Source organism: Pseudorhodoferax aquiterrae (assembly GCF_014652235.1).
Classification (GTDB): domain Bacteria; phylum Pseudomonadota; class Gammaproteobacteria; order Burkholderiales; family Burkholderiaceae_C; genus Pseudorhodoferax; species Pseudorhodoferax aquiterrae.
The window spans coordinates 1-55,360 of the sequence record NZ_BMYK01000024.1 but is presented as its reverse complement, the minus strand read 5'-3'; the positions used below and the strand labels follow the sequence as shown (position 1 = coordinate 55,360).

Genomic DNA, 55,360 nt, shown 5'->3' with positions numbered 1-55,360 from the left:
ATCAGCCCCTCGTGCACCCGGGCCTGCGGCAAGGCCTGGCGGGCCGCCTGCAGCAGCGCCGCGCGCAGCGCGGGATCGGCCTCGAAGCGGCTCATGCCGTAGAGCGGCACCTCGTGCCGCGGGAACAGCGGCGAGGCGTCCATGTCGTGCTGCAGGAAGGCATCGGCAACGACCGCGTCGCCCACGTTCACGCCCGCACCGATGCCGCCGGCCACGCCCGTGAACACCACGCGGTCGACGCGGAAGCGCTCGGCCAGCAGCGTGGCCGTGGTGGCGGCCGCCACCTTGCCGATGCGCGCGAGCACCGCCACCACCTCCTGCCCGTGCAGGTGGCCGACCCAGAACTCGCGCCCCGCCACGCGCTCGCACTGCTCGTCGGGCAGCAGGGCCAGCACGGCGGCCAGCTCCTCGCGCATGGCGCTGACGATGGCGGTTCTCATGCCGGCTGGTCGCGCAGCTGGCGGCGCAGGATCTTGCCCACCGGCGTCTTGGGCAGCTCGTTGCGGAACTCGATCACGCGCGGCTGCTTGTAGCCGGTCAGGTTGGCGCGGCAGTAGGCGCGCACGGCGTCCTCGGTCAGGCCGGGGTCCTTGCGCACCAGCACCAGCTTGACGGCCTCGCCGGTCTTCTCGTCGGGCACGCCCACGCAGGCCACCTCGAGCACACCCTCCAGCTGGGCCACCACGTCCTCGATCTCGTTCGGATAGACGTTGAAGCCGCTGACCAGGACCATGTCCTTCTTGCGGTCGATGATGCGGAAGAAGCCGCGCGCGTCCACGGTGCCGATGTCGCCGGTCTTGAAGTAGCCGTCGGCGGTCATGACCTGGGCGGTCTCGTCCGGGCGCTGCCAGTAGCCGGCCATGACCTGCGGTCCCTTGATCGCGATCTCGCCGGGCTGGCCTGCGGCGACCTCGCGGTCTTCGTCGTCGACCAGCTTGAACCAGGTGCTGGGCAGCGGCACGCCGATGGTGCCGGAGAACTCCTTGCTGGTGGTCGGGTTGCAGCTGGCCGAGGGCGAGGTTTCCGACAGGCCGTAGCCCTCGCAGATCGGGCAGCCGGTCTTGTCGAGCCAGAGCTTGGCCACGGCGCTCTGCACGGCCATGCCGCCGCCCACCGAGACCTTCAGGTGGCTCCAGTCCACGGTGCCGAAGTCGGGGTGGTTGGCCAGGCCGTTGAACAGCGTGTTGACGGCGGGAAAGCTGTGGATGCGGTGCTTGGAGAGTTCCTTGAGCACGGCCGGCAGGTCGCGCGGGTTGGGGATCAGCACCAGCTTGCCGCCCGTGCGCATGGTCAGCATCATGCCCACGGTGAACGCGAAGATGTGGTACAGCGGCAGCGCGCAGACCGAGGTGGACTGCTCGCCTTTCGGCACGCGGTCCATGACGGGCTGGTTCCAGGCCTCGGACTGCAGCACGTTGGCGATGACGTTGCGGTGCAGCAGCATGGCGCCCTTGCTCACGCCCGTGGTGCCGCCCGTGTACTGCAGCGCGGCCACGTCGTCGGGGCCGATCTGCGGCTTGGTGAACTGCGCGCGCGCGCCGCGCGCGATGGCGTCGTTGAAGCGCACCGCGCCCGGCAGCGAGTACGGCGGCACCATCTTCTTGACCTTGCGCACCACGTAGTTCACGAGCGCGCCCTTGAGCAGGCCCAGCTGGTCGCCCATGGCGCACAGCACCACATGGCGCACGGGTGTGGACTGGATGCACTGTGCCAGCGTGGCCGCGAAGTTCTCGATGATGACGATGGCCTTGGCGCCGGAGTCCTTGAGCTGGTGCTCGAGCTCGCGCGGCGTGTACAGCGGGTTGACGTTCACGAGCACATAGCCGGCGCGCAGGATGGCGGCCACGGCCACCGGGTACTGCGGCACGTTGGGCATCATCACGGCGACGCGGTCGCCGCGCGCGAGGCCCAGGCTTTGCAGGTAGGCGGCGAGCCGGCCGCTGAGCCGGTCGGTCTCGGCGTAGCTGACATCGCGGCCCATGAAGCTGTAGGCCGTGCGGTCGGCGAACTTGGAGAAGCTCTCCTCCATCAGGGCGACCAGCGAGCTGTACTCGCCCGGGTCGATGTCGCTGGGCACGCCCGGTGGATAGCTCTGCAGCCAGATGCGCTCGGTCATGGGATCTCCTTCGTTCTGCGGTCAGGCCTTCAATGCGCCCAACACCTCGTCCAGCATCTTCTTCGCATCGCCGAACAGCATGCGGTTGTTGTCCTTGTAGAACAAGGGGTTGTCCACGCCGGCGTAGCCCGAGGCCATGGAGCGCTTCATCACGATGGAATGCCGGGCCTTCCACACCTCCAGCACCGGCATGCCGGCGATGGGGCTGGTGGGGTCGTCCTGCGCGGCCGGGTTCACGATGTCGTTGGCGCCGATGACCATCGCGACGTCGGTGTCCGGGAAGTCCTCGTTGATCTCGTCCATCTCCATCACGATGTCGTAGGGCACCTTGGCCTCGGCCAGCAGCACGTTCATGTGGCCCGGCATGCGGCCGGCCACGGGGTGGATCGCGAAGCGCACGTTCACGCCCTTGTCGCGCAGCGTGCGCGTGATCTCGTTGACCGTGTGCTGGGCCTGGGCCACCGCCATGCCGTAGCCAGGCACGATGACCACGCTCTTGGCATCGCGCAGCAGCTCGGCAGTCTCTGCGGCGCTGATGGGCACGGCCTCGCCCTGCGGCTCGGCCGCGGCGCCCTTGGCGGCGGGGGCGCCGGCGCCGGAACCGAAGCCACCGGCGATCACGCTGATGAAGTTGCGGTTCATGGCCTGGCACATGATGTAGGACAGGATGGCGCCCGAGGAGCCCACCAGCGCGCCCGTCACGATGAGCAGGTCGTTGGACAGCATGAAGCCGGTGGCCGCGGCGGCCCAGCCCGAGTAGCTGTTGAGCATGGACACCACCACCGGCATGTCGGCACCGCCGATGGCCATCACCATGTGCACGCCGAACAGCAGCGCGATCACGGTCATCACGAGCAGCGGCAGCATGCCCGCGCCCACGGTGTCGGCGTGGATGAAAACGCGGCCGAACCAGATGACGACCAGCAGCGCGGCCAGGTTCAGCCAGTGGCGCGCCGGCAGCAGCAGCGGCTTGCCGCCGATCCTGCCGTTGAGCTTGCCGAAGGCGATCAGCGAACCCGAGAAGGTCACGGCGCCGATCAGGATGCCGACGTAGATCTCCACCTCGTGGATGACCTTCTCGGCGCCCTGGTAGGCGATGGACGTGTCGACATAGCTGGCGAAGCCCACCAGGCAGGCGGCCAGGCCCACCAGGCTGTGCATGAGCGCGACCAGCTCGGGCATCTGCGTCATCTTGACGACCTTGGCCGCGTACAGGCCGACGCCGCCGCCGATCACGAGCGCGATGACGATCCAGGCGATGCCGCTGGCACTCACGCGCGGACCGAACACCGTGGCCAGCACGGCCAGCGCCATGCCGACCATGCCGAACAGGTTGCCGCGGCGCGAGGTTTCGGGGTTGGACAGGCCGCCCAGGCTCAGGATGAACAGGATGGCGGCGCCCAGGTAGGCCACCGTTGCGAGGCTTTGGGACATGGTGTGCGTCTCTCGTCGTTCTTGTTATTTCTGGAACATGGCCAGCATGCGGCGCGTCACGGCGAAGCCGCCGAACATGTTCACCGCCGTGAGCACCAGGGCCGCGAAGGCCAGCCAGCGGATCAGCTCGTCGGGCCGACCGCCGGCCGCTCCGTCGGGCGGCGCGATCTGCACCAGCGCGCCGATGGCGATGATGCTGGAGATGGCGTTGGTCACGCTCATGAGCGGCGTGTGCAGCGCAGGTGTCACGTTCCACACCACCATGTAGCCGATGAAGCAGGCCAGCACGAAGACCGTGAAGTGGCCCAGGAAGGCGGCAGGTGCGTAGGCGCCGATGAACCAGAAGGCCAGCGCTGCGACGGCGAACAGGATCGCCATGGTGCGGGCCGGCAGCGGGCCGCTGCTGCCATGGCCGTGGCCGCCCTTCTTGGCAGCAGGCGCGGCGGCCGGCTTGGCGGCGGCGGGTGGCTTGGGCGCCTGGGCCAGCGGCGGTGCGGGCCAGGTGATGGCGCCGTCCTTGACCACGGTGAGGCCGCGGATGGCATCGTCCTCCATGTTCACGACGGCCACGCCGTCCTTGGCTTTGCACAGTTCCTCGCTCAGGCGCAGCAGGTTGGTCGCATACAGCGTGGACGACTGCTTGGCCAGGCGCGAGGCCAGGTCGGTGTAGCCTACGATGGTCACGCCGTGGCGCACCACGGCCTCGCCGGGCACGGTGAGTTCGCAGTTGCCGCCCTGTTCGGCCGCCATGTCCACGATCACGCTGCCGGGCTTCATGCTCTGCACCATCTCGGCCGTGATCAGCTTGGGCGCGGGCTTGCCCGGGATCAGCGCGGTGGTGATGATGATGTCGGCGTCCTTGGCCTGCTGGGCGTACATGGCGCGCTGCGCGGCCTGGAAGCCCTCGCTCATGACCTTGGCGTAGCCGCCGCCGCCCGAGCCTTCCTCCTCGTAGTCCACCTTCACGAACTCGCCGCCCAGCGAGGTGACCTGGTCGGCCACCTCGGCGCGCGTGTCGTTGGCGCGCACGATGGCACCCAGGCTGGCCGCCGTGCCGATGGCCGACAGGCCGGCCACGCCCGCGCCGGCGATGAAGACCTTGGCCGGCGGCACCTTGCCGGCCGCCGTGATCTGGCCGGCGAAGTAGCGGCCGAAGGCGTTGGCCGCCTCGATCACCGCGCGGTAGCCGGACACGCCGGCCATCGAGGTCAGTGCATCCATCTTCTGCGCGCGCGAGAGCGTGCGCGGCAGGCAGTCGATGGCCAGCACGGTCGCGCGCTTGGCGGCCAGCTGCTGCAGCAGCTCGGGGTTCTGCGCGGGCCAGATGAAGTCGATGAGCGTGCCGCCTTCGCGCATCAGTCCCACCTCTTCAGGCGTGGGCGGGCGCACCTTGAACACGATGTCCACCGTGCGCCAGAGCGTGGCCGCGTCGGCCACGATCTCGGCGCCCGCGGCGCGGTAGGCCTCGTCGCTGCAGTTGGCCGCTTCGCCCGCGCCGGCCTGCACCGACACCGTGAAGCCGAGCTTGATGAGCTTTTCGACGACCTCGGGCACGGTGGCGACGCGTTTCTCGCCCGGGAAGATTTCGCGCGGGATGCCGATGCGCTGCGGCGACGGGGTGGAAGGGGTTGGCATGAAAGACCTCCTGAGTGTTCTGGTGGCGCGGGCGCAGCACAGGCGCCGCCCATGGATCCGCGCGCCTGGCGGTGCTGCCGCAAAGGCCAGGCGAGCCGGGTTCAGTCCGGGCGTTGTGCCGTGTCTGGCGTGGGGGCTGGGGCGCGGGGGGGCCGGCTGCTGGCGCGTTGCGCGACAGGCTGCCGCGCGGCAGCCAGGGCTGCGGTGCGTGTTTCGCCGGCCGGTGTTCCGGCGGGCACTCCGATCTGCATGGGTGCTCCTTCCCTCGCGTTGTCGTTGTCTCTGGTGCGGGCGGGAGCTTACCCGAGTTCGCTGGGCGCACGGCCCGGCACGCCACCTACACTGGCGCCATGTCCGAACGCTTCAAACCCAGTGTCACCGTGGCCGCCGTCATCGAACGCGATGGACGCTATCTGCTGGTGGAGGAGCACACGCCGGAGGGGCTGCGTCTGAACAACCCCGCCGGCCACCTGGAGCCGGGCGAGGCCCTGGCCGATGCATGCGCGCGCGAGGCATTGGAAGAGACCGCCCATGCCTTCGTGCCCACCGCGCTGGTAGGCATCTACCTGTCGCGCTTCGTGCGCCCCGCCACGGGCGAGGAGATCAGCTACCTGCGCTTTGCCTTCTGCGGCGAACTGGGCGCGCAGATCCCAGGGCGCGGCCTGGACACCGGCATCGTGCGTACGCTGTGGCTGACGCCCGAGGAGGTGCGGGCCAGCCAGGACCGGCACCGCAGCCCCCTGCTGCTGCGCTGCATCGAGGACCACCTGGCCGGCCAGCGCCATCCACTGGCGCTGCTGCACACCGATCCCTCGGTGTTCGGCTGAACCCGTCCGCGCACGCGGGTCGGGAGGTGCTTCCTAGAATCGGCGCATGGGCAAGCAACGTGTCGTCGTCGGTCTGAGCGGTGGGGTGGATTCCTCGGTCACTGCCTGGCTGCTCAAGCAGCAGGGCTACGAGGTGGTGGGCATCTTCATGAAGAACTGGGAGGACGACGACGACTCCGAGTACTGCTCCTCCAATGTCGACTTCGTCGACGCGGCGGCCGTGGCCGACGTGGTCGGCATCGAGATCGAACATGTGAACTTCGCGGCCGAGTACAAGGACCGCGTGTTCGCCGAATTCCTGCGCGAGTACCAGGCCGGCCGCACGCCCAACCCCGATGTGCTGTGCAACGCCGAGATCAAGTTCAAGGCCTTCCTGGACCATGCGATGCGCCTGGGGGCCGAGAAGATCGCCACGGGCCACTATGCGCGCGTGCGTGAACGCGACGGGCGCTTCGAGCTGCTCAAGGGCCTGGATCCTTCCAAGGACCAGAGCTACTTCCTGCACCGGCTGACGCAGGCGCAACTGGCCAAGACCCTGTTCCCGGTGGGCGAGCTGCACAAGACCGAGGTGCGCCGGCTGGCTGCCGAGATCGGCCTGCCGAACGCGAAGAAGAAGGACTCGACGGGCATCTGCTTCATCGGCGAGCGGCCGTTCCGCGACTTCCTGAACCGCTACATCGCCAAGGAACCCGGCCCGATCAAGGACGAGCGCGGCCGCGTGCTCGGCCAGCACCAAGGCCTGTCGTTCTACACGCTGGGCCAGCGCCAGGGCCTGGGCATCGGCGGCCTGAAGGAAAAGGGCGCGCCGCGCGGCGGCGGCGAGCATGCGCCCTGGTTCGTCGCGCGCAAGGACATGGAGAACAACACGCTGTGGGTGGTGCAGGGGCATGACCATCCCTGGTTGCAGTCACACCTGCTGACGGCCGACGACGCCAGCTGGACCGCTGGCCATGCGCCGGTACCGGGCGCCTATGCCAGCAAGACACGCTACCGCCAGGCGGACGCGCCTTGTGCGCTGGCCGAAGGCGCCAACGGCGCATTCGCTCTGGAATTCGGCGCGCCGCAGTGGGCGGTCACGCCGGGGCAATCTGCCGTGCTGTACGACGGCGAGGTCTGCCTGGGCGGTGGGGTGATCGCCAGCGCCCGGAACTGAGCCCGTTCAGAACGGGATGTCGTCGTCCATGTCGTCGAAGCCGCTCGACGCCTTGGGTGCGGGCGCAGGCGCGGCGCGGGGCGCGGGAGCGCGGGCCGGCGGCGCGGCCGGGCGGCGCGGCGCCTCGTAGCCGCCGTCGTCGTCGCCGGACGAACCGCCACCACCACCCATGCCCTGGCGGCTGCCCAGCATCTGCATCTGGTCGGCGCGGATCTCGGTGGTGTAGCGCTCGTTGCCGTCCTTGTCGGTCCACTTGCGCGTGCGCAGCGAGCCTTCGACATAGACCTGCGAGCCCTTGCGCAGGTACTGGCTGGCGATCTCGGCCAGGCGGTCGTTGAAGACCACGTTGTGCCATTCGGTGATCTCGCGCATCTCGCCGCTCTGCTTGTCCTTCCAGCGGTCGGTGGTGGCGATCCGCACATTGCAGACCTGGCCGCCGCTCGGGAAGGTGCGCGTTTCGGGGTCACGGCCCAGGTTGCCGACGATGATGACTTTGTTGACGGATGCCATGGTGTGCTGCCGATATGTCCGGGGAAAAGGGCGTCGATTGTGCCGCATCACAGCTTGAACCAGCAGGGCTCTGCGGCGTATGGCGCCGCCGCTTATCATGGCGGGTTTTCCCGGACACCCCATCTTGAACCACCCCACGGACGGCTCCTACCTCGGGACCGCGCTGCAATTGCAGCGCATCAGCGTCCGCGGTGCGCGCACGCACAACCTCAAGAACATCGACCTGGACATCCCGCGCAACCAGCTCGTGGTGATCACGGGGCTGTCGGGTTCAGGCAAGTCCTCGCTGGCCTTCGACACGCTGTACGCCGAGGGCCAGCGCCGCTATGTGGAAAGCCTGTCCACCTATGCGCGGCAGTTCCTGCAACTCATGGACAAGCCCGATGTCGACCTGATCGAGGGCCTGTCGCCCGCGATCTCCATCGAGCAGAAGGCCACTAGCCACAACCCGCGCTCCACCGTCGGCACGGTGACCGAGATCCACGACTACCTGCGCTTGCTGTTCGCGCGGGCCGGCACGCCCTACTGCCCGGACCACGACCTGCCGCTGTCGGCCCAGACCGTGGCGCAGATGGTGGACACGGTGCTGGCCCTGCCCGAAGGCACGCGCTTGATGGTGCTGGCGCCGATCGCGCGCGAGCGCAAGGGTGAGTTCACGGAGGTCTTTGCCGAGCTGCAGGCCCAGGGCTATGTGCGCTTTCGCATCGACGGCCAGGCCTACGACTTCGACAAGCTGCCCAAGCTCAAGAAGACCGAGAAGCACGACATCGACGTCGTGATCGACCGCATCAAGGTGCGCGCAGAGCAGGATGGCGCGGGCGCCGGGGGGCTGCGCCAGCGCCTGGCCGAAAGCTTCGAGGCGGCGCTGCGCCTGGCCGACGGCCGCGCCATCGCACTGGAGATGGACGCCGTGCCGAACGCCGACGGCACGCCGGGCCAGCCGCGCGAGCACTTGTTCAACGCCAAGTTCTCCTGCCCGGTCTGCGGCTACTCGATCAGCGAGCTGGAGCCTCGGCTGTTCTCGTTCAACTCGCCCGTGGGCGCCTGCCCCAGCTGCGACGGCCTGGGTGCGCAGGAGTTCTTCGATCCCGCGCGCGTGGTGGGATTTCCGACGCTGAGCCTGGCCAGCGGCGCCATCAAGGGCTGGGACCGGCGCAACGGCTACTACTTCGCGCTGATCGAAAGCCTGGCCAAGCACTACCGCTTCAACGCCGAGACGCCCTGGGACGAGCTGCCGGCCGCAGTGCAGCAGGTGGTGCTGCACGGCTCCGGCGAGGAAGAGATCAAGTTCAGCTATGTCATGGAGTCGGGCAACTTCCAGGGCAAGAAGCTGACCAAGAAGCACCCGTTCGAGGGCGTGCTCCCCAACATGCAGAGGCGCTACCGCGAGACCGACTCCGCCGTGGTGCGCGAGGACCTGGCCCGCTACCGTAGCGTGCAACCCTGCCCGGAATGCCATGGCTCGCGGCTGCGCCGCGAGGCGCGCCATGTCAAGGTGGGCGAAGGCGCGCAGGCGCGCGCGATCTACGAGATCAGCGCCGTCACGCTGCGCGAGAGCCAGGCCTACTTCGACGGCCTGCAGCTGCACGGCTCCAAGGCGGAGATCGCTGCCAAGGTGGTGCGCGAGATCGGGCTGCGCCTGAAGTTCCTCAACGACGTGGGCCTGAACTACCTGAGCCTGGACCGCAGCGCTGAGACGCTGTCGGGCGGGGAGTCGCAGCGGATCCGCCTGGCCTCGCAGATCGGCTCAGGCCTCACCGGTGTGATGTACGTGCTGGACGAACCCAGCATCGGCCTGCACCAGCGCGACAACGACCGCCTGATCGGCACGCTGCAGCACCTGCGCGACCTGGGGAACAGCGTGCTCGTGGTCGAGCACGACGAGGACATGATGGCCGCGGCCGACCACATCATCGACATGGGGCCGGGTGCCGGCGTGCATGGCGGACGCGTCGTGGCCCAGGGCGACATCGACGCCGTGAAGGCCGATGCCGGCTCGTTGACGGGCCGCTACCTGTCGGGCGACCTGCGCATCGCCGTGCCGGCGCGGCGCACGCCCTGGCTGCCGGCCACGGGCGATGCGCCCAAGGGCGCGCTGCAGAGCATCAGCGTGCGTGGCGCGCGCGGCCACAACCTCAAGGGCGTGGACGTGGATTTCCCGGTCGGCCTGTTCACCTGCGTGACCGGCGTGTCGGGCTCGGGCAAGTCCACGCTGGTCAACGACACCTTGTACGCGGCGGCGGCGCGCCAGATCTACCGGGCGCACGAGGAGCCGGCGCCGCATGACGAGATCGCTGGGCTGGAGCAATTCGACAAGGTCATCAACGTCGACCAGTCACCGATCGGCCGCACGCCGCGCAGCAACCCGGCCACCTACACCGGCCTGTTCACACCGATCCGCGAGCTGATGGCCGAGGTGCCGACGGCGCGTGAGCGTGGCTACGGACCCGGACGGTTTTCCTTCAACGTGGCCGGCGGGCGCTGCGAGGCCTGCCAGGGCGACGGCGTCGTGAAGGTCGAGATGCACTTTCTGCCGGACGTCTACGTGCCGTGCGACGTCTGCCACGGCCAGCGCTACAACCGCGAGACGTTGGAAGTCGTCTACAAAGGCAAGAACATCGCCCAGATCCTGGATCTGACCGTCGAGGCGGCGTACGACTTCCTGCAGGCGGTGCCGGCGCTGGCGCGCAAGCTCAAGACGCTACTGGACGTGGGGCTCTCGTACATCAAGCTGGGCCAGGCGGCGACCACGCTGTCGGGCGGGGAGGCGCAGCGCGTCAAGCTGGCGCTGGAGTTGTCCAAGCGCGACACCGGCCGCACGCTGTACATCCTGGACGAGCCGACCACCGGCCTGCACTTCGCGGACATTGATCTCTTGCTGCGCGTGTTGCACCAGCTGCGCGATGCGGGCAACACCATCGTCGTGATCGAACACAACCTGGATGTGATCAAAACAGCGGACTGGTTGATCGACATGGGGCCGGAGGGTGGGGCTGGAGGCGGCCAGGTGCTGGCCGTCGGCACGCCCGAGCAGATCGCGGCGCACGATGCCAGCCACACGGGCCGCTACCTGCGCCGCTACCTGGCGGCTTGATTCAACCGTGGGGGCGGTTCAGCTGGCGCTGAACGACCTGGGCGAAGTTCCGGGCCGTGCGCCAGGTGCGCCAGACCAGGAGGCCGCGCCTCAGCCAGCGCCCCAGGGAACGCGGCCGACGCAGCACCAGCACGGCGCCGATGGCGCCCAGCGCCAACGGATGCCGCTGTACAAAGCTGCGTGCGGCCTGCACGGTGTGTGCGATGCGTTCGCCGAACTGCAGCAACTGGGCCACCGGCGCGAACTGGGCCGGCAACTGGCTGCGCTGCACGCTGATGCGTTCCAGCAAGCGGCCGCGCTCGCGCTCCAGCTCAGCGAGGCTCTTGCGGCGGCGCATGCTGGGCCGTCTCCTTCAGCTGCCGCAGGTCCTCCTGCAACTCCGCCAGGCTGGCGGCGAAAGGGTGGTCCTGCATGGCGCGCCGGTTGCGGATCCGGTGCTGCAACCAGATGGCGGCCGCAGCGAACAGGACGAGAAGGATGCTCAAGACGGCGATGCGCTGCTCCCACCACAGGGCAAGGGCCAGCCCAACCGCCATCAGCAACGCCATGCACCCGCAGAAGACCGCCAGCAGCGCCTGCGCCAGCATCTGCAGCGCACGGTGCTTCTCGATCTGGATCTCGTTGCCGATCAGCTGCAGCCGTGTGTGGCCGAGGTCCAGCAGTGTGGACAGCATGCGGCGCAAGGCGCCGACGGGGCCGGCGCCGGGGGCCGCGCTGCGCGGTCCGCTAGCCATGGCCGGCCCCGAAGCCCGGTTGCGGGCCGGTCAACGCCGGCCGAGGGCCAGGCCCAGCAGCACGCCGACCGCCGCGGCGACGCCGATGGCGGTCCAGGGCGACTCATGCACGTATTCGTCGGTGGCGCGCGCTGCCGCCTTGGTCTTGGCCAGCAGGGCTTCTTCCGCATCGACCAGCCGCAACTTGGCATCGTGCAGGCGAACCTGGATGCGCGCGCGCAGGTTGTTGACCTTCTCACCGGCCTGGTCGGCCGTGGCGCTCAGCATTTCCTCGGCATCGGAGATCACGGATTTGATGTCGCTGACCAGTTGTTCCTGGGATTCGACGCTGGATGCACTCGCTTTGGACATGGGATCTCCCTTCTGTGATGATGGACAACGGAATGTATGCAGAGTAGCAGATCCCGACGGCGCTTCAGCCTCCCGGCCGTGCCGCAAGGGTTTTTGCTGAAGCGAAGACTACACCGAGACAGGCGCTCCTTCGCACGCCGTCACAGAGGGTTTTGATGAAGGACAAGGTGCACATTGGCGATATCGACCTGTCACTCCGCTGTGGCGATGGCGGCAAAGGGATTGCGCCGTTGACGGCGGCGATGCCGTTGCTCGCGGCACCGTCCCGCGCGCTGGACCTTGTTGCCGATCGATTTCGCCAGGGCGTCGCCATGGCGCCGCCGCCCGGCAGAACCTAGATCTCGAATTCCTGACCGGCTTCCAGCCAGCGGATGTCGTGCGCGCCGGGCTGGTTGCCCTGGGTGGCGTTGCGATCGAACCGGTCGATCTCGGCCATGATCAGCACGGTCTCCGACGGCTTGGTGTGCGTGATGTAGACCGGCACGTTGCGCGTGTGGTCCATGTGCGCCAGTTCCTCTGCCAGCGCGACGGGGGACAGATGCAGGCTGCGCCGCGCGAGTTCCTGCTCCCGGTTGCTGAACGCCGTCTCGATCACCAGCATCGCCACATCCAGCTGCTCCAGTCGCAGCCAGAACGCCGGGTTGCGTTCCGTGTCGCCGGTGAACACCCAATGGGGCCCACCCGCCGAAACCGCATAGCCGCAGGCCGGCACCGTGTGCACCGCGGGCAGCGGTTCGATGGTCTTGCCGCAGACCTGGACGGGGATGCCGACCTCGACCTCGTGAAAGCGCACGAACGGAGCAGCTTCCGACGGGATCCGGCTGAAGTCCGGCCAGATCACGTTGTTGAAGACATGGGCCTGGAGCGCGGCAATGGTGCCCGGCAGCGCGTGCACGGTGATGGGCGTGCGCCGTTGCGATGCGATGGCATCGACCATGAGCGGAAGCGCGGCGATGTGGTCCAGGTGCGAATGGGTCAGGAACACATGGTCGATCAGGCGCATCTCATCCAGGCTCAGATCTCCGACGCCAGTGCCGGCGTCGACCAGCACGTCGGCATCGAGCAGAAAGGATGTCGTGCGACAGTCCTTTGCAATGGCGCCGGAACAGCCGAGCACGCGCAGTTTCATCCGGTTCCTTCGGTGAGATGAGGAGGTGGGCGCCCGACACCCCGGGCCGGATCGCGATGCCGAAGGCTACAGGCAGTGACGACCCGCTGTCGAGAAATTTTGCCGATTCCGTCGCGAACAATGTCCTGCACTTGCACGGGTTCCAAGCGGCTGCGCCGCTCGCTCAAGGGCTGTGGAGGAACTCCATCTGCGTGCCGGCCAGCTGGAGCACGTCGCCATGCTTGAGGTCCACGGGTGTCGTGCCGACAGTGATGCCGTTCACGAGCGGCGCGTGCGCCCCTTCCACATGCACGACGACATAGCCGTGGGGGCGCCGCGTGATGGCAGCGACGGCCACGCCTGCCTTGCCGATGGTGGTGACGACCTTGACGAGCGCCACTTCCCGTCCAGCGGCCGAGCCCGAGGTGACACGGATCGATGCCGGGGCGGCGGCTACTTCGAAATCGGCACCCAGCACGGTGTCGAAGGCCCGGCGCTGGGGCGTGGGCGCATCGGCGCGCGCGGCAGCCGGGGCAGGCGCGGCCGCCACGCGCATTTCGCTCGCATCCTGTGCATCGTGCAGGAACTTGATCTTGTACTTGCCGATCTCGACCATGTCGTTGTGGCGCAGCACCTGCCTGCGGATCGGCCGGCTGTTGACGTAGGTGCCGTTGGTGCTGTTGAGGTCTTCCAGCTGCACTTCGTTGCCGGTCATCAGCACGGCGGCATGCTCACCGCTGACTGCCAGGTGGTCGATCACGACATCGTTGTACGGGCGCCGGCCGAGCGTGGTGCGGTCCTTGGTGAGTTGAACTTCCTTGATGACTACACCGTCGATCGAGACGATCAACTTTGGCATGGCCGGCTCCTGGGTCTGATCATTTGGGTGTCGATGGCTATTCAAGTGCGCAACAACCTGGAAACCAGGCTGGGCCGTGTGGCGGGGACGGACATCGCTTGCGCGAGCAGGACGGTGATGTTATCCCGCCCACCATTGGCGTTCGCACGGTCCACGAGGCGGCGCGCCTTGTGCTCCAGCGAGCCGGCAGCGCGCAGGATGTCCCCGATCTCGCTGTCGTCTGCCATGTCCGACAGCCCGTCCGAGCACAACAGGTAGAGGTCGCCGGACTCCACCGTGAATTCGTTGATTTCCAGTTCGACCCCCGACTCGATGCCGAGCGCGCGCGTAACCAGGTTGCGCTGGGTGGACACCGCAGCCTGTGCCGGCGTGATCAGCCCGGCATCGAGCTGCTCCTGCAACAGGGAGTGGTCGCGTGTGATCTGCTGCAACTGTCCATCGCGCAATCGGTAGGCGCGCGAATCGCCGATGTGGCCCAGCACCAGCCGCTGCTCCTGGAATGCGGCGACGACCAGCGTGGTTCCCATGCCGGCGCAGTCCGGATCTGCCCGGGCCGTGCTCAGGATGGCCTGGTTCGCGTGCTGCACGCAGCGCTCCATGGCCTTGCGCACCTCGCGCACGGAAGCGCTCGGCCCGGCGGCGGCGAACCAGTCCGCCAGTTCGGCGAGGATCACATTGACGGCCATGCTGCTGGCCACTTCGCCGGCGTTGTAGCCACCCATGCCATCGGCCAGCACGCTGCAGCTGCAGACCGGGTCGAAAGCCGCTGCGTCTTCGTTGTTGTGGCGCAGCCGGCCAGGATGGGTCAGGGCCTGGAATTGGTAGTTCATGGCGTGCCCGGGCGATCGCCATCCAGGCCACCGGATGGCACCGGGCCGCTTGCATGGAAATGGATGTGCTGTGCCTGCACTCGTGCCCTTTGCCTGGCTTGCGTTTGCATGGGAACACCACGCATGCGGGCGAAGGGCGCTCAGCGGCTAAGGCCAGCAGCAGCGCACCGGACTAGGCCAGGGGCGTGGGCTCCACATTCTGTTACATGGCGAGGCGATTTGCGGCAGCGCAAGAAAAAATATCGCCAGAATGGGGCCAAATGGTGCGCTGTCTGCGCTGTTCCTGCAACAGCGCAGTCGCCAAGGCTGGCTCAAGCGTTGCCGCGGCGCTGCAACCAGTTGCCCACCGCCACGACGAGCACGGCGCCGGCCAGACCGGCGGCCTTGACCGTGGTTTCGCTGACCGCGCCCAGGTACTGGACCACGGCCGGGTCGGTCAGCAGCATTTCGCCGGCCAGGAAGCCCAGCAAGGCCGCGCCGATCGTGATGATGATGGGGAAGCGCTCCATGACCTTGGTCAGCAACGACGCGCCGAACACGATCAGCGGGATGCTGACCAGCAGGCCCACCACCAGCAGCGGCAGATTGCCCTGCGCGGCGGCCGCGACGGCCAGCACGTTGTCCAGGCTCATGACCAGGTCGGCCACGAGGATGGTGCGGATCGCATTGAACATGCCGGAGACTTCGGTGCTACCGTCGTCGCCGTCGCCTTCGCCCATCAGCAGGTCCACGCCGATGTAGGTCAGCAGTCCGGCGCCGACGATCTTGAGGAAGGGCAGGGTCAGCAGGCGGATCGCCACGATGGTCAGCACGATCCGCATCACGATGGCGGCGGCGCTGCCGAAGAAGATGGCCTTGCCCCGCTGCTCGGGCTTGAGCGTGCGTGCGGCCATGGCGATGACGACAGCGTTGTCGCCCGACAGCACCACGTTGGCCAGCAGGATGGAGCCGAAGGCGCTCCAGAACGTGGTGGAAGACAGGTCGAGACCCAGGAACATGATCGATTTCTCCGGCTGTTATGAATGCGAAAGCGCCCGTACAGGGCGCTTTCTTGTATGCCGGGTCAGTTTACCCAGCGATCCGGAGCGACGCAGTTCGTGGAACTGCGTAGCCTGACCAGAACCTGACCGGTTCTTACAGCTTGGACTTGAGCAGGCGGCCCAGTTCCGAGAAGTTGCGCGTGATCGTGAAACCGCACTCTTCCATGATGGCCAGCTTGGCATCGGCCGTGTCGGCGCCGCCGGAGATCAGCGCGCCGGCGTGGCCCATGCGCTTGCCCGGAGGGGCGGTCACGCCCGCGATGAAGCCGACCACGGGCTTCTTCATGTTGTCCTTGCACCAGCGGGCCGCGTCAGCCTCGTCCGGGCCGCCGATCTCGCCGATCATGATCACGGCGTCCGTTTCCGGATCGTCGTTGAAGGCCTTCATCACGTCGATGTGCTTCAGGCCGTTGATCGGGTCGCCACCGATGCCGACGGCACTGGACTGGCCCAGGCCGATCTCGGTCAGCATGGCCACGGCTTCATAGGTCAGCGTGCCGGAGCGCGAGACCACACCGACGCGGCCCTTGCGGTGGATGTGGCCGGGCATGATGCCGATCTTGATCTCGTCGGGCGTGATCAGGCCGGGGCAGTTCGGGCCCAGCAGCAGCGTCTTCTTGCCGCCGGCGGCTTCCTTGGCCTTCATCTTGTTGCGCACTTCCAGCATGTCGCGGACCGGGATGCCCTCGGTGATGCAGATGGCCATGTCCAGGTCGGCTTCGACGGCTTCCCAGATCGCGGCGGCGGCGCCAGGAGGCGGCACGTAGATCACCGACACGGTGGCGCCGGTCTGCTGGGCGGCTTCCTTGACGGAGGCGTAGATCGGGATGTTGAAGATCGACTCGCCGGCCTTCTTCGGGTTCACACCGGCGACGAAGGCGTTCTTGCCATTCGCGTATTCCTGGCACTTTTCCGTGTGGAACTGGCCGGTCTTGCCGGTGATGCCCTGGGTGATGACCTTGGTGTCTTTGTTGATGTAGATCGACATGACGCTTCCTTACTTCTTGACCGAGCCCACGACCTTCTGGGCCGCTTCCGCCATGGTGTCTGCGCTGATGATGGGAAGGCCCGATTCGGCCAGCATCTTCTTGCCCAGCTCTTCGTTCGTGCCCTTCATGCGCACGACCAGCGGCACGGACAGGTTCACGGCCTTGCAGGCTGCGATCACGCCGGTGGCGATGGTGTCGCACTTCATGATGCCGCCGAAGATGTTGACCAGGATGGCCTGGACGTTCTTGTTCTTCAGCATGATCTTGAAGGCTTCGGTCACCTTCTCGGGCGTGGCGCCGCCGCCCACGTCCAGGAAGTTGGCCGGCTCGCCGCCGAACAGCTTGATGGTGTCCATGGTCGCCATGGCCAGGCCCGCGCCGTTGACCAGGCAGCCGATGTTGCCGTCCAGGCTGATGTAGGCCAGGTCGAACTTGGAGGCTTCCACTTCGGCCGGGTCTTCCTCGTCCAGGTCGCGCAGGGCCACGATCTCGGGGTGGCGGAACAGCGCGTTGCTGTCGAAGTTGAACTTGGCGTCCAGCGCGATGATCTGGCCCTTGCTGTCACGGTTCAGCGGATTGATCTCGACCAGCGAGGCGTCCGTTTCCATGTAGCAGGTATAGAGCTTCTTGAACACGTCCACGGCCTGGGCGGTGGAATCGGCCGGGATGCCGATGCCGTCGGCGATCTGCTTGGCCTGCGCATCGGTCAGGCCTTCCTTGGGGTCGGCGTAGACGGTGATGATCTTTTCGGGCGAGGAGTGGGCCACTTCCTCGATGTCCATGCCACCTTCGCTGGAGGCGATGAAGGCGACCTTCTGCGTGGCGCGGTCGGTCACGGCAGAGACGTAGTACTCCTTCTGGATGTCGGCGCCGTCCTCGATGTACAGGCGGCGGACCTTCTGGCCTTCCGGGCCGGTCTGGTGCGTCTTGAGCTGCATGCCCAGGATCTGGCCGGCCAGTTCCTTGACCTGCTCGATGCTCTTGGCCACCTTCACGCCACCGCCCTTGCCGCGGCCGCCCGCATGGATCTGGGCCTTGACCACCCACACCGGGCCGCCGAGTTTCTGGGCGGCCTCGACCGCCTCCTGCACCGTGTAAGCCGGAATGCCGCGGGGCACCGGTACGCCGAACTTGGCAAGGATTTCCTTGCCTTGGTACTCGTGAATCTTCATGAGGAGGTCTCTCGGAAGAGGGTTGGGGACGGGAGGGCGAAAAACATTCGCTGTTGTCCACCAGCGACGGATGCTTGACAACCAGACTGCGGACAGCCAGCGACTGTATCATGGTGCGCTGCACCAATTTTGTGCGGTCAACACGTACTTTCACGAGGCACAGCACCATGGCCAAGGTCTTCATCGATGGCGAAGCCGGCACCACCGGACTGCAGATCCGCGAGCGGCTGCAGGCCATGCCGCAGATCGAACTCGTCAGCATCGCGCCCGAGTTGCGCAAGGATGTCGCGGCCAAGCGCGAACTCATGGCCGGTGTGGACCTGGTCGTGCTGTGCCTGCACGACGACGCGGCCATCGAGTCGGTCGCGCTGATCGACCAGCTGCAGGGCAGTAAACCCAAGATCGTCGACGCCTCGACGGCGCACCGCGTGAACCCGTCCTGGGTCTTCGGCTTTCCCGAGCTCGTGGCCGGCCAGGCCCAGAAGGTGGCCCAGGCCGACCGCGTCGCCAATCCGGGCTGCTACGCCACGGGCGCCATCGCCATCGTGCGGCCGCTCGTCGATGCCGGCCTGCTGCCCGCGGACTTCCCGATCGCGCTGCCCTCGGTCAGCGGCTACTCCGGTGGTGGCCGCACCATGATCGAGGCCTACGAGAAGAACGAAGCGCCGCTGTTCGAGACCTATGCGCTGGGCCTCAAGCACAAGCACATCCCCGAGATCATGAAGTACACAGGGCTCACGCGCCGGCCGGTCTTCATTCCCTCGGTCGGCAACTTCCGCCAGGGCATGCTGGTGCAGTTGCCGCTGCACCTGGACGACCTGCCCGGCAAGCCGCGCGCCGCCGACCTGCAGGCGGCGCTGGCCAGCCACTATGCCAAGAGCAACACGCCGGAGCAGTTCGTGCGGGCGCTGCCGCCCACCGACAGCGGCAAGCTCGATGCGCTGGCGCTCAACGACACCAACCAGCTCGAGATCCGCGTGTTCCCGAACGAGGACGCGCGCCACGCCGTCGTCATCGCGCGGCTGGACAACCTGGGCAAGGGTGCCAGCGGCGCCGCGGTGCAGAACCTCAAGCTGATGCTTGGCCTGTGAGCGCGCGGTTCAGGACTTGTCGCCCGGCCGCGGGCTGAGTGCGTAGGGCAGCGCGCCCAGCAGCACCAGCACGCCGGCGCAGCCGAAGATCGCCGACCAGGTCCACTCCAAGGTCCAGCCCGCGCGCTGGCCCTTGTCGGCGATCTGACCGAAGGCCCAGGCCGTCAGCGCCGAACCCAGGAACACGAAGCTGTTGAGCACGCCCAGGCCGCGCCCGCGCAGGGCCGGCGGCAGCAGTTCGCGGCCATGCGTCATGACCAACGGGTGCAGCATGCCGATGGTCACGAGCAGGGCCATGGCGGCCAGGTGCGCCAGCATGGCGCCGCCGCCTGGCCAGAGCACCAGCACGAGTGCACCGGCCAGCGACAGCAGCGTCCACGCCAGCACGGTGGCGCGCAGGCCGCCGCGGCGCACCAGCCGCGGCAGCAGCAGCGCGGTGCCGAAGCAGGCGATGGTCACGGCCGACAGTGCCAGTCCGCGGCCCTGCGTCTGCAGCCCGAACAAGTCCGCCAGGTAGGGACCGCCCCAGGCGTTGCGAAAGCTGGTGCCGGCCGCCATGGCCACGCACAGCGGGATCAGTGTCCACAACGCGGGCCGCAGCAGCAGTGCGGCGCTGGAGCCGACCATGGCCAGCGGCGACTCGCTGCGCGCATCGGCATCGCCCTCGTCGTCCAGCGTGCGCCACACGGCTGTGCAGGCGATGAGCATGCACACACCAGCCAGTGCCAGCGGCACCCGCCATCCCAGGTGCTGGGCCAGCCAGCCGAGCGGCAAGGTCGAGCACAAGGCGCCCAGCATGCCGGTGGCGTTGGCGCGGCCGACGAAGGCCACGTACTGCGCCGGCGGCAGCTGCGCCCCGGCGTAATGCATGAGGCCCATGAACACCGGCGCGCAGGCCAGGCCCAGACCGGCCTGGGCCAGCATGGCCGTTGGCCCGTTCGGCGCGAAGACGAACAGCAGCGAGGACGCCACGCCGATGGACATCAGCCAGCGCGTGGGCCGGCCCACGCCCCAGCGGTCGAACGCGATGCCGACCGGGACCTGTGCGGCCGCGAACGACAGGAAGAAGCACGAGGACAGCAGGCCGAAGCCGGCGGCGGACAGCGCCAGGTCGCGCTGCAGTTCGGGCGCGATCACGGCCAGGCAGCTGCGGAAGAACTGGCTCAGGCCGAAGGCGAAGGTCAGCGCCGAGAGGGCGCGGGCGGGGGAGGCGGGCATTCAGCCCGCATTGTCGGGCCGGTGGCGCAGCACGCGCGTCACCACGGCGCTGGAGAAGCCGCGGGCCAGCAGGAAGCGGCTTTGCCGTGCGTGTTCGCGTGCATCGGCGGCGGGTTCGAAGCGGCGTTGCCACAGCGCAAGGGCGCGTTCGAACTCGCTGTCGGCCAGGCCCGCCACGGCTTGGGCGATGGCCGCGGGCGCCACGCCCTTGTGCTGCAGCTCCTGACGCAGGCGCAGCGCCCCATATTGGGCGGCCCGCTGGTGCAGCACGGATTCGACCACGCGCGCCTCGCTGATGAAGCCCTTGGCCTGCAGTTCATCGAGCGCGCGCGCGAGTTGCTCGGCGTCGTCGGTGTGGCGCGCGAGCTTGCGCTCGAGTTCCGGGCGCGAATGCTCGCGCTGGGCCAGCAGGCGCAGCGCCCGGCCTTTCAGCGAGGGCGCAGGCCGGCCGTTGTTCACTCGCCCTTGGCCGGAGCGGCCGCGGGTGGCAGCAGCGCGATGCCCAGGTTTTCGCGCACCTTGTTCTCGATCTCGCGCGCCAGGTCGGGGTTCTCGCGCAGGAACTCGCGCGCGTTGTCGCGGCCCTGGCCGATCTTCTCGCCGTTGTAGGCGTACCAGGCGCCGGACTTGTCGACGATGCGCGCTTCCACGCCCATGTCGATGATCTCGCCCTCGCGCGAGATGCCCTCGCCGAACAGGATGTCGAACTCGGCCGTCTTGAACGGTGGCGAGACCTTGTTCTTGACCACCTTGACCTTGGTCTCGTTGCCGATCGCGTCGTCGCCCTTCTTGATCGTGCCGGTGCGGCGGATGTCGATGCGCACCGAGGCGTAGAACTTCAGCGCGTTGCCGCCCGTGGTGGTCTCGGGGCTGCCGAACATCACGCCGATCTTCATGCGGATCTGGTTGATGAAGATGACCATGCAGTTGGTCTTCTTGATCGTGGCCGTGAGCTTGCGCAGCGCCTGGCTCATGAGGCGGGCCTGCAGGCCGGGCAAAGAGTCGCCCATCTCGCCCTCGAGTTCGGCCTTGGGCGTCAGCGCGGCGACCGAGTCGACCACGATCAGGTCCACGGCACCCGAGCGCACCAGGCTGTCCACGATCTCCAGGGCCTGTTCGCCGGTGTCGGGCTGGCTGATCAGGAGGTCGGACAGGGTCACGCCCAGCTTCTGGGCGTACTGCACGTCCAGCGCGTGCTCGGCGTCGACGAAGGCGCAGGTGCCGCCCTGCTTCTGCATCTCGGCGATGACCTGCAAGGTGAGCGTGGTCTTGCCCGAGGATTCCGGGCCGTAGATCTCGACCACGCGGCCGCGCGGCAGGCCGCCCACGCCCAGCGCGATGTCCAGGCCCAGCGAACCGGTGGAGACGACCTGGATGTCCTCGATGGCCTCGCCTTCGCCCAGGCGCATGATGGTGCCCTTGCCGAACTGCTTTTCGATCTGGGCCAGGGCGGCCTGCAAGGCCTTGGCCTTCTCGGCCTGTGCTGCGTTGTTCTTCACCGGTGCGTCCATGAAAAATCTCCTTGAGATCAATGACTTGCCAACTGCACCCGGACTGTGACTCCATACTGTCTGGATGCTTGACCAGTAGTGTAGTGCAGGCGTTGCTTCGAAGAATCACATTTTTTGGTCAGTTTGCCTTACGATCTGCTGATGCAGACCGCCGCCCTCGATGACGCCTGGCGCACCACCCATCTGGGGCGCTTGATGGGCGATGCCTTGCGCCGCTTCGACACGCGTGTGCTGGCCCTGATGGCGCACGACGTGCAAGTACCGCTGGCCCTGTCCAACCTCGCGGCGCGCGCCCAGGTGAGTGCCGCGCATGTGCACATCACGCGGCACCTGGACGCCGGCGGCACGCGGCCCGGTGTGCTGGCCGAACGCGCCGGCATGAGCAAGCAGGCCATGGGCGACCTGATCGCGCAGTGCGAGGCCTGGGGCCTGGTCACGCGGGCGGCCGACCCGCACGACGCGCGCGCCCGCATCGTGCGCTTCACGCCGGACGGCCTGGCCTGGCAGCAGGCCTTCCGTGGGGCGCTGGTGCAGGCCGAGGCCGAGTTCCGCGAGGCGGTCGGGGCCGAAGTGGCCACCGTCGTGCGCCTGGGGCTGGAAGCCTACGTGGGCTCCTAGAATTTCTGTTTCGCCTGCCCAACCGGAGAACCGCATGCGCATTCTGATCGCCGAGGATGACCAGGTGCTGGCCGACGGCCTGCTGCGCGCGCTGCGCAGCTCCGGCGCGGCCGTGGACCATGTGGCCAGCGGCACCGAAGCCGATGCCGCGCTGCGCACGAGCAGCCAGTTCGACCTGCTGATCCTGGATCTGGGGCTGCCGCGCATGCACGGCCTGGAGGTGCTGCGCGCATTGCGCGGCCGCGGCTCGGCGCTGCCGGTGCTGATCCTGACCGCGGCCGACAGCGTGGAGGAACGCGTCAAGGGCCTGGATTACGGCGCCGACGACTACATGGCCAAGCCGTTCTCGCTGCAGGAGCTCGAGGCCCGCGTGCGCGCGCTCACGCGGCGCGGCACCGGCGCCACCAGCAGCTCCATCCGCCATGGGCCGCTCGAATACGACCAGGCCGGCCGCGTGGCCACCATCGATGGCCGCATGGTCGAACTCTCGGCGCGCGAACTGGGCCTGCTGGAAGTGCTGTTGCAGCGCGCCGGCCGCCTGGTCAGCAAGGACCAGCTGGTCGAGCGCCTGTGCGAATGGGGCGAGGAGGTCTCGACCAACGCCATCGAGGTCTACATCCACCGCCTGCGCAAGAAGATCGAGAAGGGCCCGATCCGCATCGCCACCGTGCGTGGCCTGGGCTACTGCCTCGAGAAGATCAGCGCGTGAAGCTGTTCCAGCGCGAGCAGCGGTCGCTGTTCGGCGAGATCCTGGACTGGATGCTGACGCCGCTGCTGCTGCTGTGGCCCGTCAGCCTGGTGCTGACCTGGCTCGTGGCCCAGGGCATCGCCGGCAACCCCTTCGACCGCGCGCTGGAGCACAACGTGCGCGCGCTGGCCCAGCAGGTGGCGCTGCCCAAGAGCGGGCGCTTGCAGTTCAGCCTGCCGCCCCCGGCGCACGAGATCCTGCGCGCCGACGAATCCGACCAGGTCTTCTACCAGGTGCTGGGCCCGCGCGGCGAGCTGCTGGCCGGCGAGCGCGAACTGGCGTTGCCGCGCGACGCCGAACGCGGCCAGAGCGGCGAGGTGCGGCTGCGCGACGACGAGCTGCGCGGCCTGGGCCTGCGCGTGGCCTACACCTGGGTGGCGCTGGACAGCAGCGGCCAGACCGCCCTCGTGCAGGTGGCCGAGACGCGCGAGAAGCGCTCGGTGCTGGCGGCCGAGATCATCAAGGGCGTGATGCTGCCGCAGTTCGTCATCCTGCCGCTCGCGGTGCTGCTGGTCTGGCTCGCGCTGGTGCGCGGCATCAAGCCGCTGTCCGAACTCGAAGAGCGCATCCGCGCGCGCAAGCCCGACGACCTGTCGCCGCTGGACGACCGCACCGTGCCGCTGGAAGTCGCGCCGCTGGTGTCCTCGGTCAACGACCTGCTCACGCGGCTCAAGGACTCCATCGCCACGCAGAAGCGCTTCCTGGCCGACGCCGCGCACCAGCTCAAGACGCCGCTGGCGGGCCTGCGCATGCAGGCCGACCTCGCGCAGCGCGATGGCGCCAATGCCGACGAGCTCAAGCAGTCGCTGCTGCAGATCCGCCGCTCCAGCATCCGCGCCACGCACACGGTCAACCAGCTGCTGGCGCTGGCACGCGCCGAAAACGCCGGCGCGCCCATCGCGCGCCAGCCCTGCGACCTCGCGCGGCTGGTCATGGACGTGGTGCAGGAGGCGCTGCCGCGCGCCATGGACAAGTCGCTGGACCTGGGCTACGACGGCGCCTTGCCCGGCGCACCCGGCGTGCAGCTCGAAGGCAATGCCACGTTGCTCAAGGAACTCGTGCGCAACCTCGTCGACAACGCGATCGCCTACACGCCCTCGCGCCCGGGGCGGCCCGGCGTGGTGACCGCCCGTGTGCTGGCGGCCGACGCCGAGGGCCCGCTGCGGCTGCAGGTGGAGGATTCGGGCCCCGGCATCCCGGGCGCCGAGCGCGAGCTGGTGTTCCAGCCCTTCTACCGCGCGCTCGGCACCGATGCCGACGGCTCCGGCCTGGGCCTGTCCATCGTGCGCGAGATCGCGGACCAGCACGGCGCCGCGGTGGCGCTGCGCGATGCGCATGCGGGCCAGCAGCCGCCAGGCACCTGCGTGGAAGTGCGCTTCGGCCCGGAGCCTGCGCGCAGTTGAGAGGCCGCGTTCAGCAGGGCGCCAGCGGCCGGCCGGCCAGCAGGCCCTGCACCTGCTCGCGCAGGGCGGCATCAGCGGCCGGCAGGCGCAACCGTGCTGCCGTCGGCTCGCGGTGCTCGGCCACCACGCGCGCCGTGCGCACGCCGCGGCGCGCCAGCTGCGCCAGGTGTTCGTTGGCCGCCTCCTGGGTCGAGAACACGCCGAGCGACAGGCCCGGCGCCAGCGCGGGCTGCGTGATCGGTGCCGTGTCCACGCGCAGCGCGCGCAACTCGGCACGCTTCTTCTCGAGCGCCTCCGTGTCGTTGTAGCGGCCCATGTAGACGATCCAGCGGTCGGGCGGCGCCATGGGCTCCAGCGACCAGGCCGACGCCGGCACTCCACCGGCGCCCAGGGCCTGGCGCAGGGCCTGTGCCTGGGCGTTGTCGAACGGTCCGGCCTGCAGGCAGGCCACGGTGGGCGCCGGGGCCTCGGCCTGCGCGGCAGGGATGGTGGGTGCGGCCGGGGGCGCCGGTGCGGCGGGCTCCGGCCCGGATGCCGCCGGGGCGGCCGGCGCCACGCGCAGCGCCTCGGGCCGGATCTGCTGCTCCAGGCGCTGCGGCTCGCGCGCCGATTCCGGCGCCAGCCCCACCGGCGCCAGCAGGCCCTGCGACCAGGCGAAGTAGGCCCCGTTGGCGAACAGCAGGGCCAGGGCCGTGGTCCGCAACAGCATGCTCAGGCCTTCACCGGCCGCACGCTGACCTCCGAGCTGCTGATGCGTTGCAGCCCCTGCGCCGTCTGCACGCGCAGCGCGCCGTCGGGGTCGACCCCGTCGCCCACGCCCTCGGTGCCGTCGGACAGGCGCAGCGGCCGGCCCTTGAGCAGGTCGCGCGCTTCGAAGGCCGCGCGGAACGGCGCGAAGCCCTCGGCCTCGAAGCGCTGGATGGTCTGCACCAGCGGCAGCGCGATGGCGCGCAGGGCCTGGCCGGCGTCCCAGCCGGGTTGCAGTTCGGCCAGCGCGGCAGGCGGTGTCGACAGCCCGTCGCCGTCACGCGGCGCGATGTTGAGGCCGATGCCTACGATGGCATGGCGCTCGCTGCCGCCCGCCACGGTCTCGATCAGGATGCCGGCCAGCTTGCGGTCTTCGAACCAGACGTCGTTGGGCCACTTGAGCTGCAGCGCCGGGTGCAGCGCGCCGACCACGGCCACGCCCACGGCCAGCGACAGGCCCGACCAATCCCGCGGTGCCAGCGGCAGCGCCAGCGACATGGCCAGCGAGCTGCCCGCATCGCCCTGCCAGGGCCGGCCCATGCGGCCGCGCCCTGCCGTCTGGCGCTCGGCCACGAGCAGCGTCGGCTCGGGCCGGCCGGCGCGGATGCGGCGCATCAGTTCGCTGCTGGTGGAGTCGATCTCGGGCAGCACCTCGACCGTGAAGCCCGGCAGCAACGGCGCCACCGCTTCCCAGATGTCCTCGGCGGGCCAGCGCTGCATGCTCATGGCCGCTTGCGCGGCTTGGGCGACAGCAGCGTGCCGCGGCAGCTCTTGGCGCCGCACCAGCAGGGGTACTCGGCCTTGAGCTTCTTGGTGTAGGGCTCGTCGATGATGAGCCCGTAGTCGTAGTTGAGTTCCTCGCCGGCGCGGATGTCGCGCAGCGCCTTGATGAAGATGCGGCCATCCTGCTCGTCGGCGATGCAGTTGGGCTCGCAGGCGTGGTTGATCCAGCGCGAGGAGTTGCCGCCGTAGGTGGCGTCGATGACGCGGTCCTCGTCGACGTGGAAGTAGAAGGTGTGGTTGGGGTCGCTCGGGTCGTGCGGGTGGCGGTCCTGCGCCTCCTGCCAGCTGATGATCTCGCCCACGTACTCGATGATGGTCTCGCCCTCGGCGATGTCCTGCACGGCGAACACGCCCTTGCCATGCACGCCCGAGCGGCGGGCCTGGATGCGGCGCGTGGGCGCAGCGGGGCGCTGGGTTTTTGAAGCCACGGCGAAACTCTGTTAGTTTAGAAAAAGGACGTGCGCGCATGCGCGCGAGGGCCGGATTGTAGGAGCCGCCTTCGGCTCGGCGCGGTGCGCGCTGGATTACATTCGCAGCCAATTTGGAAGGCGCCCGGCCGGCAGGCCGGCGCAAAAGGACATCGCAGAGTTTTTATGAGCAAGACCTTGGTGATCGCCGAAAAGCCGTCGGTGGCGCAGGACATCGTGCGCGCACTCACGCCGGTGGCCGGCAAGTTCGACAAGCACGACGAGTACTTCGAGAGCGAGAAGTACGTCGTCACGAGCGCGGTCGGCCACCTGGTGGAGATCCAGGCGCCGGAGCAGTACGACGTCAAGCGCGGCAAGTGGAGCTTCGCCCACCTGCCCGTGATCCCGCCGCACTTCGACTTGAAGCCCGTGGACAAGACCAAGTCGCGGCTCAACGCCGTCGTCAAGCAGGCCAAGCGCAAGGACGTCACCGCGCTCGTGAACGCCTGCGACGCGGGCCGCGAGGGCGAACTGATCTTCCGCCTGATCGAGCAGTACGCGGGCGGTGCCAAGCCGCTGGGCAAGCCGATCAAGCGCCTGTGGCTGCAGTCCATGACGCCGCAGGCCATCCGCGAGGGCTTCGACCGCCTGCGCAGCGAGGCGCAGATGCAGGGCCTGGCCGACGCGGCGCGCTCGCGCTCGGAGGCCGACTGGCTGGTCGGCATCAACGGCACGCGCGCCATGACGGCCTTCAACTCGCGTGACGGCGGCTTCTTCCTGACCACGGTCGGCCGCGTGCAGACGCCCACGCTGTCGGTGGTGGTCGAGCGCGAGGAGCAGATCCGCAAGTTCGTGAGCCGCGAGTACTGGGAGATCCACGGCGTCTTCGACGCGCAGGCCGGCCAGTACCCCGGCAAGTACTTCGACCCGGCCTTCAAGAAGGCCGCGGCACCGCTGCTGCTGAATGCACAAGGAGTGGGCGAGCCCGACCCCGAGCAGCGCGCCGACCGGGTCTGGAACGCGCGCGACGCCCAGGCCATCGCCGAGGCCGTGCGCGGCCAGCCAGCCACGGTCACCGAAGAGAGCAAGCCCACGACCCAGGCCAGCGGCCTGCTGTTCGACCTGACCTCGCTGCAGCGCGAGGCCAACAGCCGCTTCGGCTTCTCGGCCAAGACCACGCTGGCACTCGCGCAAAGCCTGTACGAGCGCCACAAGGCCCTGACCTACCCGCGGACCGACTCGCGCGCGCTGCCCGAGGACTACCTGCCCGTGGTCAAGGACACCATGAAGATGCTCGCCACGAGCGGCATGAAGCATCTGGCGCCGTTCGCGCAGCAGGCCATCGACGGCAACTACGTCAAGCCCAGCAAGCGCGTGTTCGACAACGCCAAGGTGTCGGACCACTTCGCCATCATCCCCACGCTGCAGGCCCCGAGCGGCCTGTCCGAGGCCGAGCAGAAGCTCTACGACTTCGTCGTGCGGCGCTTCCTCGCGGTGTTCTTCCCGAGCGCCGAATTCCAGGTCACCACGCGCATCAGCACGGTCGAGACGCAGGGCCGCAAGTACGCGTTCCGCTCCGATGGCAAGGTGCTGGTCAAGCCGGGCTGGATGGCCATCTACGGCAAGGAAGCCGAAGGCGAGGACGACGAGAAGGAAGGCGGCAAGCGCCTGGTGCCTGTGCAGCCCGGCGAGAAGGTGTGCGTGGCGTCTGCCGAGGCCAAGGGCCTGAAGACCCGCCCGCCGGCACGCTACTCTGAAGCCACGCTGCTGGGCGCCATGGAAGGCGCGGGCAAGCTCATCGACGACGACGAGCTGCGCGAGGCCATGCAGGAGAAGGGCCTGGGCACACCGGCCACGCGCGCGGCCATCATCGAAGGCCTGCTCAACGAAAAGTACATGCTGCGCGAAGGCCGCGAGCTGATTCCCACGGCCAAGGCCTTCCAGCTCATGACGCTGCTGCGCGGCCTGGGCGTGGAGGAGCTCTCCAAGGCCGAGCTCACCGGCGAGTGGGAGTACAAGCTGGCCCAGATGGAGAAGGGCGCGCTCTCGCGCGACGCCTTCATGCGCGAGATCGCGCAGATGACCGAGCACATCGTCAAGAAGGCCAAGGAATACGACCGCGACACCGTGCCGGGCGACTACGCCACGCTCAGCGCGCCGTGCCCCAACTGCGGCGGCGTGGTCAAGGAGAACTACCGCCGCTACGCCTGTGCGGGCAAGAGGGGTTCGGGCCAGGACGCCTGCGGCTTCTCGTTCACCAAGTCGCCCGCGGGCCGCACCTTCGAGATCGCCGAGGCCGAGGCCCTGGTGCGCGACAAGCACATCGGCCCGCTGGAAGGTTTCCGCTCCAAGGCCGGCTGGCCCTTCGTGGCCGAGATCCGCCTGGCCTTCAGCGAGGAAGACAAGAACTGGAAGCTGGAGTTCGACTTCGGCGACGACGAGAAGGACCCGGCCGAGACCGGCGAGGTCGTCGACTTCAGCGGCCAGCAGAGCCTGGGACCCTGCCCCAAGTGCGGTGCCGGCGTGTTCGAGTTCGGCAGCAACTACATCTGCGAGCACTCGGTGCCCACGCCCCGGCAGCCCCAGCCCACCTGCGACTTCAAGACCGGCAAGGTCATCCTGCAGCAGCCCGTGGACGAGGCCCAGATCAGGAAGCTCCTGGCCGAGGGCAAGACCGACCTGCTCGACAAGTTCGTGAGCATGCGCACGCGGCGCAGCTTCAAGGCCTTCCTCGCGTGGAACAAGGACGAGGGCAAGGTGAGCTTCGAGTTCGAGCCGCGCGAGTCCAAGTTCCCGCCGCGCAAGACGGGCGCGTTCGCCGCCAGGAAGGCGGCGCCGGCCAAGAAGGCCGCGCCTGCGAAGAAGACGCCGGTCGCCAAGGCCGTCAAGGCCGCCACGGCCAAGACACCGCGCAAGGCCGCGGCGGGCACGGGCCTGAAACCCAGCGCCGCGCTGGCCGCCGTCATCGGCGACACCCCCGTGCTGCGCACCGAGGCCACCAAGAAGCTGTGGGACTACATCAAGGCCAAGGGCCTGCAGGACCCCAAGGACAAGCGGAGCATCCAGGCCGACCCGGCTCTGCAGGCGGTGTTCGGCAAGCCCAGCGCGACCATGTTCGAGATCGCCGGCATCCTCGGCAAGCATCTGGCCTGAGCCCAGCACCCCGGGCGCAGGAGCGGCGACGCTCCTGCGCCTTTTTCTTTCAGGAGACACCACACCATGCGCATCCCCTTCCTCCGCCGCAGCCTGCTGGCCGGCCTGGCCCTGTCCGTGCTCGCGCCGCTGGCCCAGGCGGCCTGGCCCGAAAAGCCGATCCGCCTGGTCGTGCCCTTCCCGCCGGGCCAGGCCTCGGACATCTTCGCGCGCGCGCTCGCAGAGCAGCTCGGAAAGCGCCTGGGCCAGCCCATCGTGGTGGACAACAAGGCCGGCGCGGGCAGCAACATCGGCACCGAGATGGTGGCGCGTGCCGCGCCCGACGGCTACACGCTGCTGATCGCGGGCAGCGCCATGGCCGTGAACCAGACGCTGTACAAGAAGCTCAACTACGACCCGGCCAAGGACCTGGTCGGCATCTCGCTGATCGCCAAGGTGCCGCTGGTCTTCCTGGCCACGCCGGCGTCCGGCATCAAGACGCTGGCGCAGATGGTGCAGCAGGCCAAGGCCGCGCCGGGCCGGCTCAACTACGCCAGCGCCGGCATCGGCGGCTCGCAGCACCTCTCGGGCGAGATGCTCAAGGCCCAGGCCGGTGTGTTCATCACCCACATCCCCTACCGCGGCAGCGGTCCGGCCCAGGCCGACTTCCTCGGAAACCAGGTGCCGCTCATGGTGGACTCGGTCACGGCCGCGCTGGCCAACATCCAGGCCGGCCGCGCCGTGCCGCTCGCGGTGACCTCGGCCACACGCTCGAGCCAGTTGCCGGACGTGCCGACCGTGCGCGAGAGCGGCGTGGCCGGGCTGAAGGACTTCGAGGCCGTGGGCTGGCTGGGCCTGATGGCGCCGCACGGCACGCCGGCGGACACCGTGGCGCGGCTGAACCAGGAGGTGGTGGAAATCCTGCGCAGCGAGTCCATGGTCAAGTTCATGCGCGACCGCGGCTCCGAGGCCGCGCCCACCACGGGTCCGGAGTTCGACCGCTTCATCGCCAGCGAGATCACCAAGTGGGGCGTGGCCGTGAAGGCCTCGGGCGCAACGGCCGACTGATCCGGCCGGACACGCGCTCAGGCCGCTGCGCTGCCCAGGCGGAAGATCCCCACCACCTGCGTCAGGCGGGTGGCCTGTGCGCGCAGGCCCTCGGCCGCGGCCGCACTCTGTTCGACCAGTGCGACGTTCTGCTGCGTCATCTGGTCCAGTTGGTTCACCGCGCGGCCGACCTGGCCGATGCCGCTGGACTGCGCGGCCGTCGCATCGCTGATCTCGCCGATCAGCGCGCTGACGCGCTGGGCCTGGGCGACGATGTGCTCCATCGAGGTGCCGGTGTCGTTGACCTGCTGCGTACCGGCTTCGACCTGCTGCACGCTGTCCTCGATCAGCTGCTTGATTTCCTTGGCCGCGCCGGCCGATCGTTGGGCCAGCGCACGCACCTCGCTCGCGACCACCGCGAAACCGCGCCCTTGCTCGCCGGCGCGGGCCGCTTCGACCGCCGCGTTCAGCGCGAGGATGTTGGTCTGGAACGCGATGCCGTCGATCACGCCGATGATGTCGGCGATCTTCCTCGACGATGCGGCAATGCCCTGCATGGTCGCGACCACCTGCCCGACCATGCGCCCGCCTTCGACGGCCGCGGTGCTGGCAGCCGTCGCCATCTGGTTGGCCTGGCGTGCGGCGTCGGCGTTCTGCTGGACCGTGCCGGTCAGCTGCTCCATCGACGCGGTGGTCTGCTGCAGGTTGCTGGCCTGCTCCTCGGTGCGCTGGCTCAGGTCGGAATTGCCGGTCGCGATCTGCGTGGAGCCGGTGGCGATGTGCTCGCTGCTCTCGCGCACCTGCGCGACCACCTCGGCCAGCCGCTGGCGCATGGTCGCCAGCGCGAGCATGATGCTGCCGGCGTCGCCTGGGCGGGTCGGCACCGGCACGCCGAGGTCGCCTTGGGCGATGCTGCCGGCGATGCGCATCGCGTCGTGCGGCTCGCCGCCGAGCTGGCGCGTCAGGTCACGGGTGATCCACAAGCCCAGCACGCCCGCCAGCAGCACGGCCAGCAGCGCCACGCCCACGGTCGTGCGGATGGCCGCCTGGCCGTCGGCCCTGGCCTTCGCGGCCTCCTGTTCCATCAGCGCGGTCTGGAACGCGACCATCGCGGCGATGGCCGAGAAGAACTCGGCCTGGGCCGGTCGCAGCGTCTCCAGCACGTAGGCGGCCGCGGTCTCGTCCTGGCCGCTCTTGAGCATGCGCAGCACCTCGTCGCGGCCCCGCCCGTACTTTGCGCGCGTGTCCTTCATCGCGGCCATCAAGGCCTCGCCTTTCGGGGTGTCGACCGTGGCCTGCAGCTGGGCCATCGCCGCGTCGTTCTCCTGCACCGCCTTGTCGACGCTGGCCAGCGAACTGCGCACTTCCTGCAGATTCTGGCCGCCGAGGATCGCGTCGCGCAGGGCGCGAGCCTGCAAGCTCACCCCCTGGTCGACCGCGGTCGAGAGCTTCACCATGCTGTAGCGCTTGTCCAGGATGTTCGCGGTGGCGCGGTTCAACGCATCGATGCGCAGCGCCGACAGCACCGCGATCACGCACAACAGCACCAAGATGCCGCCGAACGCCAAGCTCAACTTGGTGGCGACCCTCATCTGACCCTTCGATTTCATTGTTTCTTGTCCTCAGGGGGTGACGAACACAGTCTACTGTGGCGGTGCGAACCGCATGGAGCCGGTGACCGCAACGCCGCGCATGGCGCGCCCGCCTTCACGCCGCCAGCGCGCCGTCCAGCAGCTCCAGCGCCTGGCCGAAATCGAAGTCGGCCGCAGCCTGGGCCAGCGTGTCGAAATCGGCGCCCAGCACCTGCTGCAGCAGGCCGCGGTGCTGTTCCAGCAGGTCCAGCGCGGCCGCGTCGTCGCTGGCCAGCAGCGCACGCAATTCGCCGCCGATACGCTTGAACTGCTGCGTGTCGGCCGGGGCCGTGGCCACCGCCGCAGCGTCTGCCCCGGCCGGGCGCAGCACCGGCGCCAGCGCCTGCAGCAGCGCCCGCAGCGGCTGCTCGGTCGCGGCCAGCAGACCGGCCAGCTCGGTGCGCGGGTGCTGGGCGCGGATCGCGTGTTCGAGCGCGGCGGCTGCCGCCTGCAGCGCCTCGGCGCCGATGTTGCCGGCCACACCCTTGAGCGTGTGTGCGAGCCGCTGCGCGAGCGCCATGTCGCCGGCGTCCAGGGCACTGCGGATCTGCGCCGGCACGTCCTGCTGGCCTTGTTCGAACTTGCGCAGCAAATTCAGGTACAGGTCGGTCTTGCCCAGCGTGCGGCGCAGACCGGCCGCCGTGTTGAGGCCTTCGATCTGCAGCGGTGCGGCCGGCGCATGGGCGGGTTCCGCATGCGGCGCCGCGGCGGCCCGGGCGGCGCGCCCGGCATCGGGCGCAATCCAGCGCAGCAAGGCGCGTTCGAGTTCGTCGGGCTCGATCGGCTTGCTCACGAAGTCGACCATGCCGGCCGCCGCGCAGCGGTCGCGGTCGCCCTGCATGGCGTTGGCCGTCATGGCCACGATGGGTGGCGCCACGAAGTTCTCCAGCGCGCGGATCGCCAGCGTGGCCGTGATGCCATCCATGACCGGCATCTGCATGTCCATGAGCACGAGGTCGTAGGCCCTGCGCTGCACCATGTCGAGCGCGATGGCGCCGTTGTCGGCGACGTCGACGCGCACGCCCATGTCCTCGAGCAGGCCCAGCGCCACCTCCTGGTTCAGGTCGTTGTCCTCCACCAGCAGCACATGGGCGCCGCGCAGGCTGTCCAGCGCTTGCGCGGCGGGCGCGCTGGCCGGCCGCGCGGCGCTCGCCGGCAGCGCCTCGCTGCCGTCGGCCAGCACGCGCATCGTGCAGTCCAGCAGGCTGGAGGCGTTGACCGGTTTCATGAGCACGTCGGCGATGCCGCAGGAGGCGGCGCGGGCCAGCAGTTCCTCGCGGCCATAGGCCGTGACCATGACCATGTGCAGCGTGCCGGGCAACTGCAGCGCGCGGATGCGCTGCGCCGTCTCGAAGCCGTCCATCCCAGGCATCTGCCAGTCCAGGTAGACCAGCTCGTAGGGCCGGCCACCGTCCACGCCCTGGCGCAGCATGGCCAGGGCCTCGGCGCCGCCCGCCGCGTCGTCGACCTCGAACATCATGGCTTCGAGCAGCGTGCGCAGCACGGTGCGGGCGCTGTCGTTGTCGTCGACCACCAGCACGCGCAGGCCGCGCAGCTTGGCCGACAGCGACAGCGCGCGCGGCTTGCCCTGGGCCAGGCCCAGCCGCGCCGTGAACCAGAAGGTGCTGCCCTGGCCCGGCTTGCTGGTCACGCCGACCTCGCCGCCCATCAGCAATGCCAGCTTCTTGCAGATCGCCAGGCCCAGGCCGGTGCCGCCGTACTTGCGCGTGGTGGAAGTGTCGGCCTGCTGGAACGACTGGAACAGGCGCTGCTGCTGGTCTTCCGCCAGGCCGATGCCGGTGTCGCGCACGGCGAAGTGCAGCAGCACCTGGCCGGCCAGGCGCTGGCGCACGCGCACCACCACGTCGATGCCGCCGGTCTCGGTGAACTTGATCGCGTTGCTGGCGTAGTTCACGAGCACCTGGCCCAGCCGCAGCGGATCGCCGATCAACGCGGTGGGCACGTCGCGGCCGACGTCGAAGACCAGCTCCAGGCCCTTGGCGGCGGCCTTGTCGGCCACCAGCGTGGCCACGTTGTCCAGCAGGTGGTCGAGTTCGAAGTCGACCGACTCCACGACCATCTTGTCGGCCTCGACCTTGGAGAAATCCAGGATGTCGTTGATGATGGCCAGGAGGTGCTGGCCGGACTGCTGGATCTTGCTCACGTACTCGCGCTGGCGCGGCGCCAGGTCGGCCTTGAGCACCAGGTGCGACATGCCCAGGATGGCATTCATGGGCGTGCGGATCTCGTGGCTCATGTTGGCCAGGAAGTCCGACTTCATCTGCGCCGCGCTCTCGGCTGCCTGCTTGGCGGCCTGCATGGCGGTCTCGGCCTGCTTGCGTTCGCTGCTGTCGCGCGCGAACAGCGTGCCGTGCCAGACCTGCTCCATGGGGAAGACGGTCATGCCCACCTCCACGGGAATGCGGCTGCCGTCCTCGCGCAGCGCCGTGAGGTCCCAGAACCGGCCGGCGGTGAGGCGCCGCGCCTCTTCGTCCAGGCCGCGCGCGAGGATGCCGGCCAGGGTCGGGTCGCCTTCGAGCTGCACCAGCGACTGCAGCAAGCGGCCCATGGCTTGCCTGGCGGGGTGGCCGAAGGTCTGCTCGGCCACGGCGTTCCAGTCGGTCACCCGGCCCTGCTGGTCGATCAGCACCACCGCCAATGGCGCGCCCTCGATCACCGTGCGCGAGCGCAGTTCGCTGGAGGACAGCGCCTGCGTGCGGCGTTCGATCTCCCGTTCCAGGCTGGCCTGGTGGCGGGTCAGGTCGTCGATCAGCTGGGCGCGGTTGCGGCGCTGCACGATCTGCTGCAGCGCCGTCCAGGGCGGGCGGGCCGCGCCCGTCAGGCGCACCTGCAGGCGCCAGCCCTGTGCGCTGCGCACCGCGTGCAGCAGCCCGCCCAGCGACGGCAGCTCCTGCACGCCCTCGGTCTGCAGCCACAGCAGGTCGCCATCCAGGCCGACATCCAGCCGGTTCGCGCGCTGCGCCACCAGCGCCCGCATGGCGTAGGAGATGGCGGTGACCAGCAGGTCCAGCTGGTCGGCCGGCTCCTGCAGCGCCTGCAGCAGCTGGCGCAGCCGGGCGCGCGCGCCGTGCAGGCCCTGGCCTTCGTCGGACATGTCGATGCTGCCGAGCAGGCCGTGCCCGGCGGCGGCGTGTTGGCGCGCGCTCAGGCCAGGCATCGCAGCACCAGGCAGGTGGCGTCGTCGTGGTCCTTGCCATGCTCGCGCAGCAGCCGCTGCGCCAGGGGCTGCACGTCCAGCCCGCGCAAGGGCATCAGCACCTGTGCGTCCAGGCGCTCGCTGATGCCGTCGGTGACGAGCACCAGCCTGTCGTCCGGCTGGATCTGCAGGCGCACGGGCCGCAGCCGCGGCATGTTCAACCCGCCGACGATGCCGGGCTGGGCCTCCACGCAGATGCCGGGGCCGCCCAGGCGGAACAGGCGCGTGTTGCCCACTCCCACCGTGACCAGGCTGCCGACCTCGGGATCGGCCAGGGCCAGTGTCAGCGCCAGGCCCAGGCTGCCGCGGGTTTCGTGGTGGAGGGCTTCCACCGTGCCGATGAGGTCCGCGTGCGCGTTGGCGGCCAGCCAGCGCTCGCAGTGCCGCGCGAGCGCATGGGCCTGCGGGCCATGGCCCAGCACATCGAGGACGCCGAACAGGAAGCCGCCCGCGACGGCCTGCGCCAGCGCGCCGTCGCCGCTGACGTGTTCGCCGAAGCACGGGCGCTTGGCCAGGGCATGGCGCCAGGCCGGCTGCGCCGCAGGTGCCCAGGGCGCCTGCGGCATGGCCGCCGCGGCGGCGTGCGGATGCGGCGAGGCGGGCCGGGCCTCGAAGTAGCGCCGCGCGCGCACCGTGGTGCCGGCGCCGGGCTGCGAGCGGCACTCGAACTCGTCGGACATGCGGCGCACGCCCGGCAGGCCCAGGCCCAGGGTGCCCTGGCTGCTGTAGCGCTCGCTCAGGGCCAGCGCCAGGTCCGCGATGCCGGGGCCGTCGTCCACGGCCAGGACCTCCAGGTAGCGCTGCGGATCGTCCGCGACGCTCAGCGTCAGGCTGCCGCGGCCGGCGTACTTGACGATGTTCATGCCCAGCTCGGACACCATCGTGGCCGCTTCCGTCGCCAGCAGCGGGCGCGCGCCGGCCTGTTGGACCAGCGCATAGGCCAGGACGGCGGCGTTGTAGACGTCGTGCTGCGCGGACACGCCGACGCGCTGGCGCTGCACCGCGGTGCCGGCCGGCCCGCGGTGTGGGGCGGCGGGTGTCCGGTCGAGGTTCACGGCAACGGCAGTGCCAGGCCCTGTTCGACGTCGCGGGCGCCGGGCAGTGCCGCCAGGTCGACGTCGAGCGCCGCCAGCGCGGCCACCACGCCCGGGCGCATGCCGACCAGCACGGTGCGCGCGCCGAGCAGCTTCAGTGCACGGCCGGTCGCCACCAGGTGCTCGAACTCGTAGGCGTCGAGCGACAGCGTGCCCGACAGGTCCAGCAGCACGCGCCCCGCGCGGTGCTGCACCACCATGCGCGACAGGTCGTCGCGCAGCCAGGTCAGCAGCGGCGGGTGCGGGTCGATCTGGAGGGAGGCGAACACGACCTTGCCGATCATCGACACCGGGATCCGCGTTTCCTCCGTGGCATCCATCGTGCATGCCCGGCCCGCTCAGGCCGGCCGCTGGATGTCCGTCACGCTGCGCCCGATCAGGCGGAAGGCATGTTCCAGCGCGTCGTGCAGCGTCGCCGTGGTGGAGATCTGGCTGACGTCGAAGCCCAGGTTCACCATGGTCTGCGCGATCTCCGGCGAGATGCCCGAGACCAGCGAGGTGCAGCCCATGAGCCCGGTGGACTTGGTGATCTTGATCAGGTGGTTGGCCACGCCCGAATCGACCACGGCCACGCCCGAGATGTCCATGATGAAGACCTTGGCGCGCGTCTGGCTGATGCGCTTGAGCACGGCCAGCATCAGGTCCTGCGCGCGGCGCGAGTCGATGATGCCGACCACGGGCAGCATCAGGATGTCTTCCCAGATCTGCGTGACGGGGGTGGACATCTCGAGCAGCGCCTGGCTCTGCTTGGCGATGCGCTCGTTGATCAGGCGCGAATAGGTGTCGGCCACGATCGTGATGTCGAAGTGCATCAGCTTGGTGAACGCCTGCAGCGCCACCAGGTACTCGTCGTTGCCGAGCTGGCCGTCGTACAGCGTCTTGGTCAGCAGCACGAACGAGTAGTTCATGGCCGCGAAGTAGCTCGGCAGCGACAGGCCGATGCGCGCGTGCGTGGCGCCCACGTGGCGGCGCTCGGCCACGTAGCGGTCGTCCACCTCGGCGGCGAAGGTGCGGCGCCAGTACTGCAGCTGTTCGGCGCGCGCGTGGGCCGTGATTTCCGGGCTCGTGAAGACGACCTGGTACTCGGGCAGGTCGGCGATCCAACGGTAGAAGATTTCGCCGTACTCGTTGAGCCGGGGCAGCACGCAAGCCCCTAGCTTGCGCACCGCCGCGAGGTCGTCCGGCACCAGATCGTGCATCTGGAGCAGGCCGTCGACCGTCATGTCACGAATGTCTGTCTGCATGTCCACACCTCTGCAGCAATGGAATCGTTGTTGCAGATTAACACATAATCCCAAAGCAAATATGTTCGATTTAAGGTGCAAATGATGCGCCAGACGCACCGATTCGGTGGCGTGCACCGGCTTCGATAATCCGGCGATGGACAGACTGAAACAGCTGGAGTCCTTCGTCTCCGTCGCCACGCGCGGCAGCCTGACGGCAGCGGCCAAGGCCGAGGGTGTGGCGCCGGCCGTCATGGGGCGGCGGCTCGATGCGCTGGAGGGGCGGCTGGGCGTGCGCCTGCTGGTGCGCACCACGCGCCGCATCACGCTGACCTACGAGGGCACGGCCTTCCTGGAAGACTGCCAGCGCCTGCTGGTCGAACTGGCCAATGCCGAGGCCAGCGTGGGCGCCGGCGGCGTCAAGGCCGCCGGCCACCTGCGCGTGACGGCGCCGGCCGGCTTCGGCCGCCGCCATGTGGCGCCGCTGGTGCCGCGTTTCCACGAGCTGCACCCCGAGGTGACGATCTCGCTGAACCTCAGCGACCGCCTGGTCGACCTGACCGGCGAGAGTTTCGACTGCGCCGTGCGCGTGGGCGACCTGCCCGATTCCTCGCTGGTCAGCCTGCGGCTGGCCGACAACCGGCGCCGCTGCGTGGCGACCCAAGAGTTCCTGCGCCGCCACGGCACGCCCAAGCATCCGTCGGACCTGCCGCGCTTCGCCTGCCTGACCTTGTCCAGCGACGCCTCGCAGACGCGCGGCTGGGCCTTCGCGATGCCGGGCCCGGGCGGTACGCGCGAGGTGGTGCACCTCAAGCCCGGCGGCCCGCTGGACTGCTCGGACGGCCAGGTGCTGCACGACTGGTGCCTGGCCGGCTACGGCATCGCCTGGCGCAGCACCTGGGAGGTGGAGGCCGAGATCGCCGCCGGCCTGCTGGTGCCCGTGCTCGACGAGTTCGCCGCGCCACCGAACGGCATCTACGCCGTGTTCCCGCAGCGCAAGCACCTGCCGCTGCGGGTGCGGTTGTGGCTGGACTTCCTGAAGACGCAGTACGCGCGGCCCGGGTTCTGGGGCATGTGACCGGGCTTCAGAACGTGTGAATGAACCGATCGCGCCCACGACGGGGCGCGGCGGGCCGCAGGCGACAGAAGCGGGCCGCCGCTCGGGCTCGTGCCGGGCAAGGACCGCAACGCCCGCATGCGGCCTGGCGCGCCCCGGCCCGAAGGGCGAGGCCCCGGGCGCAACGATCATGATGGAAACGGCTGCTCATCGGGGGCCTCGCGTGGGTGTGAGCGGTTCGTTCACACGTTCTCAGTACACGTCGCGCCGGTAGCGCCCGTCGGCCGCCAGCTGCGCCAGCGCGGCAGCGCCCAGCTGCGCGCGCAGGGCCGCATCCACGCCCTGCGCCATGCCCTCGCGCTGGCCGCAGACGTAGAGGGCCGCGCCGCGCGCCACCCAGTCGCGCAGCAAGGCGCCGTGCAGGCCCAGCAGGTCTTGCACGTAACGCGACGACGCATCGGCATCGCGCGAGAAGGCGCGGTCCAGCCGCTGCAGCACGCCGCTGGCCAGCCAGGCTTGCAGTGCGGCATCGCACAGCGCATCGCTGCCGTGCGTGCGCTCGCCGAACAGCAACCAGGCCGGGCCGATGGCCAGGCCGGCCCGCTGCGCGTGTTCGCGTTCCTTGAGGTGCACGGCCAGGCCCGCCAGACCCGTGCCGTTGCCGATCAGCACCAGGGGCGCGGTCGCTTCAGGGCCATGGAAGCCGCTGTTGCGGCGGATCTGCACGCGGACCTCGCCGCCGATGGCCAGGCCATGGCCCAGCCAGCCCGAGCCCAGGCCACGCTGGCCGTCGGTGCGCCGGGCTTCGCGCACGAGCAGCTGGATCTCGCCCTCATGCGGCAGCGAGGCCAGCGTGTAGTCGCGCCAGGCGACGGGCTGGCCGGGCAGGTGGATGCGGGCGATGTCGCCGGCCTGCCAGTGCGGGGCCGGGTCCAGCGGTTGCAGCACGATGCGGTGGATCGGCGCTCCGGGGCTGCCGGGATTGAGCAGGCTGCGCTGCGCAAGCGCCCAGCGCTGGATGGCCGAGGCGCTGGCGGCGGCGTTCGGGCTGCTGCCTGTGAACTGCGCGACGGCCTGCGCCCAGCTGGCCAGCGCCGCGGTGTTGCCGCCATCGGCCTCGACGCGCGCGAAGGCCGGCGTGGCGCCCGCGGCGCGCAGCCAGGCGTCGAGTTCGCGGCCGAAACGGCAGAAGCCGGCGTAGCGGCTGTCGCCCAGCGCCAGCAGACCGTACTGCAATCGCTGCAGCCGGTGCGCGCCTTGCATCACGCGCGTGACGAAGGCGCCCGCGTTGTCGGGCGCGTCGCCTTCGCCCGTGGTGCTGGCGATGAACAGCATGCGTTCGGACGCGGCGAGGTCTTCGGCGCGGATGCGCTGCAACGGCAGGGCCTGGGCCGGGCAGCCGTGCGCGGCCAGGGTGCAGGCGAGGTCGTGGGCCAGCTGTGCGCCGAAGCCGCTCTGGCTGGCGTAGGCGATCAGCAGTGGCGCCCCGGCCGACACGGTTCGTGTGTTGCGCCAGGTGCGCCACTGCTGATGCAGCGGCGGCACCAGCAGGCCGAGCCAGGCGGCGCAGGCCAGCCAGGCCCAGGCCCAGCGTGCCGGGTCGGCTGTCAAGCGCCGCGCTCCAGCATGGCGGCCATGGCGCGGCTCATGCACTGCTGCAGCCCGTCGTCGCTGCGCAGCGTGATCAGGGCGGCCAGGCCTTGCCGATCGGCCCAGGCCAAGGCCTGGGCTGGCGCCAGCACGGTCAGTGCCGTGGCCTGCGCGTCGGCCTGCGCAGCATCGGCATGCAGCACGGTGACGGCCGTGGTGCCATGCGCCACGGGCCGGCCGGCGCGGCCATCGATGGTGTGGGCGTAGCGCCTGCCGCCGTGTGCGAAGTGCCGGTGGGCGTCACCCGAGGTCGCCACGGCCATGTCGATCAGCGCGAGCAGGCTGCGCGGTCCGCCCTCCAGCGCCACCCACCAGGGCTGCAGGTCGGGTTTGAGGCCGCGCGCCTTGAGTTCGCCGCCGACCTCCACGAGGTGGGCGCGTGCGCCCTCGCGCTCCAGCCGGGCCGAAACCCGGTCCACGGCCCAGCCCTTGGCGATGCCACTGAAATCCAGCCGCAGCCCGGCCGGCTTGTGCAGCGTGCGCTGCGCGGCGTCAAGCCGCACGCGCTGCCACCCGCTGGCCTGCAGGGCGGTGGCGATCTCGTCCCGGGTGGGCAGCGGGGCGTGCGCGGGGCGCGGCCCACCGGGGCCGAAGCCCCACAGGTCCACCAGCGCGCCCAGCGTGGGATCGACCGCGCCGCCGCTGGCCTCGGCCCAGGCCAGGCTGTCGGCCACGAGCGCCCAGCACGCGGGCGAGAAGCGCCAGCTGCCGGCCGGTGCGGCGTTGCAGCGGGCCACCTCGCTGTGCGCATGCCAGGTGCTGAACAGCGCGACCGCATGGTCGAGCTCGCGCACGGTGGCGGCGTGCAGGCGTTCGGCGCGCACGCCGGGTGGCGCATAGGCCTGCACCGACCAGTGCGTGCCCATGGTGGTGCCGGCCAGGCGGTGCAGCGGCCAGCCGGGTGCGGGCACGGCGGGCGGCTCCAGTTCGGCCACGACCGGCACGAAGACGTTCTCAGCCATGCACGAACAGCAGCGCGATCAGCACCGGCGCCAGCAGGCTCAGCCCGGTCAGCGGCCAGGTGAAGGGCCGGGCGCGGCCGTGCATCCAGAGCAGCGCGAAGCCGGTCAGCGTGAACACGATGCAACTGGCCGCCATGCCATCGATGAACCAGAACCAGACCTGGCCCGCGTTGCGGCCCTTGTGCAGGTCGTTGAAGTAGGCCACCCAGCCGCGGCTGGTGGCGGTGTAGCGGGCGCTGGCCGTGGCGCGGTCCAGGCGCAGCGTGCCTTCGCCGCCGGGCCGCGGCACGGTGATGAAGACCGCATCGCCATCGACCTCGGCCGGCAGGCTGGCGATGTCGATGGCGAAGGCGTCGGCGGCCCAGCGCGCCAGGGCCGGCGGGACGGGCGTGTCGCCGCCCTCGGGCAGCGCCTGCAGCGCGGCCTGCACCCGGGCGGGCACCTCGGCCTGGCGCTCCTGCCGGCTGGGGCTGGCCGACAGGCTGGCGGCGTGGTTGAGCGTGAGGCCCGTCACGGCGAACAGCAGCATGCCGGTCAGGCTCAGCGCGGCGGAGATCCAGTGCCAGCTGTGCAGCTGGCGCAGCCAGAACGCGCGCGTCACAACGCGATGCGCACCACGCTCTCGTTGCTGCCTTTGGCGTCGTTGCGGCCGTTCTTGACGGTCACGTAGAGCACGTTGCGGCGGCTGTCCAGCGCGAGGCTGTTCGGGTGCGAGGGCAGGGCGATGGTCTGCAGCAGCTGGCCGCTGGCGGTGTCGAACACGCTGAGGCTGCCGCCGCCGCGGTTGCTCACGTACAGGCGCTGGCGCGGGGCGTCCAGCAGCGGCGCGATCGGCCCCTCGCCGGTGGGCAGGCTGGCCATGATGCGCGCCGTGGCGGGGTCGAGCACGACGACGCGGTTGCCCGGCGTGGGCACGAAGCCGGGCTCGGCCTTCTGGCGGCGCTCGCTGATGCTGGCCAGACCCTGGTCGGTGCCGTACAGGCGCTTGGCCTGCGCGTCGTAGGCCAGGTTCAGCACCTGGTCGGCGCCCGGGGTGTGGCGCTTGGTGATGGCCAGGGTGCGCGTGTCGATCTCGACCAAGCCGCCGCGCAGGTTGGAGACGAACAGGCGGTTGTCGGCGGCGTCCAGCGCGATGCCGGTGGCGACGGCGCCCAGGCCCGGAACGACCTTCTCCAGCGCCAGCGTGCGCGTGTTCATCACGTACAGCGCGCTGCCGTCCGAGGAGAGGCCCGGCGCGTACAGGCGGCCGTTGTCGGGGTCGAGCAAGAGCTCGCGCAAGTGGTGCGGGAACTTCTGCTTGCCGTCCGCGCCCTGGACCTTGTCCATCAGCGCCACGGTCTTGACGACCTGGTTGCTGGCCGTGTCGACCACGGTGACCGAGCCCTCGGTGGTGTTGCCCACGTAGAGCCGGTGGGCGGCATCGTCCAGCACCACGCCGAAGCCGCGCAGCGGCAGCGCGATCTCGGCCTGCACGGCCAGGGTTTGGGGATCCAGGCGCAGCACCTTGCTCGGGCCGGCGCCATCGCCGAAGCCGCCCGAGGAGGCCACGAACACGGCGTTCTGGCGGGCCGAGTAGGCCAGCTCGTAGAGCGAGGGCGCCAGGGCGGCGCGCTGGATCTGCGCCGCCTGCACGGCCTGGAAGGGCGCGTTGGGCGTGGCGACCGGGGCCTGGGTGCCGCAGGCCGTCATGGTGGCGGCGGCCAGCACGGCCAGGGAGAAGGAGAGGATGGATTTCATGGTGGATGTTCCTGGTGTGGTGTTCACGGCGCGACGCGCAGATGGACGGGGCCGAGTTCCTTGCTGCCCTGGGCCTCGGCGCTGTGCGCGCCGCCGCCCCAGGCGAACGGCAGGCGCAGCAGTTCGCGCCCACCTTTCTCGCGCGCGACCTCGATGGCCAGCTGGTAGTGGCCGGCCGGCAGGCCGGCCAGCGCGCCGCTGGCGTCGCTGAACTGCAGCGTGTGGGTGCCGGCCGGGCGCGTGGCGCCGCTGACGCCGTCGGCCGGCAGCGCGAGCTGCTCGCCCGCCACGCGCCACCAGCTGCGCAGGTTGCGCAGCCAGCCACGGCCGCCGTTGTCACGCAACCGGGTGTCGTACCAGACGGCCAGCGTGCCGACCACGGCCTTGTCCCCGCCGGCCTGCTCGATCCAGGCGGCCAGGTAGGGCCGGTAGTAGGCGGCGGTGTCGATGGGCGGCAATGTGAGCTGCAGAGTCAGCGAGGCTGCCGCGGCCGGCCCTGCGGCCAAGGTCAGGGCCGCGCCGGCGAGCCAGGCGTTGCGCGGGGGGGCGGGTGCCATGGCGCGAGGCTCAGTCGTTGCCGGCACGTTGTTCGCGCGGGCGCTGCGGGTCGGCCCTGGAGACGATGCCGTCGCCGTTGCTGTCCAGGCCCGTGAAGGTCTTGTCGGCAATCGCCTGGTCCTCGGCCCAGGTGAACTGGCCGTCGCGCGCGCGGTTGACGATGCCGAAGCGCACGTGCGCCTGCTTGATGTTGTTCTCGTAGGCGGCGTCGGGCTGGCGGCCGGTGTCGAAGTACTGGCGCTTGAGGCGGCCTTCGTATTCGGCCACGTACTCGGCCTCGCTCAGCCAGCCGTCGCCATTGGTGTCGGCGGCCTGGAAGCGCTGCAGGCGGATGGCGTCGAACTCGGCGCGCGTGACCTGGCCGTCGCGGTTGGCGTCGTAGCTGCCCAGGAAGGCGTCCAGGCCGTGGCCGCCCCCGGGGCGTGCGGGTTGGTTCTGGGCCGTGGCAGTGGCCCGGGATGGGCCGCCGGCGCAGGCCGACAGCACGATGGCGGCGGCCAGGGCCGCGAGGACGGATGCGTTGGGTCTGTTCATGAGGGTCTTTCAGGTGGGTGGTAAATCAGAAATCCACGTTCAGGCTGACCGCGTAGGTGCGGCCCGGTGCGCTGGACACTTCGATCTGGTGGAGGTCGCGCGCGTTGGCCGGCTGCAGGTTGCGGGTGTTGGCGTACGACCAGTAGCGCTTGTCGGTCAGGTTGAAGATGCTGGCGTTCAGGCGCACGTTCTTGCTCACGCGCCAGTAGCCGGCGATGTCGAAGCGTGCAAAGCCGGGCACCCGGAACAGCGTGACCGTCGAATCGCTCAATTCGGCGCCCGGGTTGTTGCTGAAGGACTGGCGGTTGGTGGCGATGGCCTGCTTGCCCCGCACGAAGGTGCCCATGAGGTTCAGGCCCCAGGCCTTCTGGGGCGCGTCGTAGCCCACGCCCACGATGGCCTTGCCCGGCTGCACGGTGTCCAGGTCCACATCCTCGTCACCCGCGTAGTTGGACTTCGACTTTCCCTTGCTGTAGCCCAGCGCCCAGATGCTGTACAGGCCGCGCACCGACGGGGACCAGGTGCCGTGGTCGAGCCGCGCGCTGATCTCGGTGCCGTAGATGTGGGCTTCGTCGCGGTTGGTGGCCTGGTACAGGATGGACAGGCTGTCCTGGATGTTGACGAACTTCTCGGGGTTGTTGGCGCGCGTGTAGCGCGTGTAGGAGATGAAGTCCTTGTACTGCGTGTAGAAGACCGAGCCGGCTAAGGTGACGCCCGGCACCGGCGAACCTTTCAGGCCGATGTCGAAGGCGTTGCTGGTCTCTTCCTTGAGGTTGCGGTCGCCCAGCAGCGCGTAGCTGCCGCCACCGCTGTTCCAGTAGCCGAAGATCTCGCTGTTGGTGGGCGCGCGGCCGCTGCGCTTCCATTGCACATAGGCGGTCAGGTCGGGCTGCACGTCGTAGAGCAGCGCCAGGCTGGGGCTGACGATGGTGCTCGCCGGCGCCTTGCCGTACATCTCTTCCAGCTCCTCCTGCGTGACGCGGTCGTTGTTGAAGCGGCCGGTGTTGCGGATGCGGGGGTCGATGCGGTCCACGCGCAGGCCCGGCACCAGGGCCAGGCGGCGGCCACCGACCTGGAAGTCGATCGTGTCCTGAACGAAGGCGCCCATGCGCACGGTGCGCGTGTCGGGAAAGGGCTGGCCGGCCGCGCCGGCGGACGATGGCTCGGTGGTGAACGGGTGCTCGTTCTCGTTGACCGCGTAGTTCACCCCGAACTTGAGCGCATGGTTGGCGATGCGCTTGTCGGCCACGCTGGACCAGCCGATCTGGTGCGTGGTGTTCTGCGAGCTCTCGCGGACCAGCGCGCCCGTGGCCAGCGCCACCGTGTCGGTCACGTCGTCCATGTCGGTGTTCTGCACGTATAGCCGGGTGTCGAGCCGGTCGACGAGGCCTCCTGCACCGGGCGTCCAGAGGTGGGAGGCGGACACGGTGTCGCGCCGGGTGCGGGCGTCCTGCACCGACCTGCCGGTGACGGCGGCGCCGTTGGTGTCCCAGCTGTCGAAGCGGGAGTCGTTCTGCCGGCGGTACAGGTCGGCCGACAGTTCCAGCCGGTGCTCGGGGTTCAGGCGCAGCTGGCCCTTGAGCAGCAGCGCGTCGGAATGCCAGTCCTGCGGCGCCACGCGAATCCTGTCGGTGCTGGGATGGTTCTCGGCCTCCTTGCCGTCGCGGCGCGAGTAGGCCAGCAGCACACCCAGGTCGCCGCGCTGGCCGGCCAGGGTCACACCCTCGGCCCAGGAGCGGTCGACCTTGCCGTAGCCGATGCGCGTGCCCGCGTAGAACGGCTTGTCGGCGTGGACGTAGTCCTCGGGCGACTTGCTCCGAAAGCTCACGGCGCCGCCGATGCCGCCGGCCGAGCGTTGCGAGTTGGTCGTTCCGGACTGGATGTCGATCGAGGAATACAGGTAGGGGTCGATGAAGTCGCGCCCCATGCCGAAGGTGCCGTCCTCCGAGCGGGCCGTGAGCGGCGCGCGGCTGATCGCATCGGGCATCTCGATGCCGTCCACGTCCAGGCCGACGCGGTTGCCCTCGACGCCGCGGATGTTGTAGTTGGTGGTGCCGCTGCGGTCGTAGCGGCTGGCGCCGCGCGTGGCACCGGTCACGGTGCTGGGCACGTCCACGAGCGGCTGGTAGCGCACCACGTCGGCGATGCTGGTGGCGCCCGTGCGCTCCATGTCCTCCTCGGTCAGGATGGTGCGCGTGCCGGCCTCCTGGCGCACGGCCTCGGCCGTGACCTTGACCTCGGGCAGCGCCGAACCGGTGCTGGACGTGGTGGCGGCGGACGTGGCCGCGGCGGGTGCGGCGGCGCTGCTCGCCTGGCGCAAGACCCAGATGCCGCGGCTGCGCTCCTGCACTTCCAGGCCGCTGCCGGCCAGCAGGCGCGCGAAGCCCTCGCGCACGCCGACGCGGCCGTCCAGGCCGGGGCTGCGGCGGCCGGCCACCAGGCTGGCGTCCAGCTGCACAGCCACGCCCGCGCTCGCGGCGAACTGGGTCAGCGCGTCGCCGAGCGGGCCGGCGGGCACGCTGTAGGCCGCCACCGCGGTGCTGTCCTGGGCGTGGACGGCGGGCAGGGCGGCGGTGGCCAGGGCCATGGCCAGCAGGGCCTGGCGGGCGGCCTGCGCGAGCGGGGAGGCCAGGGGACGCGCGGGGGCGCGGGGATGTCGGTGCATGCGGGCTTTCCTTTGAACGGCGTGCGTGGCTGGCTCCGCACGGCGCGGGAAAGCTGGCTTTGGATGTCATGACACGCGAGAACGCAAAAAGGGGCCACCGCGTGCCAAAGAAAGTTCAGCCGCTCGGTGGCGCCGATGGGGCTGCGATCGCGACCCACCAGCGCGTGCGCCAGACCACGCGCACGGGCAGCGTGTGCGGCAGCGCGGCGAGGATGGCGTCGGTGTCGTCCAGGCGGAACACGCCGCTGATGCGCAGCGCGGCCACCTCGGGCGCGCAGCGCAGCACACCGGGCCGGTGGCGGCCGAGTTCGGCCGCGAAGTCCGCCAGCCGCTGGTCGCGGGCGAACAGCAGGCCGCGCGTCCAGGCCGCCGGCTGCGGGTCGGCCGGCCGCAGCGGCTGCACGACGGCGGCATCGAAGCGCAGCTGCTGGCCGGCCTCGACCCGGGTGGGCGGCCGCCCCGGAGCCTGCGCCGTCTGCACCTCGACGGCGCTCTGCTCCACGGCCACCAGCGTGCTGGCCTCGTCGTCGCGCCGGCGCACGACGAAGCGCGTGCCCAGCGCACGGATGCGGCCGTGGCGCGTGTCGACGACGAAGGGGCGCTGCTGCGCATCGTGCGCGGTCTCGATCTGCACCTCGCCCTGGCGCAGCAGAACGCGGCGCAGGCCGCTCTGGAAGTCGATCGCGACGGCGCTGGCCGTGTTCAGGTGCAGCCGCGTGCCGTCGGCCAGCACGGTGCTGCGGCGCTCGCCGGTGGCGGTGGTGAGCGTGGCGGTCCCGTCCGCGCTGTCGGCCTGCGTGCCGCGCCAGGCCAGGTAGCCCGCCGGCACGGCCGCGGCCAGCACCGCCATGGTCTGCCGCGCGGCACGCCGGCGGCCCTGGTCGCGCGGGCGGTCCAGCACCTGCAGGCCGACCGCGGGCGGCAGCGTGACCAGCGCGGCCTGCAGCCGCTCGGCGCGCTGCCAGGCGAGCTCGTGCAGCGGATCGGCCCGGCGCCACTGCGCGCAGGCCGCGTGCTGGGCCGCCGTGGCCCGGCCCGCCTGCAGGCAGGCCAGCCACCGCGCCGCCATGCGCACCACCGTGCGCGGCAGCGGCGGCGTGCTCAAGCCATCTGGATCAGGCATTCTTCGAAGGCCTGCGCCATGTGGCGCTTGACGGTGCGCAGCGCGATGTCCATGCGCTCGGCGATCTGGGCGTAGCTGAGGCCCTCGAGTTGCGCCAGCAGGAACACCGTGCGGGTTCTGGGCGGCAGCGCATCGAGCAGCGCGTCGATCTCGTTGAGCGTCTGCAGGATGCTCAGCCGCTCCTCGGGCGAAGCGGCGAAGGCGGCGGGCTGCGCGGCGAGCGCCGCCAGCCAGGCCTGCTCCAGCGACAGGCGACGGTAGTGGTTGAGCAGCACCCGGCCCGCCACCGTGGTCAGGTAGGCGCGCGGCTCGCGCAGGGCGTCCAGCGCCAGTTCCTGGGCGCGGCAGGCTGTGAGGATGCGCACGAAGGTGTCCTGCGCGAGGTCGGCCGCGTGGTGGGCATCGCCCAGCTTGCGGCGCAGCCAGCCGTGCAGCCAGCCGTGGTGCTCGCGGTACAGCGTCTGGATCGATGGCTGCTTGCTGCAGGAAAGGCTGGGTTGGGCCGCGGACACGAAGGCTCCGTTCGGCGCAGCATGGTGTGCCGCGCATCTAAACAAGAATTGTTCGCATTTTACATCGGTAACAACCCTGGGCTGCGGTCCGCGCGGCTCGGCTGGCGGGCAGTCGTCGCGCGGCTGCACAATGCTGTCGCCGTCGTACAACGAAATCCGGGCCGCCGATGATCCTCGAAACCGTTCTCGCCTATGTGCACTGGGTCGCCATCTTCACGATGGTGGTGTTCCTTTCGAGCGAGGCCGCGCTGTGCCGCGTGGAGTGGATGAACGCGCGCGTGGTGGAGCGGCTGGCGCGGGTGGACATGCTCTACGGCATCGCCTCGGTGGCGGTGCTGCTGACAGGCCTGGCGCGCACGCTGTGGGGCGTCAAGGGCATGGGTTGGTACTGGTCCAACCCGCTGCTGCATGCCAAGGTGACGCTGTTCGTGGTGATCGGGCTGATGTCGATCAAGCCCACGCTGACCTATTTGCGCTGGCGCCGCCAGCTGCGCGCGACGGGCGCCCTGCCAAGCGACGAGGAGGTGCGCCGCACGCGCAAGACGGTGATGGTGCAGGCCCACCTGATTCCGCTGGTGGCGCTGCTGGCGGTGTTCTTCGCGCGCGGCTTCGGCAAGTAGACGTGAAAGCGGCCCCGTCAGGGGCCGCTCGGCTGCGGGGGCCGGGCTCAGGCCTTGTTGCAGTCCGACAGGAACTTGTTGCGTTCCTCGCCCTTGAGGCCCTTGGCCGCGGCTTCCTTGCTGCAGGCGCCGAGCTTGGAGCCCGGCTTGTCGGCGGCAGCCGTCACGCCCTTGTTGCAGTCCGACAGGAACTGGTTGCGCGCGTCGCCCTTGAGGCCCTTGGCCGCCGCTTCCTTGCTGCAGGCACCCAGCTTGGAGCCGCTCTTGGCCTGGGCGGCCGGCGCGGCCGTCAGGCCCTTGTTGCAGTCCGACAGGAACTGGTTGCGCTCATCGCCCTTGAGTCCCTTGGCAGCGGCCTCCTTGCTGCAGGCACCGAGCTTGGAGCCGGGCTTGGCATCGTCGGCGGCATGGGCGCTGCCCAGCGACAGGGCGAACGCCGTGGCCAGGATGAAAGAGGCGGTTTTCAACATGGAATGTCCTTCGAATGCGTTGAAGAGAGGCTGGCCCGGCACAGGAGCCGGCCAGACTCTAACGCCGCCACGCGCATGCGGATGACCCGGTTTTTCACAGTTCTGTTGCCATCCGTTGCGCCATCTGCCCGAAGATGGCCCGCACCGCCTGGTCCAGCCACTGGGGCACGGCGCGCGCATCGCGCTTGCGTCGCAGCAGCGCCAGCACCTGGTCCTGCGCCGGGCTGCGGATGCGCCGGAACGCCACGCCCGTGCGCCCCAGCAGCACGGCCGATTGCGGCACCAGCGCATGGCCCAGGCCGGCCGCCACGAGGTCGAGCACGCCATGCACGGTGCTGGCCTCGTAGCGGATGCGCGGGCTGAAGCCGGCGCGCGCGCACAAGTGGATGGACTGGTCGAAGGTGGCCGGGCCGCGGTGCCGCGTGAAGGCGACGAAGTCCTGCTCGGCCAGCCCGTGCAGGTCGATGGCACGGGGCCGTGCAGGCGGCGCGGGCGGTTCGGTCGCGGGCGAGGCCAGGCAGAACGGATCGTCCATCTGCGCCGGCGCCACCACGCGCGGATGGCGAGCCGCGCTGCGCGCGATGCCGGCGTCCAGGTGGCCGGCCACCAGGGCCTCGGTCTGGGCGCTGCTGATCATCTCGCGCAGCTCGATGCGCAACTGCGGGTGCGCGGCACGCAGTTCGCGCACCAGCGCGGGCAGCACCGTGCTGCTGGCCGAGGGCACGTAGCCCAGCGCCAGCGTGCCGCTGGCGCCATCGCCCCGCAGCCGCTCCTTGAGGTGGCCGGCGCGGTCGAGCAGCGCACGCGCCTCGGGCATCAGCGCCTCGCCGGCGGCCGTCAGCCGCACGCCTTTGGGATGGCGCACGAACAGCGGCGTTCCCATGGCGTCCTCGAGCTGGCGGATCTGCACCGACAGCGGCGGCTGGGCGATGAACAGCTTCTCGGCCGCGCGGCTCAGGCTGCCGGTCTCGGCCACGGCGATGAAGTAGCGCAGATGCCGCAGTTCCATGGATGTGCCTATACCTCGTGGATATGGCGACCATACCCGAACGGTGTTTGGACTATTGCCAATGGCTGCCGAGAATCCGGTCCGCAACCCTTGCGGAGACACACCCCATGAAGCGACTTCTCGCCCTCGTGATCGGCGCTCTGGCCCTGGCCGCCACGGCGCAGGACTGGCCCGGCAAACCTGTCAAGCTGGTGGTGCCGGCACCGGCCGGCAGTTCGCTGGACTTCATCGCGCGCACGCTGGGCGACAAGCTGCGCGAGCGCTGGAAGCAGCCCATCGTCGTCGACAACAAGCCCGGTGCCGGCGGCATGCTGGGCATGGCCGTGGTCGCCAAGGCGCAGCCCGACGGCCTGACATTGGGCATCGGCTTCAACGGCCCGATCGCCTTCGGCCCGCACATGTACAGGAAGATGAGCTACGACCCGGCACGCGACCTGCTGCCCATCGTGCTGACCTCCTCGCAGCCCAATGTGCTGGCCGTGCCCGCGAACAATCCGGCCAGGACGCTGCCCGAGTACGTGGCCTGGGCCAAACAGCAGAACGGCAAGCTCAGCTACGCCTCGGTCGGCGCCGGCAGTTCCTCGCACCTGACCATGGAGCTGTTCCGCAGCACGGCCGGTTTCGAGGCCACGCACGTGCCGTTCGCGGGCTCGCCGCCGGCCGGCCTGTCGCTGGCCTCGGGCGAGACGCACGGCCTGTTTACGGTGGCGCCGGCCCTGCTGCCGCTGGTCCAGAGCGGCCGCATCCGGCTGCTGGCCGCCACCAGCCTGAAGCGCATGGAGGGCGTGGCCGAGCTGCCGACCGTGGCCGAGCAGGGCTACCCGGGCTTCGAGGCGCTGGCCTGGAACGGGCTGTTCGCGCCCACCGGCACGCCACCCGAGGTCGTGGCCCGCATCAACGCCGATGCGAATGCCGTGATGCAGGATGCCGCTGTGCGCGAGGCCTTCGCCAAGCAGGGCCTGGTCATCGGCGGCGGCACGGCCGACAGCTTCAAGAGCTTCATCGCCGCCGAGGGCAGGAAATGGGGCGCGATCATCCAGAAGGTCGGCATCACCGTCGATTGAGCACCATGCTGGCATTGCAAAAGATCCGCCCGGCGGCCGGGCTCGAACTGGTCGAGGTTCCCGTGCCCGAAGCCGGGACCGACGAGGTGCTGGTGCGTGTGCGCGCCGCCGGCATCTGCGGCAGCGACCTGCACGTGGACGACTGGACGCCCAGCTATGCCTTCATCGCGCCCAGCATCCCGGTCACCATCGGCCACGAGTTCGTGGGTGTGGCGCAGGACGGCCCGCTCGCAGGCCGCCGCGTGGTGGTGCGGCCCTCGGTCACCTGCGGCAGCTGCGCGGCCTGCAGTGCCGGCCGGCACGACGCCTGCGAGCGCCGCCGCGGCATCGGCATGACGCGCGACGGCGCCTTCGCGCCCTGGGTGCGCGTGCCGCAGCGCAACTGCGTGCCCGTGCCCGACGGCCTCAGCGACGCCATGGCCGCGCTGACCGAGCCGTTGACGATCTCCATGCAGGCGCTGCGCACCGCGGGCGACGTGGCCGGCCTGCGCGTGCTGGTCATGGGCCCCGGCACCATCGGCCAGGGCATCGCGGCGCTGGCCCGGCGCGCGGGCGCCGCCCAGGTGGTGGTCAGCGGCTGCGACGACGCAGCCCGCTTCGATGCACTGCGCGCCATGGGCTTCGAGGCGCTGGTCGACGTGAAGACCCAGTCGCTGGCCGAAGGCACGCGGCCCTACACCGGTGGCGCGCCCTTCGACCTCGTGTTCGAGGCCACCGGGGTGCCCGAGACCATCACCGAGGCGCTGGCGCTGCTGCGCCGCAACGGGACCGTGGTCGTGACCGGCATCCACGCCCGGCCGCTCACGCTGGACTTGACGCCGCTGGTGCGCAACCAGCAGCAGTTGCGCGGCTCCTTCCGGCCGCCCGAATCCGACTGGCCGCTGGCGCTGGCGCTGATGGGCGAGATGGACGCCGTGCTGCGCCCCATGGTCAGCCACGTGCTGCCGCTGGCCCGGGCGCACGAGGGCTTCGCGCTGGCCCACGGCAAGCAGGCCAGCAAGGTGCTGCTGTGCCCGGAGGCGGGCGATGCCTGAAGCCGCGGCCTTGCTCGCGCTGTGGAACGGTGTGGACCCGGCGCACGCGGCCGAGTACGAGCGCTGGCATGCCGAGGAACATGTGCCCGAACGCCTGACCGTGCCCGGCATGCAGTGGGCGCGCCGCTACGCCGCGCTGTGGCCACAGCCTGGCCCGCGCTATCTCACGCTGTACGGCCTGCGCGACGCCCGGGTGCTGGAAGAAGACGCGTACCAGCGCCTGCTGCGCGAACCCACGCCCTGGAGCGCGCGCATGCGCCCCTTCCTGTGCGACATCTCGCGCTGGGTCTGCAGGCTGGCGGCGCCACACGCCGGTCCGCAGGGCGGGTGGCTGCAGCTGCACACCGCAAGCGCTGCCGAACCGGCCTGCCAGCATGCCGACCTGCTGGCCGAGCGCCTGCCCGATGCCGCACCGCTGCCCTGGCTGCAAGACAGCCAGGCGCTGGTGGTGGAGGGCCGCTGGCTGCTCGCCCGCGGCCTGGCGCAGCCGCCCGCCTGCCCCGTGCCGGACACCCTGGCCTACGCCGCGCTGCCGGTGGGCGTGCCCTGAGCCGGTGTGTAACCGGGTGGCGCGATGGCGCCACCTAAAATCCCGCGGATGTTCTCCGTCAAACAAGAATTGCTGGCCGCGCTGGGCGCCGCGCTGGAACAGGTTTCCCCCGGTGCCGGGGCCCGCGCAGCCTTCGAGACGCCCAAGGTCGCCGCCCACGGCGACCTGGCCTGCACCGCGGCCATGCAGCTGGCCAAGCCGCTCAAGCTCAACCCGCGCCAGCTCGGCGAGCAGCTGCGCACGGCACTGCTGGCGCAGCCGGCCGTGGCGCAATGGGTCGCGGCCATCGACATCGCCGGCCCCGGCTTCCTGAACCTCAAGCTCAAGCCCGAGGCCAAGCAGCAGGTCGTGCGCGAGGTGCTGGCCCAGGGCGAGCGCTTCGGCATGCAGCCGGCCAACGGCCGCAAGCTGCTCGTGGAATTCGTCTCGGCCAACCCGACCGGGCCGCTGCACGTGGGCCATGGCCGCCAGGCGGCCCTGGGCGACGCGATCTGCAACCTGTACCAGTCGCAGGGCTGGGACGTGTGGCGCGAGTTCTATTACAACGACGCTGGCGTGCAGATCGCCACGCTGACCAACTCCACGCAACTGCGCGCCAAGGGCGTCAAGCCGGGCGACGCCGATTGGCCCGAGGCCGCCTACAACGGCGACTACATCGGCGACATCGCAGCCGACTTCCTGGCCAGGAAGACCGTCAAGGCCGACGACCGCGAGGTCACGGCCAGCGGCGACGTGGACGACCTGGACTCTGTGCGCGAGTTCGCCGTCGCCTACCTGCGCCGTGAGCAGGACCTGGACCTCAAGGCCTTCCAGGTGCGCTTCGACAACTTCTACCTCGAGTCCAGCCTGTACACCTCGGGCCGCGTCGACGACGCGGTGGCGCGCATGCAGGCCTCGGGCAAGACCTACGAGAAGGACGGCGCGCTGTGGCTCAAGTCGACCGACTACGGCGACGACAAGGACCGCGTGATGCGCAAGTCCGAGGGCGGCTACACCTACTTCGTGCCCGACGTGGCCTACCACATCGCCAAGTGGGAGCGCGGCTTCACCAAGGTCGTCAACATCCAGGGCACGGACCACCACGGCACCATCGCGCGCGTGCGTGCCGGCCTGCAGGCGGCCAACGTGGGCATTCCCGAGGGCTACCCCGACTACGTGCTGCACACCATGGTGCGCGTGATGCGCGGCGGCCAGGAGGTCAAGATCTCCAAGCGCGCCGGCAGCTACGTGACGCTGCGCGACCTGATCGAGTGGACCAGCAAGGACGCCGTGCGCTTCTTCCTGCTCAGCCGCAAGCCCGACACCGAGTACGTGTTCGACGTGGACCTGGCCATCGCCCAGAGCAACGACAACCCGGTCTACTACGTGCAGTACGCCCACGCGCGCATCTGCTCGGTGCTGGCAGCCTGGGGCGGCGACCGCGCCAGCCTGGCCCAGGCCGACCTGTCGGCACTGCAGAGTCCGCAGGCCGACGCGCTGATGCAGCTGCTCGCCAAGTACCCCGACATGCTGAGCAGCGCGGCGGCCGAGTTCGCGCCGCACGACGTGAGCTTCTACCTGCGCGAGCTGGCCTCCGCCTACCACAGCTACTACGATGCCGAGCGCATCCTGGTCGACGAGCCGGCCGTGCGCACCGCGCGCGTGGCCCTGGTCGCGGCCACGGCCCAGGTGCTGCGCAATGGTCTGGCGCAGCTGGGCGTGAGCGCACCCGAGAAGATGTGACCACGCCATGACGCAAGCACAACAACGCAAACGGCCGCCTGCCAAGCCCGCAGCCAAGGCCGGACGCGGACAGACCGGCGGCACCATCGTCGGCTTCATCGCCGGCGTGGTCGTGGGCCTGGTGGCGGCGCTGGCCATGGCGGTCTACGTGACCAAGGTGCCGGTGCCCTTCATGAGCGGCAAGAGCCCCGCGGGCCGACCGGTCGACGACGACGCCGAGACGCGCAAGAACCAGAACTGGGATCCGAACGCGCCGCTGCATGGCCGCAACCCGGCGCGCCCGGCCGTGCCCGCGTCCGCCCCTGCGGCCACGCCCGTCCCGCCGCCCGCGGTGGCCGTGCCGGCCCCGGCGCCCGCGCCCCGGCCGGACA

Annotated in this window: 51 protein-coding genes and 2 pseudogenes (1 of these 53 cut by a window edge); 17 read left to right on the top strand and 36 right to left on the bottom strand. The window is 69.9% G+C overall.

The genetic code is table 11. The features are described 5' to 3' along the window. The 4 genes in view from IE209_RS26280 to IE209_RS26265 are tightly spaced (at most 24 nt apart) and all read right to left on the bottom strand, a layout consistent with a single transcriptional unit that may run on beyond the window. Positions 1–440 carry the 5' portion of a 5'-methylthioadenosine/adenosylhomocysteine nucleosidase gene (locus IE209_RS26280; protein WP_189689840.1) on the bottom strand. It extends 259 nt beyond the left edge of the window, so 440 of the gene's 699 nt are visible here — the first part of the coding sequence; the start codon lies at positions 438–440; the stop codon falls past the left edge of the window. After that, positions 437–2,116, bottom strand: coding sequence for a long-chain-fatty-acid--CoA ligase (locus IE209_RS26275; RefSeq protein WP_189689839.1), 1,680 nt, complete (start codon positions 2,114–2,116; stop codon positions 437–439). Before IE209_RS26275 ends, IE209_RS26280 begins: the two co-directional genes overlap by 4 nt. Positions 2,117–2,137: 21 nt before the next feature. Further along, complete coding sequence (pntB, locus tag IE209_RS26270; protein WP_189689838.1) at positions 2,138–3,550, bottom strand: Re/Si-specific NAD(P)(+) transhydrogenase subunit beta; 1,413 nt, start codon at positions 3,548–3,550, stop codon at positions 2,138–2,140. Between the two features lie 24 nt (positions 3,551–3,574). Beyond that, on the bottom strand, positions 3,575–5,185 hold the full coding sequence (locus IE209_RS26265) for a Re/Si-specific NAD(P)(+) transhydrogenase subunit alpha (protein ID WP_189689837.1): 1,611 nt from the start codon (positions 5,183–5,185) through the stop codon (positions 3,575–3,577). Between the two features lie 350 nt (positions 5,186–5,535). Between IE209_RS26265 and IE209_RS26260 the strand changes: the two genes are divergently transcribed. Then, positions 5,536–6,012 (top strand): NUDIX hydrolase, encoded by a 477-nt coding sequence (locus IE209_RS26260; protein ID WP_189689836.1) that lies wholly within the window; start codon positions 5,536–5,538, stop codon positions 6,010–6,012. A 46-nt stretch (positions 6,013–6,058) separates the two neighbouring features. Then, positions 6,059–7,165 carry a tRNA 2-thiouridine(34) synthase MnmA gene (mnmA, locus tag IE209_RS26255; protein ID WP_189689835.1) on the top strand — a complete coding sequence of 369 codons (1,107 nt, stop codon included), beginning with the start codon at positions 6,059–6,061 and terminating at the stop codon, positions 7,163–7,165. Positions 7,166–7,171: 6 nt separating this feature from the next. Here mnmA and ssb read toward each other — a convergent pair whose 3' ends face one another. Continuing rightward, on the bottom strand, positions 7,172–7,675 hold the full coding sequence (ssb, locus tag IE209_RS26250; RefSeq protein ID WP_189689834.1) for a single-stranded DNA-binding protein: 504 nt from the start codon (positions 7,673–7,675) through the stop codon (positions 7,172–7,174). 97 nt (positions 7,676–7,772) lie between these two features. Here ssb and uvrA point away from each other — a divergent pair, with 97 nt between their 5' ends. Then, the gene (gene uvrA, locus IE209_RS26245; RefSeq protein ID WP_189689833.1) at positions 7,773–10,769 is read left to right on the top strand and encodes an excinuclease ABC subunit UvrA; all 2,997 of its coding nucleotides are present in this window, start codon (positions 7,773–7,775) and stop codon (positions 10,767–10,769) included. Between the two features lies 1 nt (position 10,770). Here the strand turns inward: uvrA and IE209_RS26240 are convergent, their stop codons facing one another. From IE209_RS26240 to IE209_RS26230, 3 genes are read right to left on the bottom strand one after another with little or no spacing between them, the layout of a single operon-like run. Beyond that, positions 10,771–11,106 (bottom strand): YqjK family protein, encoded by a 336-nt coding sequence (locus IE209_RS26240; RefSeq protein ID WP_189689832.1) that lies wholly within the window; start codon positions 11,104–11,106, stop codon positions 10,771–10,773. Next, positions 11,081–11,503 carry a phage holin family protein gene (locus IE209_RS26235; protein WP_189689830.1) on the bottom strand — a complete coding sequence of 141 codons (423 nt, stop codon included), beginning with the start codon at positions 11,501–11,503 and terminating at the stop codon, positions 11,081–11,083. Before IE209_RS26235 ends, IE209_RS26240 begins: the two co-directional genes overlap by 26 nt. A 30-nt stretch (positions 11,504–11,533) precedes the next feature. Further along, on the bottom strand, positions 11,534–11,854 hold the full coding sequence (locus tag IE209_RS26230) for an ElaB/YgaM/YqjD family protein (protein ID WP_145549211.1): 321 nt from the start codon (positions 11,852–11,854) through the stop codon (positions 11,534–11,536). A 155-nt stretch (positions 11,855–12,009) separates the two neighbouring features. Here IE209_RS26230 and IE209_RS26225 point away from each other — a divergent pair, with 155 nt between their 5' ends. Further along, positions 12,010–12,192 carry a hypothetical protein gene (locus IE209_RS26225; RefSeq protein ID WP_189689829.1) on the top strand — a complete coding sequence of 61 codons (183 nt, stop codon included), beginning with the start codon at positions 12,010–12,012 and terminating at the stop codon, positions 12,190–12,192. Here the strand turns inward: IE209_RS26225 and IE209_RS26220 are convergent. From IE209_RS26220 to sucC, 6 genes are all read right to left on the bottom strand, one after another. Further along, a complete protein-coding gene (locus IE209_RS26220; protein ID WP_189689828.1) occupies positions 12,189–12,983 on the bottom strand; it encodes a 3',5'-cyclic-nucleotide phosphodiesterase in 795 nt (264 codons plus the stop codon). The genes IE209_RS26225 and IE209_RS26220 overlap by 4 nt on opposite strands. Positions 12,984–13,146: 163 nt before the next feature. Then, positions 13,147–13,821, bottom strand: coding sequence for an FHA domain-containing protein (locus IE209_RS26215; protein WP_189689827.1), 675 nt, complete (start codon positions 13,819–13,821; stop codon positions 13,147–13,149). 41 nt (positions 13,822–13,862) lie between these two features. After that, entirely contained in the window at positions 13,863–14,651 is a 789-nt protein-coding gene (locus IE209_RS26210; protein ID WP_189689826.1) for a Stp1/IreP family PP2C-type Ser/Thr phosphatase, read from the bottom strand. Between the two features lie 311 nt (positions 14,652–14,962). Then, the gene (locus tag IE209_RS26205; RefSeq protein WP_189689825.1) at positions 14,963–15,649 is read right to left on the bottom strand and encodes a TerC family protein; all 687 of its coding nucleotides are present in this window, start codon (positions 15,647–15,649) and stop codon (positions 14,963–14,965) included. A 136-nt stretch (positions 15,650–15,785) separates the two neighbouring features. Continuing rightward, on the bottom strand, positions 15,786–16,679 hold the full coding sequence (gene sucD / locus IE209_RS26200) for a succinate--CoA ligase subunit alpha (RefSeq protein ID WP_189689824.1): 894 nt from the start codon (positions 16,677–16,679) through the stop codon (positions 15,786–15,788). Positions 16,680–16,688: 9 nt separating this feature from the next. Continuing rightward, positions 16,689–17,852 (bottom strand): ADP-forming succinate--CoA ligase subunit beta, encoded by a 1,164-nt coding sequence (gene sucC, locus IE209_RS26195; protein ID WP_189689823.1) that lies wholly within the window; start codon positions 17,850–17,852, stop codon positions 16,689–16,691. A gap of 167 nt (positions 17,853–18,019) precedes the next feature. Here sucC and argC point away from each other — a divergent pair, with 167 nt between their 5' ends. Next, positions 18,020–18,943, top strand: a complete 924-nt coding sequence (argC, locus tag IE209_RS26190; RefSeq protein WP_189689822.1) for an N-acetyl-gamma-glutamyl-phosphate reductase — start codon at positions 18,020–18,022, stop codon at positions 18,941–18,943. A 9-nt stretch (positions 18,944–18,952) separates the two neighbouring features. Here argC and IE209_RS26185 read toward each other — a convergent pair whose 3' ends face one another. The 3 genes from IE209_RS26185 to recA are packed head-to-tail and all read right to left on the bottom strand — an operon-like array spanning position 18,953 to position 21,672. Further along, positions 18,953–20,161 carry an MFS transporter gene (locus tag IE209_RS26185; protein WP_189689821.1) on the bottom strand — a complete coding sequence of 403 codons (1,209 nt, stop codon included), beginning with the start codon at positions 20,159–20,161 and terminating at the stop codon, positions 18,953–18,955. After that, positions 20,162–20,620, bottom strand: coding sequence for a recombination regulator RecX (gene recX / locus IE209_RS26180; RefSeq protein WP_189689820.1), 459 nt, complete (start codon positions 20,618–20,620; stop codon positions 20,162–20,164). Beyond that, positions 20,617–21,672 carry a recombinase RecA gene (gene recA / locus IE209_RS26175; RefSeq protein ID WP_189689819.1) on the bottom strand — a complete coding sequence of 352 codons (1,056 nt, stop codon included), beginning with the start codon at positions 21,670–21,672 and terminating at the stop codon, positions 20,617–20,619. The genes recX and recA overlap by 4 nt, the downstream gene beginning before the upstream one ends. 141 nt (positions 21,673–21,813) lie before the next feature. Here recA and IE209_RS26170 point away from each other — a divergent pair, with 141 nt between their 5' ends. Genes IE209_RS26170 through IE209_RS26160 form a run of 3 tightly spaced genes read left to right on the top strand, consistent with a single transcriptional unit; the run spans position 21,814 to position 24,441 of the window. Then, a complete protein-coding gene (locus IE209_RS26170) occupies positions 21,814–22,290 on the top strand; it encodes a MarR family winged helix-turn-helix transcriptional regulator (protein WP_189689818.1) in 477 nt (158 codons plus the stop codon). Positions 22,291–22,324: 34 nt separating this feature from the next. Beyond that, on the top strand, positions 22,325–22,999 hold the full coding sequence (locus IE209_RS26165; protein ID WP_189689817.1) for a response regulator: 675 nt from the start codon (positions 22,325–22,327) through the stop codon (positions 22,997–22,999). Continuing rightward, positions 22,996–24,441: a sensor histidine kinase gene (locus IE209_RS26160; RefSeq protein WP_189689816.1), complete on the top strand. Its 1,446-nt coding sequence runs from the start codon at positions 22,996–22,998 to the stop codon at positions 24,439–24,441. Before IE209_RS26165 ends, IE209_RS26160 begins: the two co-directional genes overlap by 4 nt. A gap of 10 nt (positions 24,442–24,451) precedes the next feature. On the opposite strand, the gene IE209_RS26155 is transcribed toward IE209_RS26160, so the two are convergent. The 3 genes and pseudogenes from IE209_RS26155 to IE209_RS26145 all read right to left on the bottom strand — a co-directional run. Beyond that, positions 24,452–25,150 (bottom strand): SPOR domain-containing protein, encoded by a 699-nt coding sequence (locus IE209_RS26155; protein WP_308433223.1) that lies wholly within the window; start codon positions 25,148–25,150, stop codon positions 24,452–24,454. 2 nt (positions 25,151–25,152) lie between these two features. Next, the gene (locus tag IE209_RS26150; RefSeq protein WP_229883059.1) at positions 25,153–25,908 is read right to left on the bottom strand and encodes a biotin--[acetyl-CoA-carboxylase] ligase; all 756 of its coding nucleotides are present in this window, start codon (positions 25,906–25,908) and stop codon (positions 25,153–25,155) included. An 11-nt stretch (positions 25,909–25,919) separates the two neighbouring features. Further along, positions 25,920–26,399 (bottom strand): annotated as a pseudogene (locus IE209_RS26145) (SET domain-containing protein); the annotation flags it as partial. A 165-nt stretch (positions 26,400–26,564) separates the two neighbouring features. Here IE209_RS26145 and IE209_RS26140 point away from each other — a divergent pair. Together IE209_RS26140 and IE209_RS26135 are read left to right on the top strand one after the other, a co-directional pair. Continuing rightward, positions 26,565–29,531, top strand: coding sequence for a DNA topoisomerase III (locus tag IE209_RS26140; RefSeq protein ID WP_189689813.1), 2,967 nt, complete (start codon positions 26,565–26,567; stop codon positions 29,529–29,531). 66 nt (positions 29,532–29,597) lie between these two features. Next, positions 29,598–30,578, top strand: a complete 981-nt coding sequence (locus IE209_RS26135; RefSeq protein ID WP_189689812.1) for a Bug family tripartite tricarboxylate transporter substrate binding protein — start codon at positions 29,598–29,600, stop codon at positions 30,576–30,578. A gap of 17 nt (positions 30,579–30,595) precedes the next feature. Here the strand turns inward: IE209_RS26135 and IE209_RS34380 are convergent, their stop codons facing one another. The 5 genes from IE209_RS34380 to IE209_RS26110 form a co-directional block, all read right to left on the bottom strand. Then, positions 30,596–32,149, bottom strand: coding sequence for a methyl-accepting chemotaxis protein (locus IE209_RS34380; protein WP_189689811.1), 1,554 nt, complete (start codon positions 32,147–32,149; stop codon positions 30,596–30,598). Between the two features lie 115 nt (positions 32,150–32,264). Continuing rightward, entirely contained in the window at positions 32,265–35,366 is a 3,102-nt protein-coding gene (locus IE209_RS26125; RefSeq protein WP_189689810.1) for a hybrid sensor histidine kinase/response regulator, read from the bottom strand. Then, positions 35,354–36,460 carry a SpoIIE family protein phosphatase gene (locus IE209_RS26120; protein WP_189689809.1) on the bottom strand — a complete coding sequence of 369 codons (1,107 nt, stop codon included), beginning with the start codon at positions 36,458–36,460 and terminating at the stop codon, positions 35,354–35,356. The genes IE209_RS26125 and IE209_RS26120 overlap by 13 nt, the downstream gene beginning before the upstream one ends. After that, positions 36,457–36,783, bottom strand: coding sequence for an STAS domain-containing protein (locus IE209_RS26115; RefSeq protein ID WP_189689808.1), 327 nt, complete (start codon positions 36,781–36,783; stop codon positions 36,457–36,459). Before IE209_RS26115 ends, IE209_RS26120 begins: the two co-directional genes overlap by 4 nt. Positions 36,784–36,837: 54 nt before the next feature. After that, entirely contained in the window at positions 36,838–37,743 is a 906-nt protein-coding gene (locus IE209_RS26110) for a protoglobin domain-containing protein (RefSeq protein ID WP_189689807.1), read from the bottom strand. A 136-nt stretch (positions 37,744–37,879) separates the two neighbouring features. Between IE209_RS26110 and IE209_RS26105 the strand changes: the two genes are divergently transcribed. Next, complete coding sequence (locus tag IE209_RS26105) at positions 37,880–38,800, top strand: LysR family transcriptional regulator (protein ID WP_189689806.1); 921 nt, start codon at positions 37,880–37,882, stop codon at positions 38,798–38,800. Between the two features lie 231 nt (positions 38,801–39,031). Here IE209_RS26105 and IE209_RS26100 read toward each other — a convergent pair whose 3' ends face one another. From IE209_RS26100 to IE209_RS26060, 9 genes are all read right to left on the bottom strand, one after another. Next, positions 39,032–40,390, bottom strand: a complete 1,359-nt coding sequence (locus IE209_RS26100) for a sulfite reductase subunit alpha (RefSeq protein ID WP_189689805.1) — start codon at positions 40,388–40,390, stop codon at positions 39,032–39,034. After that, a complete protein-coding gene (locus tag IE209_RS26095; protein ID WP_189689804.1) occupies positions 40,387–41,391 on the bottom strand; it encodes an FAD:protein FMN transferase in 1,005 nt (334 codons plus the stop codon). Before IE209_RS26095 ends, IE209_RS26100 begins: the two co-directional genes overlap by 4 nt. Further along, on the bottom strand, positions 41,384–41,992 hold the full coding sequence (locus IE209_RS26090; RefSeq protein WP_189689803.1) for a PepSY-associated TM helix domain-containing protein: 609 nt from the start codon (positions 41,990–41,992) through the stop codon (positions 41,384–41,386). Before IE209_RS26090 ends, IE209_RS26095 begins: the two co-directional genes overlap by 8 nt. Then, entirely contained in the window at positions 41,989–43,128 is a 1,140-nt protein-coding gene (locus IE209_RS26085) for a YncE family protein (RefSeq protein WP_229883058.1), read from the bottom strand. The genes IE209_RS26090 and IE209_RS26085 overlap by 4 nt, the downstream gene beginning before the upstream one ends. 23 nt (positions 43,129–43,151) lie before the next feature. Then, positions 43,152–43,685 (bottom strand): DUF2271 domain-containing protein, encoded by a 534-nt coding sequence (locus IE209_RS26080; RefSeq protein ID WP_189689802.1) that lies wholly within the window; start codon positions 43,683–43,685, stop codon positions 43,152–43,154. Between the two features lie 10 nt (positions 43,686–43,695). Further along, positions 43,696–44,220, bottom strand: a complete 525-nt coding sequence (locus tag IE209_RS26075) for an EF-hand domain-containing protein (RefSeq protein ID WP_189689801.1) — start codon at positions 44,218–44,220, stop codon at positions 43,696–43,698. A 25-nt stretch (positions 44,221–44,245) separates the two neighbouring features. Continuing rightward, entirely contained in the window at positions 44,246–46,885 is a 2,640-nt protein-coding gene (locus IE209_RS26070) for a TonB-dependent receptor (RefSeq protein WP_229883057.1), read from the bottom strand. Between the two features lie 115 nt (positions 46,886–47,000). Beyond that, positions 47,001–48,008, bottom strand: coding sequence for a FecR domain-containing protein (locus IE209_RS26065; RefSeq protein WP_189689800.1), 1,008 nt, complete (start codon positions 48,006–48,008; stop codon positions 47,001–47,003). Continuing rightward, positions 47,987–48,520 (bottom strand): sigma-70 family RNA polymerase sigma factor, encoded by a 534-nt coding sequence (locus tag IE209_RS26060; protein WP_189689799.1) that lies wholly within the window; start codon positions 48,518–48,520, stop codon positions 47,987–47,989. The genes IE209_RS26065 and IE209_RS26060 overlap by 22 nt, the downstream gene beginning before the upstream one ends. Positions 48,521–48,687: 167 nt before the next feature. Here IE209_RS26060 and IE209_RS26055 point away from each other — a divergent pair, with 167 nt between their 5' ends. Next, positions 48,688–49,140: a DUF2214 family protein gene (locus IE209_RS26055; RefSeq protein ID WP_145549233.1), complete on the top strand. Its 453-nt coding sequence runs from the start codon at positions 48,688–48,690 to the stop codon at positions 49,138–49,140. Positions 49,141–49,187: 47 nt separating this feature from the next. Here the strand turns inward: IE209_RS26055 and IE209_RS26050 are convergent, their stop codons facing one another. Together IE209_RS26050 and IE209_RS26045 are read right to left on the bottom strand one after the other, a co-directional pair. Beyond that, positions 49,188–49,610: a PsiF family protein gene (locus IE209_RS26050; RefSeq protein ID WP_189689798.1), complete on the bottom strand. Its 423-nt coding sequence runs from the start codon at positions 49,608–49,610 to the stop codon at positions 49,188–49,190. A gap of 94 nt (positions 49,611–49,704) precedes the next feature. Continuing rightward, a complete protein-coding gene (locus IE209_RS26045; protein ID WP_189689797.1) occupies positions 49,705–50,619 on the bottom strand; it encodes a LysR family transcriptional regulator in 915 nt (304 codons plus the stop codon). A gap of 107 nt (positions 50,620–50,726) precedes the next feature. Here IE209_RS26045 and IE209_RS26040 point away from each other — a divergent pair, with 107 nt between their 5' ends. From IE209_RS26040 to IE209_RS26020, 5 genes and pseudogenes are all read left to right on the top strand, one after another. Beyond that, positions 50,727–51,683, top strand: a complete 957-nt coding sequence (locus tag IE209_RS26040) for a Bug family tripartite tricarboxylate transporter substrate binding protein (protein ID WP_189689796.1) — start codon at positions 50,727–50,729, stop codon at positions 51,681–51,683. A 5-nt stretch (positions 51,684–51,688) separates the two neighbouring features. Further along, a complete protein-coding gene (locus IE209_RS26035; RefSeq protein ID WP_189689795.1) occupies positions 51,689–52,717 on the top strand; it encodes a zinc-dependent alcohol dehydrogenase in 1,029 nt (342 codons plus the stop codon). Next, positions 52,710–53,267, top strand: coding sequence for a DUF4286 family protein (locus IE209_RS26030; protein WP_189689794.1), 558 nt, complete (start codon positions 52,710–52,712; stop codon positions 53,265–53,267). Before IE209_RS26035 ends, IE209_RS26030 begins: the two co-directional genes overlap by 8 nt. A 48-nt stretch (positions 53,268–53,315) precedes the next feature. Continuing rightward, the gene (argS, locus tag IE209_RS26025; protein WP_189689793.1) at positions 53,316–54,989 is read left to right on the top strand and encodes an arginine--tRNA ligase; all 1,674 of its coding nucleotides are present in this window, start codon (positions 53,316–53,318) and stop codon (positions 54,987–54,989) included. A gap of 7 nt (positions 54,990–54,996) precedes the next feature. Further along, positions 54,997–55,360 (top strand): annotated as a pseudogene (locus tag IE209_RS26020) (hypothetical protein); the annotation flags it as partial.

Bases quoted from the DNA above. Each gene is read 5' to 3' on its own strand.
- IE209_RS26275 (WP_189689839.1), bottom strand. From the start codon at position 2,116: ATGACCGAGCGCATCTGGCTGCAGAGCTATCCACCGGGCGTGCCCAGC.
- pntB (WP_189689838.1), bottom strand. From the start codon at position 3,550: ATGTCCCAAAGCCTCGCAACGGTGGCCTACCTGGGCGCCGCCATCCTG.
- IE209_RS26265 (WP_189689837.1), bottom strand. From the start codon at position 5,185: ATGCCAACCCCTTCCACCCCGTCGCCGCAGCGCATCGGCATCCCGCGC.
- IE209_RS26260 (WP_189689836.1), top strand. From the start codon at position 5,536: ATGTCCGAACGCTTCAAACCCAGTGTCACCGTGGCCGCCGTCATCGAA.
- mnmA (WP_189689835.1), top strand. From the start codon at position 6,059: ATGGGCAAGCAACGTGTCGTCGTCGGTCTGAGCGGTGGGGTGGATTCC.
- ssb (WP_189689834.1), bottom strand. From the start codon at position 7,675: ATGGCATCCGTCAACAAAGTCATCATCGTCGGCAACCTGGGCCGTGAC.
- uvrA (WP_189689833.1), top strand. From the start codon at position 7,773: ATGGCGGGTTTTCCCGGACACCCCATCTTGAACCACCCCACGGACGGC.
- IE209_RS26240 (WP_189689832.1), bottom strand. From the start codon at position 11,106: ATGCGCCGCCGCAAGAGCCTCGCTGAGCTGGAGCGCGAGCGCGGCCGC.
- IE209_RS26235 (WP_189689830.1), bottom strand. From the start codon at position 11,503: ATGGCTAGCGGACCGCGCAGCGCGGCCCCCGGCGCCGGCCCCGTCGGC.
- IE209_RS26230 (WP_145549211.1), bottom strand. From the start codon at position 11,854: ATGTCCAAAGCGAGTGCATCCAGCGTCGAATCCCAGGAACAACTGGTC.
- IE209_RS26225 (WP_189689829.1), top strand. From the start codon at position 12,010: ATGAAGGACAAGGTGCACATTGGCGATATCGACCTGTCACTCCGCTGT.
- IE209_RS26220 (WP_189689828.1), bottom strand. From the start codon at position 12,983: ATGAAACTGCGCGTGCTCGGCTGTTCCGGCGCCATTGCAAAGGACTGT.
- IE209_RS26215 (WP_189689827.1), bottom strand. From the start codon at position 13,821: ATGCCAAAGTTGATCGTCTCGATCGACGGTGTAGTCATCAAGGAAGTT.
- IE209_RS26210 (WP_189689826.1), bottom strand. From the start codon at position 14,651: ATGAACTACCAATTCCAGGCCCTGACCCATCCTGGCCGGCTGCGCCAC.
- IE209_RS26205 (WP_189689825.1), bottom strand. From the start codon at position 15,649: ATGTTCCTGGGTCTCGACCTGTCTTCCACCACGTTCTGGAGCGCCTTC.
- sucD (WP_189689824.1), bottom strand. From the start codon at position 16,679: ATGTCGATCTACATCAACAAAGACACCAAGGTCATCACCCAGGGCATC.
- sucC (WP_189689823.1), bottom strand. From the start codon at position 17,852: ATGAAGATTCACGAGTACCAAGGCAAGGAAATCCTTGCCAAGTTCGGC.
- argC (WP_189689822.1), top strand. From the start codon at position 18,020: ATGGCCAAGGTCTTCATCGATGGCGAAGCCGGCACCACCGGACTGCAG.
- IE209_RS26185 (WP_189689821.1), bottom strand. From the start codon at position 20,161: ATGCCCGCCTCCCCCGCCCGCGCCCTCTCGGCGCTGACCTTCGCCTTC.
- recA (WP_189689819.1), bottom strand. From the start codon at position 21,672: ATGGACGCACCGGTGAAGAACAACGCAGCACAGGCCGAGAAGGCCAAG.
- IE209_RS26170 (WP_189689818.1), top strand. From the start codon at position 21,814: ATGCAGACCGCCGCCCTCGATGACGCCTGGCGCACCACCCATCTGGGG.
- IE209_RS26165 (WP_189689817.1), top strand. From the start codon at position 22,325: ATGCGCATTCTGATCGCCGAGGATGACCAGGTGCTGGCCGACGGCCTG.
- IE209_RS26155 (WP_308433223.1), bottom strand. From the start codon at position 25,150: ATGCTGTTGCGGACCACGGCCCTGGCCCTGCTGTTCGCCAACGGGGCC.
- IE209_RS26150 (WP_229883059.1), bottom strand. From the start codon at position 25,908: ATGCAGCGCTGGCCCGCCGAGGACATCTGGGAAGCGGTGGCGCCGTTG.
- IE209_RS26140 (WP_189689813.1), top strand. From the start codon at position 26,565: ATGAGCAAGACCTTGGTGATCGCCGAAAAGCCGTCGGTGGCGCAGGAC.
- IE209_RS26135 (WP_189689812.1), top strand. From the start codon at position 29,598: ATGCGCATCCCCTTCCTCCGCCGCAGCCTGCTGGCCGGCCTGGCCCTG.
- IE209_RS34380 (WP_189689811.1), bottom strand. From the start codon at position 32,149: ATGAGGGTCGCCACCAAGTTGAGCTTGGCGTTCGGCGGCATCTTGGTG.
- IE209_RS26125 (WP_189689810.1), bottom strand. From the start codon at position 35,366: ATGCCTGGCCTGAGCGCGCGCCAACACGCCGCCGCCGGGCACGGCCTG.
- IE209_RS26115 (WP_189689808.1), bottom strand. From the start codon at position 36,783: ATGATCGGCAAGGTCGTGTTCGCCTCCCTCCAGATCGACCCGCACCCG.
- IE209_RS26110 (WP_189689807.1), bottom strand. From the start codon at position 37,743: ATGCAGACAGACATTCGTGACATGACGGTCGACGGCCTGCTCCAGATG.
- IE209_RS26105 (WP_189689806.1), top strand. From the start codon at position 37,880: ATGGACAGACTGAAACAGCTGGAGTCCTTCGTCTCCGTCGCCACGCGC.
- IE209_RS26095 (WP_189689804.1), bottom strand. From the start codon at position 41,391: ATGGCTGAGAACGTCTTCGTGCCGGTCGTGGCCGAACTGGAGCCGCCC.
- IE209_RS26085 (WP_229883058.1), bottom strand. From the start codon at position 43,128: ATGAAATCCATCCTCTCCTTCTCCCTGGCCGTGCTGGCCGCCGCCACC.
- IE209_RS26080 (WP_189689802.1), bottom strand. From the start codon at position 43,685: ATGGCACCCGCCCCCCCGCGCAACGCCTGGCTCGCCGGCGCGGCCCTG.
- IE209_RS26075 (WP_189689801.1), bottom strand. From the start codon at position 44,220: ATGAACAGACCCAACGCATCCGTCCTCGCGGCCCTGGCCGCCGCCATC.
- IE209_RS26070 (WP_229883057.1), bottom strand. From the start codon at position 46,885: ATGCACCGACATCCCCGCGCCCCCGCGCGTCCCCTGGCCTCCCCGCTC.
- IE209_RS26065 (WP_189689800.1), bottom strand. From the start codon at position 48,008: ATGCCTGATCCAGATGGCTTGAGCACGCCGCCGCTGCCGCGCACGGTG.
- IE209_RS26055 (WP_145549233.1), top strand. From the start codon at position 48,688: ATGATCCTCGAAACCGTTCTCGCCTATGTGCACTGGGTCGCCATCTTC.
- IE209_RS26050 (WP_189689798.1), bottom strand. From the start codon at position 49,610: ATGTTGAAAACCGCCTCTTTCATCCTGGCCACGGCGTTCGCCCTGTCG.
- IE209_RS26045 (WP_189689797.1), bottom strand. From the start codon at position 50,619: ATGGAACTGCGGCATCTGCGCTACTTCATCGCCGTGGCCGAGACCGGC.
- IE209_RS26040 (WP_189689796.1), top strand. From the start codon at position 50,727: ATGAAGCGACTTCTCGCCCTCGTGATCGGCGCTCTGGCCCTGGCCGCC.
- IE209_RS26035 (WP_189689795.1), top strand. From the start codon at position 51,689: ATGCTGGCATTGCAAAAGATCCGCCCGGCGGCCGGGCTCGAACTGGTC.
- IE209_RS26030 (WP_189689794.1), top strand. From the start codon at position 52,710: ATGCCTGAAGCCGCGGCCTTGCTCGCGCTGTGGAACGGTGTGGACCCG.
- argS (WP_189689793.1), top strand. From the start codon at position 53,316: ATGTTCTCCGTCAAACAAGAATTGCTGGCCGCGCTGGGCGCCGCGCTG.